Source organism: Flavobacterium movens (genome assembly GCF_039581425.1).
Taxonomy (GTDB): Bacteria; Bacteroidota; Bacteroidia; order Flavobacteriales; family Flavobacteriaceae; genus Flavobacterium; species Flavobacterium luteolum.
In genome coordinates this window covers 346,029-403,699 of the sequence record NZ_JBCPXY010000005.1, presented here as the reverse complement: position 1 = coordinate 403,699, position 57,671 = coordinate 346,029, and the positions used below count along the sequence as shown (strand labels likewise).

55 protein-coding genes (1 of these 55 only partly in view) are annotated in these 57,671 nt (G+C 33.6%); 28 read left to right on the top strand and 27 right to left on the bottom strand.

The features are described from left to right. On the bottom strand, positions 1 to 1,634 hold the 5' portion of the coding sequence (locus AAYQ05_RS12115; protein WP_343543605.1) for an LTA synthase family protein. Its footprint begins 142 nt before the window's first position; 1,634 of the gene's 1,776 nt are visible here — the first part of the coding sequence; the start codon lies at positions 1,632 to 1,634; its stop codon lies beyond the left edge, outside the window. A 258-nt stretch (positions 1,635 to 1,892) separates the two neighbouring features. Continuing rightward, the gene (locus tag AAYQ05_RS12110) at positions 1,893 to 2,708 is read right to left on the bottom strand and encodes a 2,3,4,5-tetrahydropyridine-2,6-dicarboxylate N-succinyltransferase (RefSeq protein ID WP_008462641.1); all 816 of its coding nucleotides are present in this window, start codon (positions 2,706 to 2,708) and stop codon (positions 1,893 to 1,895) included. A 262-nt stretch (positions 2,709 to 2,970) separates the two neighbouring features. Here AAYQ05_RS12110 and AAYQ05_RS12105 point away from each other — a divergent pair, with 262 nt between their 5' ends. From AAYQ05_RS12105 to AAYQ05_RS12095, 3 genes are all read left to right on the top strand, one after another. Next, positions 2,971 to 3,603 (top strand): PAS domain-containing protein, encoded by a 633-nt coding sequence (locus AAYQ05_RS12105; protein WP_111378541.1) that lies wholly within the window; start codon positions 2,971 to 2,973, stop codon positions 3,601 to 3,603. Positions 3,604 to 3,759: 156 nt separating this feature from the next. Beyond that, the gene (gene ruvX / locus AAYQ05_RS12100) at positions 3,760 to 4,173 is read left to right on the top strand and encodes a Holliday junction resolvase RuvX (RefSeq protein WP_177210155.1); all 414 of its coding nucleotides are present in this window, start codon (positions 3,760 to 3,762) and stop codon (positions 4,171 to 4,173) included. 126 nt (positions 4,174 to 4,299) lie between these two features. After that, complete coding sequence (locus AAYQ05_RS12095; RefSeq protein ID WP_177210154.1) at positions 4,300 to 5,793, top strand: malate:quinone oxidoreductase; 1,494 nt, start codon at positions 4,300 to 4,302, stop codon at positions 5,791 to 5,793. Between the two features lie 39 nt (positions 5,794 to 5,832). Here AAYQ05_RS12095 and AAYQ05_RS12090 read toward each other — a convergent pair whose 3' ends face one another. Then, positions 5,833 to 8,055: an FUSC family protein gene (locus AAYQ05_RS12090; RefSeq protein ID WP_343543602.1), complete on the bottom strand. Its 2,223-nt coding sequence runs from the start codon at positions 8,053 to 8,055 to the stop codon at positions 5,833 to 5,835. Between the two features lie 199 nt (positions 8,056 to 8,254). Here AAYQ05_RS12090 and def point away from each other — a divergent pair, with 199 nt between their 5' ends. The 3 genes from def (at position 8,255) to mazG (ending at position 10,260) form a co-directional block, all read left to right on the top strand. Beyond that, a complete protein-coding gene (gene def / locus AAYQ05_RS12085; RefSeq protein WP_008462650.1) occupies positions 8,255 to 8,845 on the top strand; it encodes a peptide deformylase in 591 nt (196 codons plus the stop codon). Positions 8,846 to 8,905: 60 nt separating this feature from the next. Next, a complete protein-coding gene (locus tag AAYQ05_RS12080) occupies positions 8,906 to 9,391 on the top strand; it encodes a DUF5606 family protein (protein ID WP_095930921.1) in 486 nt (161 codons plus the stop codon). A gap of 98 nt (positions 9,392 to 9,489) precedes the next feature. Continuing rightward, entirely contained in the window at positions 9,490 to 10,260 is a 771-nt protein-coding gene (mazG, locus tag AAYQ05_RS12075; protein ID WP_343543600.1) for a nucleoside triphosphate pyrophosphohydrolase, read from the top strand. Here the strand turns inward: mazG and AAYQ05_RS12070 are convergent. Beyond that, complete coding sequence (locus tag AAYQ05_RS12070) at positions 10,257 to 10,940, bottom strand: Crp/Fnr family transcriptional regulator (RefSeq protein WP_343543598.1); 684 nt, start codon at positions 10,938 to 10,940, stop codon at positions 10,257 to 10,259. The genes mazG and AAYQ05_RS12070 overlap by 4 nt on opposite strands. A 202-nt stretch (positions 10,941 to 11,142) precedes the next feature. Between AAYQ05_RS12070 and AAYQ05_RS12065 the strand changes: the two genes are divergently transcribed. The 8 genes from AAYQ05_RS12065 (at position 11,143) to AAYQ05_RS12030 (ending at position 19,766) form a co-directional block, all read left to right on the top strand. Continuing rightward, positions 11,143 to 13,530, top strand: a complete 2,388-nt coding sequence (locus AAYQ05_RS12065; RefSeq protein ID WP_343543596.1) for a heavy metal translocating P-type ATPase — start codon at positions 11,143 to 11,145, stop codon at positions 13,528 to 13,530. Between the two features lie 114 nt (positions 13,531 to 13,644). Further along, the gene (gene ccoS, locus AAYQ05_RS12060) at positions 13,645 to 13,836 is read left to right on the top strand and encodes a cbb3-type cytochrome oxidase assembly protein CcoS (protein WP_095930917.1); all 192 of its coding nucleotides are present in this window, start codon (positions 13,645 to 13,647) and stop codon (positions 13,834 to 13,836) included. 2 nt (positions 13,837 to 13,838) lie between these two features. Further along, the gene (gene ccoN, locus AAYQ05_RS12055; RefSeq protein ID WP_177210149.1) at positions 13,839 to 16,025 is read left to right on the top strand and encodes a cytochrome-c oxidase, cbb3-type subunit I; all 2,187 of its coding nucleotides are present in this window, start codon (positions 13,839 to 13,841) and stop codon (positions 16,023 to 16,025) included. Between the two features lie 7 nt (positions 16,026 to 16,032). Continuing rightward, positions 16,033 to 16,227, top strand: a complete 195-nt coding sequence (locus AAYQ05_RS12050) for a cbb3-type cytochrome oxidase subunit 3 (RefSeq protein ID WP_202001081.1) — start codon at positions 16,033 to 16,035, stop codon at positions 16,225 to 16,227. 2 nt (positions 16,228 to 16,229) lie between these two features. Next, complete coding sequence (locus AAYQ05_RS12045; RefSeq protein ID WP_281632048.1) at positions 16,230 to 17,168, top strand: cbb3-type cytochrome c oxidase N-terminal domain-containing protein; 939 nt, start codon at positions 16,230 to 16,232, stop codon at positions 17,166 to 17,168. A gap of 10 nt (positions 17,169 to 17,178) precedes the next feature. Then, the gene (ccoG, locus tag AAYQ05_RS12040) at positions 17,179 to 18,597 is read left to right on the top strand and encodes a cytochrome c oxidase accessory protein CcoG (RefSeq protein ID WP_343543593.1); all 1,419 of its coding nucleotides are present in this window, start codon (positions 17,179 to 17,181) and stop codon (positions 18,595 to 18,597) included. A gap of 12 nt (positions 18,598 to 18,609) precedes the next feature. Continuing rightward, positions 18,610 to 19,059, top strand: a complete 450-nt coding sequence (locus tag AAYQ05_RS12035) for a FixH family protein (protein WP_343543591.1) — start codon at positions 18,610 to 18,612, stop codon at positions 19,057 to 19,059. Between the two features lie 5 nt (positions 19,060 to 19,064). Beyond that, positions 19,065 to 19,766: a sulfite exporter TauE/SafE family protein gene (locus tag AAYQ05_RS12030; RefSeq protein WP_343543589.1), complete on the top strand. Its 702-nt coding sequence runs from the start codon at positions 19,065 to 19,067 to the stop codon at positions 19,764 to 19,766. Between the two features lie 21 nt (positions 19,767 to 19,787). Here the strand turns inward: AAYQ05_RS12030 and hemN are convergent, their stop codons facing one another. The 5 genes from hemN to AAYQ05_RS12005 form a co-directional block, all read right to left on the bottom strand. Next, the gene (gene hemN / locus AAYQ05_RS12025; RefSeq protein WP_343543587.1) at positions 19,788 to 21,152 is read right to left on the bottom strand and encodes an oxygen-independent coproporphyrinogen III oxidase; all 1,365 of its coding nucleotides are present in this window, start codon (positions 21,150 to 21,152) and stop codon (positions 19,788 to 19,790) included. Between the two features lie 120 nt (positions 21,153 to 21,272). After that, positions 21,273 to 21,749, bottom strand: a complete 477-nt coding sequence (locus tag AAYQ05_RS12020; protein ID WP_343543585.1) for a hypothetical protein — start codon at positions 21,747 to 21,749, stop codon at positions 21,273 to 21,275. Between the two features lie 106 nt (positions 21,750 to 21,855). Then, complete coding sequence (locus AAYQ05_RS12015) at positions 21,856 to 22,203, bottom strand: hypothetical protein (protein ID WP_343543584.1); 348 nt, start codon at positions 22,201 to 22,203, stop codon at positions 21,856 to 21,858. A 97-nt stretch (positions 22,204 to 22,300) separates the two neighbouring features. Next, positions 22,301 to 22,723: a DoxX family protein gene (locus AAYQ05_RS12010; protein WP_177210142.1), complete on the bottom strand. Its 423-nt coding sequence runs from the start codon at positions 22,721 to 22,723 to the stop codon at positions 22,301 to 22,303. A gap of 122 nt (positions 22,724 to 22,845) precedes the next feature. Beyond that, positions 22,846 to 24,474 carry an acyl-CoA carboxylase subunit beta gene (locus AAYQ05_RS12005; protein ID WP_343543583.1) on the bottom strand — a complete coding sequence of 543 codons (1,629 nt, stop codon included), beginning with the start codon at positions 24,472 to 24,474 and terminating at the stop codon, positions 22,846 to 22,848. A 198-nt stretch (positions 24,475 to 24,672) separates the two neighbouring features. Here AAYQ05_RS12005 and AAYQ05_RS12000 point away from each other — a divergent pair, with 198 nt between their 5' ends. Further along, positions 24,673 to 26,328 (top strand): T9SS type A sorting domain-containing protein, encoded by a 1,656-nt coding sequence (locus AAYQ05_RS12000; protein ID WP_343543581.1) that lies wholly within the window; start codon positions 24,673 to 24,675, stop codon positions 26,326 to 26,328. Positions 26,329 to 26,395: 67 nt separating this feature from the next. On the opposite strand, the gene lpxD is transcribed toward AAYQ05_RS12000, so the two are convergent. The 3 genes from lpxD to prfB form a co-directional block, all read right to left on the bottom strand. Next, a complete protein-coding gene (gene lpxD, locus AAYQ05_RS11995; protein ID WP_343543580.1) occupies positions 26,396 to 27,394 on the bottom strand; it encodes a UDP-3-O-(3-hydroxymyristoyl)glucosamine N-acyltransferase in 999 nt (332 codons plus the stop codon). Between the two features lie 333 nt (positions 27,395 to 27,727). Next, complete coding sequence (gene msrB / locus AAYQ05_RS11990) at positions 27,728 to 28,174, bottom strand: peptide-methionine (R)-S-oxide reductase MsrB (RefSeq protein WP_343543579.1); 447 nt, start codon at positions 28,172 to 28,174, stop codon at positions 27,728 to 27,730. Between the two features lie 94 nt (positions 28,175 to 28,268). Then, a protein-coding gene (prfB, locus tag AAYQ05_RS11985; RefSeq protein WP_177210138.1) for a peptide chain release factor 2 occupies positions 28,269 to 29,367 on the bottom strand; the annotation gives its coding sequence in 2 pieces (ribosomal slippage) (positions 28,269 to 29,303 and positions 29,305 to 29,367; 1,098 coding nt in all). A gap of 152 nt (positions 29,368 to 29,519) precedes the next feature. On the opposite strand from prfB, the gene AAYQ05_RS11980 reads away from it, so the two are divergent. Then, positions 29,520 to 30,539 carry a threonine aldolase family protein gene (locus AAYQ05_RS11980; RefSeq protein WP_343543574.1) on the top strand — a complete coding sequence of 340 codons (1,020 nt, stop codon included), beginning with the start codon at positions 29,520 to 29,522 and terminating at the stop codon, positions 30,537 to 30,539. Positions 30,540 to 30,682: 143 nt separating this feature from the next. Here the strand turns inward: AAYQ05_RS11980 and AAYQ05_RS11975 are convergent, their stop codons facing one another. Then, a complete protein-coding gene (locus tag AAYQ05_RS11975) occupies positions 30,683 to 31,003 on the bottom strand; it encodes a YbaB/EbfC family nucleoid-associated protein (protein WP_008462685.1) in 321 nt (106 codons plus the stop codon). 144 nt (positions 31,004 to 31,147) lie between these two features. Here AAYQ05_RS11975 and AAYQ05_RS11970 point away from each other — a divergent pair, with 144 nt between their 5' ends. The 3 genes from AAYQ05_RS11970 (at position 31,148) to AAYQ05_RS11960 (ending at position 35,561) form a co-directional block, all read left to right on the top strand. Then, entirely contained in the window at positions 31,148 to 33,208 is a 2,061-nt protein-coding gene (locus tag AAYQ05_RS11970) for a S9 family peptidase (RefSeq protein WP_343543572.1), read from the top strand. Positions 33,209 to 33,279: 71 nt separating this feature from the next. Then, positions 33,280 to 34,320, top strand: coding sequence for a cysteate synthase (capA, locus tag AAYQ05_RS11965; protein WP_008462690.1), 1,041 nt, complete (start codon positions 33,280 to 33,282; stop codon positions 34,318 to 34,320). A 347-nt stretch (positions 34,321 to 34,667) separates the two neighbouring features. Further along, positions 34,668 to 35,561, top strand: coding sequence for a LamG domain-containing protein (locus AAYQ05_RS11960; RefSeq protein ID WP_343543570.1), 894 nt, complete (start codon positions 34,668 to 34,670; stop codon positions 35,559 to 35,561). Between the two features lie 105 nt (positions 35,562 to 35,666). Here the strand turns inward: AAYQ05_RS11960 and AAYQ05_RS11955 are convergent, their stop codons facing one another. After that, on the bottom strand, positions 35,667 to 36,686 hold the full coding sequence (locus AAYQ05_RS11955; RefSeq protein ID WP_343543569.1) for a DUF481 domain-containing protein: 1,020 nt from the start codon (positions 36,684 to 36,686) through the stop codon (positions 35,667 to 35,669). Positions 36,687 to 37,040: 354 nt separating this feature from the next. On the opposite strand from AAYQ05_RS11955, the gene AAYQ05_RS11950 reads away from it, so the two are divergent. Next, positions 37,041 to 37,928: a LamG domain-containing protein gene (locus AAYQ05_RS11950; protein WP_343543567.1), complete on the top strand. Its 888-nt coding sequence runs from the start codon at positions 37,041 to 37,043 to the stop codon at positions 37,926 to 37,928. Positions 37,929 to 37,973: 45 nt separating this feature from the next. Here the strand turns inward: AAYQ05_RS11950 and AAYQ05_RS11945 are convergent, their stop codons facing one another. Further along, a complete protein-coding gene (locus tag AAYQ05_RS11945; RefSeq protein WP_343543566.1) occupies positions 37,974 to 38,177 on the bottom strand; it encodes a hypothetical protein in 204 nt (67 codons plus the stop codon). Between the two features lie 146 nt (positions 38,178 to 38,323). Between AAYQ05_RS11945 and AAYQ05_RS11940 the strand changes: the two genes are divergently transcribed. Beyond that, complete coding sequence (locus tag AAYQ05_RS11940; protein WP_343543564.1) at positions 38,324 to 38,593, top strand: hypothetical protein; 270 nt, start codon at positions 38,324 to 38,326, stop codon at positions 38,591 to 38,593. A gap of 12 nt (positions 38,594 to 38,605) precedes the next feature. On the opposite strand, the gene AAYQ05_RS11935 is transcribed toward AAYQ05_RS11940, so the two are convergent. From AAYQ05_RS11935 to gcvT, 5 genes are all read right to left on the bottom strand, one after another. After that, positions 38,606 to 38,992 carry a hypothetical protein gene (locus tag AAYQ05_RS11935; protein ID WP_343543563.1) on the bottom strand — a complete coding sequence of 129 codons (387 nt, stop codon included), beginning with the start codon at positions 38,990 to 38,992 and terminating at the stop codon, positions 38,606 to 38,608. Positions 38,993 to 39,014: 22 nt separating this feature from the next. Beyond that, positions 39,015 to 39,437: a hypothetical protein gene (locus AAYQ05_RS11930; RefSeq protein ID WP_343543561.1), complete on the bottom strand. Its 423-nt coding sequence runs from the start codon at positions 39,435 to 39,437 to the stop codon at positions 39,015 to 39,017. A 287-nt stretch (positions 39,438 to 39,724) separates the two neighbouring features. Further along, positions 39,725 to 40,438 carry a YebC/PmpR family DNA-binding transcriptional regulator gene (locus tag AAYQ05_RS11925; RefSeq protein WP_012024626.1) on the bottom strand — a complete coding sequence of 238 codons (714 nt, stop codon included), beginning with the start codon at positions 40,436 to 40,438 and terminating at the stop codon, positions 39,725 to 39,727. A 302-nt stretch (positions 40,439 to 40,740) separates the two neighbouring features. Beyond that, positions 40,741 to 42,777, bottom strand: a complete 2,037-nt coding sequence (locus tag AAYQ05_RS11920) for a S41 family peptidase (RefSeq protein ID WP_343543558.1) — start codon at positions 42,775 to 42,777, stop codon at positions 40,741 to 40,743. A 202-nt stretch (positions 42,778 to 42,979) separates the two neighbouring features. Beyond that, the gene (gcvT, locus tag AAYQ05_RS11915; protein ID WP_343543557.1) at positions 42,980 to 44,062 is read right to left on the bottom strand and encodes a glycine cleavage system aminomethyltransferase GcvT; all 1,083 of its coding nucleotides are present in this window, start codon (positions 44,060 to 44,062) and stop codon (positions 42,980 to 42,982) included. 281 nt (positions 44,063 to 44,343) lie between these two features. Between gcvT and AAYQ05_RS11910 the strand changes: the two genes are divergently transcribed. The 3 genes from AAYQ05_RS11910 (at position 44,344) to AAYQ05_RS11900 (ending at position 46,632) form a co-directional block, all read left to right on the top strand. Continuing rightward, entirely contained in the window at positions 44,344 to 45,192 is an 849-nt protein-coding gene (locus AAYQ05_RS11910; RefSeq protein WP_343543556.1) for an NAD(P)H-hydrate dehydratase, read from the top strand. Positions 45,193 to 45,476: 284 nt separating this feature from the next. Then, positions 45,477 to 46,259, top strand: coding sequence for a HipA family kinase (locus tag AAYQ05_RS11905; protein WP_343543554.1), 783 nt, complete (start codon positions 45,477 to 45,479; stop codon positions 46,257 to 46,259). Beyond that, positions 46,249 to 46,632 carry a DUF3037 domain-containing protein gene (locus tag AAYQ05_RS11900; protein ID WP_343543553.1) on the top strand — a complete coding sequence of 128 codons (384 nt, stop codon included), beginning with the start codon at positions 46,249 to 46,251 and terminating at the stop codon, positions 46,630 to 46,632. The genes AAYQ05_RS11905 and AAYQ05_RS11900 overlap by 11 nt, the downstream gene beginning before the upstream one ends. Positions 46,633 to 46,987: 355 nt before the next feature. Here the strand turns inward: AAYQ05_RS11900 and AAYQ05_RS11895 are convergent, their stop codons facing one another. Then, positions 46,988 to 48,106 carry a pectate lyase family protein gene (locus tag AAYQ05_RS11895; protein ID WP_343543552.1) on the bottom strand — a complete coding sequence of 373 codons (1,119 nt, stop codon included), beginning with the start codon at positions 48,104 to 48,106 and terminating at the stop codon, positions 46,988 to 46,990. Positions 48,107 to 48,350: 244 nt separating this feature from the next. On the opposite strand from AAYQ05_RS11895, the gene AAYQ05_RS11890 reads away from it, so the two are divergent. Beyond that, the gene (locus AAYQ05_RS11890; RefSeq protein ID WP_343543551.1) at positions 48,351 to 48,923 is read left to right on the top strand and encodes a Crp/Fnr family transcriptional regulator; all 573 of its coding nucleotides are present in this window, start codon (positions 48,351 to 48,353) and stop codon (positions 48,921 to 48,923) included. Between the two features lie 362 nt (positions 48,924 to 49,285). Here the strand turns inward: AAYQ05_RS11890 and AAYQ05_RS11885 are convergent, their stop codons facing one another. Together AAYQ05_RS11885 and AAYQ05_RS11880 are read right to left on the bottom strand one after the other, a co-directional pair. Beyond that, positions 49,286 to 49,834, bottom strand: a complete 549-nt coding sequence (locus tag AAYQ05_RS11885; RefSeq protein ID WP_343543549.1) for a HutD family protein — start codon at positions 49,832 to 49,834, stop codon at positions 49,286 to 49,288. Positions 49,835 to 49,946: 112 nt separating this feature from the next. Next, on the bottom strand, positions 49,947 to 50,453 hold the full coding sequence (locus tag AAYQ05_RS11880; protein WP_343543548.1) for a GNAT family N-acetyltransferase: 507 nt from the start codon (positions 50,451 to 50,453) through the stop codon (positions 49,947 to 49,949). Between the two features lie 144 nt (positions 50,454 to 50,597). Between AAYQ05_RS11880 and AAYQ05_RS11875 the strand changes: the two genes are divergently transcribed. After that, positions 50,598 to 50,843 (top strand): hypothetical protein, encoded by a 246-nt coding sequence (locus tag AAYQ05_RS11875; protein ID WP_343543547.1) that lies wholly within the window; start codon positions 50,598 to 50,600, stop codon positions 50,841 to 50,843. Continuing rightward, positions 50,809 to 51,369, top strand: a complete 561-nt coding sequence (locus AAYQ05_RS11870; RefSeq protein WP_343543546.1) for a hypothetical protein — start codon at positions 50,809 to 50,811, stop codon at positions 51,367 to 51,369. Before AAYQ05_RS11875 ends, AAYQ05_RS11870 begins: the two co-directional genes overlap by 35 nt. A gap of 41 nt (positions 51,370 to 51,410) precedes the next feature. Here the strand turns inward: AAYQ05_RS11870 and AAYQ05_RS11865 are convergent, their stop codons facing one another. Next, a complete protein-coding gene (locus AAYQ05_RS11865; protein WP_343543545.1) occupies positions 51,411 to 51,812 on the bottom strand; it encodes a hypothetical protein in 402 nt (133 codons plus the stop codon). 125 nt (positions 51,813 to 51,937) lie between these two features. Between AAYQ05_RS11865 and AAYQ05_RS11860 the strand changes: the two genes are divergently transcribed. Further along, positions 51,938 to 52,330, top strand: coding sequence for a helix-turn-helix domain-containing protein (locus AAYQ05_RS11860; RefSeq protein WP_343543543.1), 393 nt, complete (start codon positions 51,938 to 51,940; stop codon positions 52,328 to 52,330). A 99-nt stretch (positions 52,331 to 52,429) separates the two neighbouring features. Here the strand turns inward: AAYQ05_RS11860 and AAYQ05_RS11855 are convergent, their stop codons facing one another. The 3 genes from AAYQ05_RS11855 to AAYQ05_RS11845 form a co-directional block, all read right to left on the bottom strand. After that, positions 52,430 to 55,156: a leucine-rich repeat domain-containing protein gene (locus AAYQ05_RS11855; protein ID WP_343543541.1), complete on the bottom strand. Its 2,727-nt coding sequence runs from the start codon at positions 55,154 to 55,156 to the stop codon at positions 52,430 to 52,432. Positions 55,157 to 55,302: 146 nt separating this feature from the next. Continuing rightward, positions 55,303 to 56,592 (bottom strand): threonine synthase, encoded by a 1,290-nt coding sequence (gene thrC, locus AAYQ05_RS11850; RefSeq protein WP_343543539.1) that lies wholly within the window; start codon positions 56,590 to 56,592, stop codon positions 55,303 to 55,305. 141 nt (positions 56,593 to 56,733) lie between these two features. Then, positions 56,734 to 57,654, bottom strand: coding sequence for a homoserine kinase (locus tag AAYQ05_RS11845; protein ID WP_343543538.1), 921 nt, complete (start codon positions 57,652 to 57,654; stop codon positions 56,734 to 56,736). Between the last annotated feature and the right edge of the window lie 17 nt (positions 57,655 to 57,671).

The window sequence follows — 57,671 nt, the reverse complement described above, 5'->3', positions numbered from 1 at the left end:
AGTCCAATAACTTGATTGTTCGCAAAGGCTAGATAATAGTCGTCTTGAACACAATGATAAATTCCTTGCAAATAGAAGACGGCAAAATTTTGATTGCTTTTAAAGCTCTTTCCAAAAGAAATTAAATCTGTTTTTATGCCTAGATAGTCTATTATGCTAGGCATAATATCGATTTGTTGAAAGTTCTTTTCGTTTATACCGGAAAAATTTGGATTGCCTGGATCAAAGAATAAAATTGGAATATGAAATTTGCCAATTATAGTTTTGTCTATTTCTGATTCTCCGCTAGAAGAAGTATGATCTGCTGAAATGACAAACAATGTATTGTTGTACCATTTTTGCTTTTTGGCATTTTCAAAAAAACGTTTCAGAGAATAATCGGTATATGAAATACTTTCATGGATAACTGTTGTTCCTTTTGGGAATTTGTCTTTATATCTTTCTGGTATCGTGTATGGATTATGAGAAGAAATGGTAAAGATAGTGCTAAAGAAAGGTTCTGTAAAACTGGATAATTTTCCAGCAAAAAACTGTAAAAATTCTTCATCAAAAATTCCCCATTTTCCGTCAAAAGCTTCTGGGCCGATGTATTCGTCTTTGCCAAAGTATTTATCAAATCCTACAGCCTTTGCATATTGATCAAAATTTTGACTTCCGTTAAAGGCACCATGGAAAAAAGAAGTAGTGTATCCTTCCTTTTTAAGAATTGTAGGCAAACTATTCGTTTTGTCTAAAGAATAGCTAGAAATAATAAAAGAGTTGTTCATTAAGCTAGGTATGCTTGAAATAATTGATGGAACAGCGTCGATAGAGACTTTTCCATTGGCAAATCCATTTTTAAAGTAATAAGATTTTGTTATCAACGAATCTAAAAAAGGAGTTTGTTTTATGCCGATATTTTCATGACCAAAACTTTCTAAAATAATAATTACGACATTTTTTTTGCTTATTGTTTGAGCTTTTTTAAAAGACAAGATTGGTTTATATATTGAATCAAGATCTTTTTTATCAAAATAATTGACTTTCTCTATATCTTCTTTTTGAGATATTGTTTTTAATATACAGAAAGGTGTGTTTAAAATAAGCGGAGCGTTATTCAGAGAACTGTATTTGGCTGCGTCTACAATTCTAAGAGGTTTCTTTTGAAATCCCCCGCGCCCAATTATTAGCAGTAGAAAAACTGAGGTTAAAAAATAAAAAGATTGTTTTAAGAATTTTTCTTTTGTAAAACTTTTTATTTCGTTTTTGTTTTTAAAATTAGGTATCGATTTCCAAAAAAAGATGCTTAAGATAATGAACAGTAAAAGGATGTACCAAAATTCTTTTGCAAAAGAAAAAAACAAACCTAAAGCTTCTTTTTCCATTCCTTTTGCAGTAATCATGTTAAAAGTGCTTCTTCTTCCTGTGAATCGGAAATATATAACATCAATGAGATTTGCAGCAATGAACAAAAGATTGATTATGAAGAAAGAAACTTTTAATACTGTTTGATACGTTTGACGATACTTGAAATTTCCGGGAATTGCATGTGCTATTAAAAAAATTAAAGTTACATATGAAATAGCTGACAGGTCAAACAAAACGCTTCCCAGAATATTTTGAGCAGTTATATGATCAAAGTATTTAGTGTTCAAAACATAAAAAAAGATATTGCAAATTTGATAGATAAAAAAAATTAAAAAATATCTATAGAGAAATAATTTTAAGCTTGATGTATAATTTTTCATTAATAGGCATATAAATAGACTTCTTGTTTAGAAGTTTTTTAAAATGCGAAATTAGAATAATTTTCTTACTTTTTATTGTTTGTAAGATTTTTATTTTGTTATTTATATTGTGTATAAAAAAAGGGCGGTAAAGACCGCCCTAATATATCAAGATTTTTACATCAATTATACCGCAACATCGTACTCACGAAGCGCATTGTTTAAAGAAGTTTTTAAATCTGTAGATGGTTTACGAGTTCCAATAATTAAAGCGCAAGGAACTTGGTATTCTCCAGCTGCAAATTTCTTAGTATAGCTTCCTGGGATAACCACAGAACGAGCTGGCACATATCCTTTCATTTCAACTGGCTCATCACCTGTAACATCAATAATTTTTGTAGAAGCTGTTAAACATACGTTAGCTCCAAGAACTGCTTCTTTACCAACGTGAACACCTTCAACAACAATACAACGAGAACCAATAAAAGCACCGTCTTCAATAATTACTGGAGCAGCTTGCAATGGCTCAAGAACACCACCAATACCAACACCACCACTTAAGTGTACATTTTTACCAATTTGAGCACAGCTTCCTACAGTTGCCCAAGTGTCAACCATTGTTCCTTCGTCAACATAAGCACCAATGTTTACGTAACTTGGCATTAAAATTACACCGCTTGAGATGTAAGCTCCGTAACGCGCAACAGCATTTGGTACCACACGAATTCCTTTTTCAGCATAATTTCTTTTTAGCAACATTTTATCATGGTATTCAAAAATACCAGATTCCCATGTTTCCATTTTCTGAATCGGGAAATACATTACAACTGCTTTCTTAACCCATTCGTTTACTTGCCATTTGTCACCAACTGGTTCAGCAACACGTAATTTTCCAGCGTCTACCAATTCGATAACTTCTCTAATGGCATCAGTTGTTGTAGTTTCTTGCAATAAAGCTCTGTTTTCCCAAGCTTGTTCAATTATAGTCTGTAAAGAATTCATACGTTTAATTTTTTGGCAAAGATAAGGTATTTGTAGAAATGCAAAAAAGCAAAACAGCTTGAAAATGTTATAGATTTAACTTTTTGTTTCTTATTTGTAAGGTTAGTGGTGGTCTTATGTGTTTTTGATTAATCCTACTGCCACTAGAAGTTTTTTTTATATCAAAATATGACAAAAGTCAGGATTTCTGCTTTTTCTTCGCTTTAATTTCGCAGTGTTGATCAACATTCCATTCCATAAATAATCATATAAGCAGTAAAATATGAATCAAGAAAATCACCTTCAAAACAGAGTAATTATAGATAAAGAAGTAAGCTGGGATAAAACTCAGGTTATTATGAGTAAAACAAATGCATACGGAATAATCGAATACGCCAATGAAGTATTTGTAGATGTTTGCGGTTACGAAGACTATGAATTAATGGGACAGCCTCATAATATCATACGTCACCCGGATATGCCTAAAGTTATTTTTAAAGTGCTTTGGGAAAATCTTAAAAACGGAAAAAACTTTCACGCTATTGTAAAAAACCTTGCAAAGTCTGGAAGATACTATTGGGTAATTACCGATTTTGAAATTGCCCGCGATGAAAACGACGTTATTGTAAATTTTTTTGGTAGAAGACAAGCTGTGCCACAAGAAGTAATTGCATTGCATATTGAACCTTTGTATAAAAAGTTATTACAGATCGAAGCAGCAAGCGGAGTAGAATTTAGCGAAAAATACTTAATCGGATTCTTAGAAGAGAAAAAGAGAACTTACGTTGAATATATTAAGGAGCTGATTTACGAACATGAAAAGTCACAATCTAAGTTTGCTAATTATTCTGAAGAAGAGGATGCAGGAGAAGAGGAGGAGCATAGAGGCTTTTTTAGCCGATTGTTTGGAAGATAAATTGAGTTATTTTTTAGGTTTGAATATTTGGATAAAAGTCCGTCTTGAGTTTTCAAGGCGGATTTTTTTATTGAAAGAAATATTGAAAAAGTTTATTTTCAGTGAAATGGAAAATTAGAAAAATATTTTAAACTAAATTTGTTGAAAATTTTAAACATGCCAAGAATCCTTTCGATAGATTACGGACAAAAAAGAACTGGAATTGCAGTTACAGACGAAATGCAGATTATTGCTTCAGGCTTAACAACGATTCCGACTCATACTTTGATTGACTTTTTGAAAGATTATTTTGCTAAAGAAAAAGTCGAAGCAGTTTTGATTGGCGAACCAAAACAAATGAACGGTCTTCCGTCTGAAAGTGCTTCTGTGATTAACGGATTTGTAACTCACTTTTCGAATATCTTTCCAGACATGAAAGTAATTCGTGTTGATGAGCGTTTTACCTCTAAAATGGCATTTCAAACAATGATTGACAGTGGTTTAAATAAAAAGCAGCGTCAGAATAAAGGTTTGATAGACGAAATTTCTGCCACAATTCTGCTTCAAGATTATCTTTCCGCAAAAAAATAGCGCTGTTCGTCGTATTTTTTATTTATAATTTAATGGTTTTTAGAAAATCCTAACTTTTATCATCTAAAAATTAGTTTTTTTTTGCAATTAAAAAAGTACCTTTGCACTTTAAATAAAAATACTGTTATGCCTGACGAAACCATACGTTCAAATAGTGATGTAGTACTCATTGGCGCTGGAATAATGAGTGCCACTCTCGGAGTAATTTTGAAAGAATTACAACCAGATATAAAAATTGAAATTTACGAAAGATTAGATGTTGCCGCAGCAGAAAGCTCTGATGCTTGGAATAATGCAGGAACGGGACACTCGGCTTTTTGTGAACTAAATTATACTCCAGAAAAGGCAGACGGCAGTATCGATCCTAAAAAAGCAATTAGCATTGCAGAATCATTTGAGATTTCTCGCCAGTTTTGGTCTTACTTAGTGCAGCAAAACAAAGTGCCTTCTCCGGATAATTTTATTAAAAGTGTGCCTCATATGAGTTTTGTGTGGGGAGATAAAAATGTAGATTATTTAAAAAAGAGATTCGAAGCGCTTCAAAGCAACCCAATCTTCGCCGACATGACTTTCAGTACCGATTTTGAGCAACTTCAAAAATGGATGCCATTGGTAATGGAAGGCAGAAATGCTGATGAAAAATTAGCAGCAACACATATGGAAATTGGTACCGATGTTAATTTTGGTGCTTTAACAAGAAGTATGTTCAACTACTTAGAAAAATTAGACGGTGTTTCTTTGTTTTTTAATCACGAAGTTAAAAAACTAAGACAGCGTGAAGATAAATCTTGGAGAATTAAGATTAAAGATTTGTCAACAGGAAAGACTCGTAAGGCTTATACTAAATTTGTATTTATTGGTGCAGGAGGAGGATCTCTTCCTTTATTAGAAAAAGCAAACGTGCCAGAAGGAAACGGATACGGTGGTTTCCCTGTAAGCGGACAATGGCTGAAATGTACCAACCCAGAAGTAATTGCAAAGCATCAGGCAAAAGTATACGGAAAAGCAAGTGTTGGAGCTCCTCCAATGTCTGTGCCGCATATCGATACTCGTGTAATTGATGGAGAGAAAGCGCTTCTTTTTGGTCCATTTGCAGGATTTTCAACTCGTTTCCTTAAAAATGGTTCTTATTTAGATTTGCCTATGTCTATTAAGTCTAACAACTTAATTCCGATGTTGGCTGCTGGTTATCATAATATTCCATTAACGAAATATTTGATCGAACAGGTACGCCAGTCTCCAAAAGACAGAATGAAAGCTTTACGCGAATATCTTCCAACAGCACGTTCTAAAGATTGGAAATTGGAAAAAGCAGGACAGCGTGTTCAGGTTATCAAAAAAGACGAAAAAGAAGGTGGAGTTTTAGAATTTGGTACAGAAGTAATCAATACACACGACGGAAGTTTAGCGGTTTTATTAGGTGCTTCTCCTGGAGCTTCTACAGCTGTGGCAATTATGGTGGATTTGATTAGCAGATGTTTTACTCATCAAATTAAAACGCCAGAATGGCAAGCAAAATTAAAAACAATGATTCCGTCTTACGGACAAACTTTAAATGATAAGCCAGAACTTTTAGAGCAGCTTAGAAAACAAACAGCAGAAGTCTTAAAATTAAATTAAGCTTCTCATATTTCAATATAAAAAACAAATCCAGATGAATTAATCTGGATTTGTTGCTTTTAAGTCGGTTGTGTTTTTTAGAATCTTTTCTGCCAGATTGCTCATCCAGATTAATTGTTCAATAACCATCTGCGCTTCCTGCATTTTGGCTTGACGCGTTTCTTTGTCTAAATCATCATCTTCGGCCAAACGTGTAAAATGCCTACGTTTTAATTCTTCAAATTGTAAAGTCACATCTTCTTTTTCGAAAAAAGTATCTTGTATAACAACTTCATTTCTTAAAACAGAAATAGAATGATCTAGATTGGCTAGAATAGTTTTAATAATGTAATTGAAAGAATCAGATGCAGATGTTGTTTGGTGTGACTGAATATACGTTGATAGTGATGCCAAAGCAGATAATAACGAGTGATTTAAAACCACCAGTTTGTTTACCAAAGGCATTGTTTTTTGTTTCGACTTTGGTTCCTGCATCATTCGCTGAAAAGAAGTCATTAGATTCCCTATTTCAACAAAGGCATTTTTTCTTGCTAGACGATATGAAGTTGGCACTTCACCTTTTTTATTATAAAAATCGGCAATTTCTTTTAAGTAATTTCTATTGGCCCGAATTGTATTTTCAATATGAATGGGCGTATTAATGAATTCCCAAGCAGGCCATAAAAACTGATTAGCAATAAAAGCTAAAGTTGCTCCCGCGAGTGTATCTAATATTCTGTATTGAATAACTTCATTGATGTCTGGAGTTAAAATTCCGTAGATAAAAACGACATACATCGTAACAAATGTCGCGCTAATCTTGTAATTGATTTGGGTAAATGAAATCCCAAGTAGCATACATACAATAGAGAAAATACTTAATGCAACGTGGTTCTGAATGACAGATACAATTCCGAAAGCTATAATTCCCCCTAAAACAGTACCGAACATTCTATTGTAGGATCTCTCTTTGGTTAAGCCATAGCCAGGGCGCATGATTACTACAATAGTAAGGAGGATCCAATATACATTTTGAAACGGCAGAACCTGTCCAAGAAAAAAACCAATCAAGATAGTGATCGTTAATCGTATCGAATGCCTAAAAATTGAAGAAGAATAACTTAAATTCTCAGTTAAAGTTCGCAGCGGATAATACTGCGGTGTTAAGAATTTTTCAAGCTCTTTGTCTTGATCTTTCAGTTTATAGGATTGCATTGCTAAAGAAAGTGCACGCTGAATAGTTTTAATTTTTCCAACCTGATTCTTAGCATATTTCAGCATATTGGTCAGCATTAAAACACCTTCTGCAGCTTCTTCTTTTCCTAATGTTTTTTCATAATCAAAAATGGCAAATTCAAGAGCATCCAATTCATTTTTTAAATCATGCTTATCAACATAAACACTGATATGATTGACATTTTTTGAAAGTTTTTTGAGGGTTGAAGCTAATTTATAAGCCACATTTTGATACGTTCTTAAAACATCAGGATGCTTGGCAAATTTTTCATGAAGTTTGCTGTGGTCAAAAGATGTATATAGCGCCAATTCTTGAATTTCGACTAAAGTAATAAAAACCAAAAGCATTTTTCGGTTTTGGCTCGTAGTTCCAGATGCATTTTGGTTTCCAATCAGCATCTTTCTTAAATCTTCGTGTATAAGATTCAATTCGACTTGTACAGCAAGCTGTTTCTCGATAATAGCTGTTCTGTTAGCCTCGGGACTCCACAAATCACCTCTTAATTTAAGATATTTTGCAGTGAGTTTTATTCCTTCGGCAATTTGTAATTCTACATATTTATAAGGTTGTACAAAATGAAAAACAAGTGATACTACTAAATATAAGATTCCTCCAATAAAAATAAAGCCAGAGTATTCAAAAGCTTCCCAGCCTTCATGCAAATGCCCAAATGATAGAGAAATTGATAATAAAGCAGAAAAAGAAATCAAAGTGGCTCGCTGTCCGTAAACCGAAATCATGGAACATAAAAACAAGAGAAAACCTAAAAATATGTAGAAAAGTAAAGGAAATGGATAAACTAAATTGACTAAAAGATTAACCCCTGAAACAATAAAAGAAGCTGCAATCAATCCTTTTATTTTATGGCTAAGAGAACTAGGGATGTCGCTGGGATAAGTATAAAAAGCACCAAGCGCAATTGTAAACCCAATTTCAAAATGACCGAGAAAATTTAAAACTAAAACAGGAACAACAGAAGCAATAGTTACTTTAGAGGCGTTGAGGAAGGAAGTACTGTTAGTAAATTTCGAAATCTTATCAATCATAAAAAGAGGTTTACTAACAAAGGTAAGAATTGTAGTAGTGATTTTGGCATAATTATGGATGAGATTTTTAGGATCAAGTAAAAAATACGAATAATACATTATAAGAATTATTCATTGACTATTTTTTACTATTTTTGCCAGCTGAAATATCAGAACTTTAATTCTGTTTTTACAGCACATAAAACATAAATAAAAACAAATGATTTTACCAATTGTAGGATACGGTGATCCTGTTTTAAGAAAAGTTGGACAAGATATTACACCAGAATATCCAAACCTAAAAGAAACGATCGCAAACATGTACGAGACAATGTACAATGCGTATGGAGTTGGACTTGCTGCACCGCAGGTTGGACTGCCAATTCGTTTGTTTGTGATAGATACAACGCCTTTTAGTGATGATGAGGATCTTCCTTCTGAGGAACAAAAAGATTTGAAAGGTTTCAAGAAGACTTTTATCAATGCTAAAATCGTTAAAGAAGAAGGAGAAGAGTGGGGATTTAATGAAGGCTGTTTGAGTATACCAGATGTGCGTGAAGACGTTTACAGAAAACCAACTGTTACAATCGAATATTGTGAAGAAGATTTCGTTATGAAAACGGAAGTGTTTGACGGATTAATTGCAAGAGTTATCCAGCACGAATATGACCACATTGAAGGAATCTTGTTTACAGATAAAATTTCATCTCTTAAAAAACGTTTAATCCAAAAGAAATTGAAAAATATTACCGAAGGAAAAACGTCTCAGGAATATAGAATGAAGTTTTTTGCAGCTAAAAAAGCAAGATAAGTTTTCTAAATACTTAGAAACAAAAAATAAATAAAATTCTTAATACTAATTTTAATAAAAATGAATTTAACGAAAATTTTAGCCATTTCAGGAAAACCAGGTTTATACGAATTGAAAGTTCAAACTCGTACAGGTTTTGTGGCGGAATCATTAATTGATGGGAAGAAGATTACTGTAAATCTAAAAAGCAATGTAAGTTTATTGTCTGAAATTTCGATTTATACTTATGAAGGCGAAAAACCGTTAACTGAAGTAATGCAGCAGATTGCCGTTAAAGAAAACAAAGGTCAAGCGATCTCTCACAAAGAAGACAACGCGACTTTGTCTGCATATTTTAAACAAATTCTTCCTGACTATGACGAAGAAAGAGTTTACCCATCAGATATCAAAAAAGTATTAAATTGGTACAACACGCTTCAAGCAAAAGGTTTAGTAACAGATTTAGCTCCAGCAGCTGAAGAACCAAAAGAAGAAGCTCCAGTTGCTGAAGAAAAACCAAAAAAAGCGCCAGCAGCTAAAAAAGCAAAAGCTAAAAAAGAAGAATAGTAATTTTTCTTTAAACATAAAATAATCCTGTTGAGATGTTTTCTTGACAGGATTTTTTAATTTTACAGAATCGAGTTTAAATCATAAGAAACTTCAAAATGAATAGAGAAAACCAGTTAAAGGCATTTGAGAGATTATTGAATATCATGGATGAATTGCGTGAACAATGTCCGTGGGATAAAAAGCAAACGTTGCAGACCTTGAGACATTTGACAATTGAAGAAACTTACGAACTGGGAGATGCTATTCTGGATAATGATTTAAATGAAGTAAAAAAAGAATTGGGAGATTTGCTTCTTCATATTGTTTTTTACGCCAAAATAGGCAGTGAAACCAATGATTTTGATATCGCTGATGTCTGCAATGAAATCTGCGAGAAACTAATTCATCGTCATCCTCATATTTATGGTGATGTCAAAGTGGAAAACGAAGAAGAAGTAAAGCAAAACTGGGAAAAACTAAAGCTTAGAGAAGGTAAAAAATCAGTTTTGGAAGGTGTTCCAAGAAGTCTTCCTGCTTTGGTTAAAGCAAGCAGAATTCAAGATAAAGTAAAAGGAGTGGGTTTTGATTGGGAAGAGCCTCATCAGGTTTGGGATAAAGTCCAAGAAGAATTACAAGAATTGCAAGACGAAGTAAAATCTGGAAATCAAGATAAAATCGAAGACGAATTCGGAGATGTTTTGTTTTCTATGATTAATTACGCTCGATTTTTAAATGTAAATCCAGAAGACGCTTTAGAAAGAACCAATAAAAAATTCATTAAACGTTTTCAATACTTAGAAAGTAAAGCAAACGAATTAGGAAAACCATTAATGGATATGACACTTACAGAAATGGATGTTTTTTGGAATGAAGCTAAAAAGCTTTAATTGTCAGCTAATTTCTTTAAAGCGCGAACGTCTTTAAGCATGATTTTTTTACCAACTAACTCTATTAATCCCAATTTATTAAAATCAGATAATAATCGAATACAGCTTTCGGTAGCAGTTCCAATAATACCCGCAAGTTCTTCTCTTGTTAGTTGAACTTTAAGTGTTTTGTCTGAGTCCTCACCAAATTCATCATGCAGGTGCAGTAAAGTTTCTGCAAGCCTCTGTTTAACTGTTTTTTGGACTAAGGCAATTTTTTCATTCTCAGATTCCTTTAAATCTTCGCAGACAGACTGCATCATATTTAAAGAAAACTGATTATTGTTATTAAAGAAATTGATGATTTCTGTTTTAGGGATAAAACAAACTTCCATGTCTGCAATCGCTTTTGCAGTTAGATTTGCTGGCTCATTGCTAATCATAGAACGCTGTCCAAGAAGTTCGCCAGATTTGACCAATTTTACGATTTGATCTTTTCCGTTCGCACTCAATTTTGAAAGTTTTCCAACACCGTCTTTTACACAGAAAACACCATTGGTTACTTCGCCTTCTTCAAAAAGAGCTTCACCTTTTTTAATTTTATAAGTCGTTTTACTGCTGGCTAATTTAATAACTTCTTCTTTATTAAGGGCTTTTAATGAGCTTAGCTGGCGTACAATGCATTGATCACATTTATTCATGACAATATTTGTTTGCTGCAAAAATAAACTTTTTTAAGGGTTTTAACTACCATTGTAAGGTAAAATTATTATAAATTAGGGCTAACTCTAATCGGGGCTTCTTATTTTATAAATTTAGGAATCCGATTTCAAAATAACATGACAATTATCATCTTAATAATTGTGCTTTAATTGGAAATTTGCATCAAATAAAAACAAGTTTATGAGGGAGCAAAGTTGTTTTCATTGTGGTTTAACTATTGAACAAAATGAAGAAATTGATTTTGATGATAAGAAGTTTTGTTGCACAGGCTGTAAAACAGTTTACGAAATTTTCAGTATCAACGATCTAACATCTTATTATGATTTTGAAAAGTCTCCGGGAGCCACTCCCCAAGACATCAAAGGGAAATATGATTTTTTAGAAAATGAAACTATACTAGCAAAAGTTTTAGAGTTTCAAGAAGGAAACACATCAATTGTTTCACTTAATATTCCGCATATCCATTGCAGTTCTTGTATCTGGATTTTAGAAAATCTTCATCGTCTTCAGTCTGGAATTAGTACTTCTCAAGTTAATTTTCACGAAAAGAAAGTTAGAATTACCTTTAATTCTGATGTCGTTTCTTTAAAAGAGATAGTTTACCTCTTAAGTTCTATAGGTTATGAACCTTATATTAGTTTAGAAAATTACGGGTCCGCAAAAGCCAAGATAGACAGAAGTCTAACGTATAAACTTGGTGTAGCATTTTTTTGTTTCGGAAACATCATGCTGCTTTCATTTCCGGAGTATTTCGAAATGAAAGAATTTTGGCTAGATAGCTACAAACCGTTTTTCAGATTGCTTATTTTTCTTTTAGCATTGCCAACTTTTTTATACTCAGCGAGCGGATATTATGTTTCTGCTTATCATAGTATTAGAACCAGAATGCTTAATATTGATATTCCGATTGCTTTAGGAATTATCGTGATGTTTATTCGTAGCACATACGACATGCTGATGGATCACGGTCCAGGATTTTTTGACAGTTTGGCCAGTTTGATATTTTTTATGCTTCTTGGCAAAATGTTTCAAATTAAAACGTATAGTTTTTTAAGTTTTGAGAGAGATTTCAAATCCTATTTTCCAATTGCAGTTACTAAAATCAATAAAGATGCTTCTGAAGAAAATGTCGCCATTTATGATGTTCTAAAAGGAGATCGATTGTTAATTAGAAATCAGGAGCTTATCCCTGTTGATGGAATTTTAATTAGCGAAAGCGCCGAAATAGATTATAGCTTTGTTACAGGTGAAGCAGTGCCAATCACAAAAAAGTCTGGAGATAAAGTATTTGCTGGAGGAAAACAGATTGGAAAAGTTATAGAAATGGAAGTTTTACATTCCGTTTCTCAAAGTTATTTAACTCAATTATGGAGTAATGAAATTTTTCAGAAAAAAGTAGACCAGAAACACAAAACCATAACAGATGCGATAAGCCGATATTTTACCCCTGTACTATTGCTCATTGCATTTGCTGGTTTTGGTTATTGGATTTTTATAGATGCTAATACAGCTTTTAATGTTTTTACGGCCGTCCTTATCGTAGCTTGTCCTTGCGCGTTGGCTCTGACTGCTCCGTTTACTTTTGGAAATATATTGCGTATTTTGGGTAAAAAGAAATTTTACTTAAAAAATGCTGTTGTGATTGAGCAGCTTGCTAAAGTTGATACTATTGTTTTTGATAAAACAGGAACTATTACAACCAACAAAAAGTCGAATATAATGTATGAAGGAAATCCTATTTCAGATTCAGATATTGTGTTGATTAAAAATGTATTGCGCGGTTCAAACCATCCGTTAAGCAGAATGCTTTATGATTTTCTGCCGGAAACTAAGCGTATTAATGTAGAAGACTTTCAAGAAATTACTGGAAAAGGTATTTTGGCGATTGTTGAAAGTAAGGAAATAAAAATAGGATCTGGACAATTCGTTGATGATATAGTTGCGGATGGTTCAGAAATTGAAAAAACTGCATTACACATTAAGATAGGTGGCACTTATTTTGGAAAATACACTTTCCAAAACCAATATAGAGAAGGTCTGGAGAAACTTTTTGTAAGTCTAAGTAAGGACTATCAAATCAAAGTGCTTTCTGGTGACAATGATGGCGAAAGATCAAATTTGGAAGCCATTCTGCCAAAAGGTACTGAGTTGATATTCAATCAAAAACCCGAGCAAAAACTAGAATACATAAAGAAACTTCAGGAGAATGGACAAAATGTAATGATGGTTGGAGATGGGTTAAATGATGCTGGAGCATTAGCACAAAGTAATGTTGGGATTTCGATATCAGAGAACGTAAATGTCTTTTCGCCTGCATGTGATGCCATTTTAGATGCAACAGAATTTTCGCGTCTCAATTACTTTTTAAAGCTTTCTCACAAAGCTATTTTAATTATAAAAATGAGTTTTGGATTATCATTGCTCTACAACGTTGTTGGACTTGCGTTTGCGGTTACAGGAAATTTACTTCCATTGGTTGCGGCAATCATTATGCCGTTGAGTACAATTACGATTGTAAGTTTTGTGACTTTTATGTCTAACTATTTCAGTAGCAGAAATTTAGAATGATTATAAATTATTAGAGAAGATATTTTATTAAATTTAACATAACTAATCTTCTATGATAATTATCATATTTTATGCGCCTTTAACAAGCTAATTTTGTTAATATAAATCCAGGGTATGAGTGTTATTTATCTATTAATTTCAGTAAGTATTTTTGTGGCAATCTGTTTCTTTATTGCCTTTATCGCAGCTGTCAAATCTGGGCAGTATGATGATGATTATACACCTTCAGTCAGAATTCTTTTTGATGACGAAACCAAAATTAATTCCCAAAATAATAATTCACCAATCGAAGAAAAACAAGTATAATTATGGAAATGGAACAGTTTTATTACGACAACAAAATTGTAAAAAAATTCATTTACGCCACAATACTCTTTGGTGTTGTGGGTATGTTAGTGGGACTTACCTTAGCGGTAATGTACCTTTTTCCCAACATGACAGATGGGATTCCGTGGCTGAGTTACGGACGATTAAGACCGTTACACACTAATGCAGTTATTTTTGCCTTTGTGGGTAATGCCTTCTTCGCTGGTATGTACTACTCGCTACAAAGATTGCTAAAAGCCAGGATGTTTAGTGATTTTTTAAGTAACCTTCATTTCTGGGGATGGCAGTTGATTATTGTCGCTGCAGCAATTACACTTCCGTTAGGTTATACTTCTTCTAAAGAATATGCAGAGCTAGAGTGGCCAATTGACATTGCAATCGCTTTAATTTGGGTTGTAATGGGGATTAATATGATTGGTACAATGTTACGTCGTAGAGAGCGCCATTTGTATGTTGCAATCTGGTTTTATTTAGCAACATTTGTAACAGTAGCCGTACTTCATATCTTTAATAATATCGAAATTCCGGTTTCAGCTTTAAAAAGTTACTCAGTGTATGCAGGTGTTCAGGATGCACTTGTACAATGGTGGTACGGGCACAATGCGGTGGCATTCTTCCTTACAACTCCATTCTTGGGATTAATGTATTATTTCGTTCCAAAAATTGCAAACAGACCTGTTTACTCTTATAGATTATCTATTATTCACTTTTGGTCTTTAATCTTTATCTATATCTGGGCGGGACCACACCACTTATTATATTCTGCATTGCCAAACTGGGCTCAGAATTTAGGGGTTGCATTCTCAGTAATGTTAATTGCTCCATCTTGGGGAGGTATGATCAATGGTCTTCTTACATTAAGAGGAGCTTGGGATAAAGTTCGTGAAGAACCAGTTTTAAAATTCTTTGTAGTAGCGATTACGGGTTACGGTATGGCAACTTTTGAAGGTCCGATGTTATCTTTAAAAAATGTAAATGCTATTGCGCACTATACTGACTGGATCGTAGCGCACGTTCACGTAGGAGCTTTAGCTTGGAACGGTTTCATGTCATTTGGTATTATCTATTGGCTGATTCCAAGAATGACAAAGTCGGAGCTATTCTCTAAGAAATTAGCAAACTTCCATTTCTGGATTGGGACTTTAGGTATTATTGTATATACAATTCCGTTATATGTAGCTGGTTTCCAACAAGCATCAATGTGGAAACAGTTTAATCCAGATGGTACTTTAACTTATGGTAACTTCCTTGAAACGGTAACAGCTATTATGCCAATGTATTGGATGAGAGCTATCGGAGGTAGTTTGTATCTGATTGGTATGTTGACATTAGTTTACAACATTATCATGACAGTAAAAGCGGGTAATACAATTGAAGATGAATTGGCTCAGGCTCCAGCTTTACAAACAATAAAAAGCAGTAGATTAAGTGGAGAGAAATTCCACTCATGGTTAGAAAGAAAACCAATTCAATTAACCATTTTAGCAACAATTGCGATTTTAATTGGAGGTATAATTCAGATTGTGCCAACGATTATGGTAAAATCAAATATTCCGACAATTTCAAGTGTAAAACCATATACACCGTTAGAGCTTGAAGGACGTGACTTATACATTAGAGAAGGTTGCGTTGGATGCCACTCACAGTCAGTTCGTCCGTTTAGAAGTGAAGTGGAACGTTATGGAGTACAATCAAAAGCGGGTGAATTTGTTTACGACCATCCATTCTTATGGGGATCAAAACGTACAGGACCAGACTTATTAAGAGTAGGTGGTAAGTACAATGATAACTGGCACTTTAACCACATGTGGAATCCTCAAAGTACATCTGCAGGATCAATAATGCCAGGTTATAAATGGTTGTTTGATAACAAACCGATGGACATTTCATTGACTCAGAAAAAAATGCAGGCAATGATTTCTTTGGGAGTGCCATATACTCCAGAAGAAGTTGCAAATGCACAAAGGACATTAAGAGAGCAGGCTGTTAAGATTGAAAAAAGCTTAGAAAGCGATCCTGATTTTGTTAAGAGTTATGAAGACAGCCGTAAAAAAGCTGCTGCAAAAGGCGAGAAGTTTATTCCGATGAACGAAAGAGAAATCGTTGCTTTGATCGCATATATTCAAAGACTTGGTACTGATATTAAAGTAAAAGAAACTTCAAAATAACAGCATTATGTTTGAACAAATAAAACACAATATGGAAACAATATCGGGTATAGAAATTTACCCGATTATTTCCCTCTTGATTTTCTTCTTATTCTTTGTAGGATTAGGCATTTGGGTATTCTCTTATAGAAAAGAAAAAATTCAAGAAATGAGTAATATACCTTTAGATGAAGGACTTAGTGTAATCACAAAAGATAGATAAAAATGAAAAAGTTTTTCCCAGTATATGTTAGAGTACCGTTGATTTTCTTCATCGTATTTGCTTTGATGGAATATTTTATAGACTCAGGCGATAAACCAGCTTTTATAAAATTCCCAATGGTTTCGCTCTTTTTATTTGTCTTTTTGTTTATTCTGATTGCAATCGAAATTACGCTTAGTGCTGTAAATCGAGTAATGTTCCAATTATTGTCACCAGAAGAGAAAGCGCAAAAAGAACTTGAAGAAAGTTTAAGCTTCAAAGAAAGTACTTGGTTCAAGAATCTAATGCATAAATTGACTAAAACAGAGCCAATTGAAAAAGAAGGTGACTTATTGATGGATCATGACTATGATGGAATCAAAGAGTTAGATAATAATTTGCCACCATGGTGGGTATATTTATTCTATATCTGTATCATTTTTGGAGTAATTTATGTTGTTCGTTACGATGTTTTAGGAGCTGATGATCAAGAAATGGAGCTGAAAAAAGAATTGGCTCAAGCAAAGATTGACGTTGCAGAATACATGAAAACAGCGCCAGATTTAATGGACGAAAAAACAGTTGTTTTACTAACAGATGCACCAAGTTTAGAGGAAGGTAAAACAATCTTTACAACCAATTGCGCAGCCTGTCACCGTGCAGATGCTGGAGGACAGATTGGACCAAACCTTACAGATGATAAATGGATCTTAGGAGGAGGGATTAAAAATCTATTCCACACTATCACAAATGGGGGTAGAGACGGTAAAGGGATGATTGCTTGGAAAGGAACCCTTAAGCCAAAAGAAATACAAAAAGTGGCAAGTTACATTCTGTCTTTACAAGGAAGTAATCCTAAAGATCCGAAAGAAGCAGAGGGAGAAGTTTGGGTAGATGATAGTGCTCCTAAAACAGATGCAGCCTCTGCAGCCCCAAAAGATACCACAGAAGTTAAAAAATAATTAGAATATCATGTCAAATTTACCAGACGAAGCTTTTAGAGATACCATCGGAACAATAGATGAAGGTGGGAAACGAAAATTTATATTTCCTAAAAAACCGTCTGGTAAATTTTATGAATATAGAAAAATTGTCAGCTATGTTTTATTGGCAATTTTATTCATAAATCCTTTCATTAAGGTTAATGGGAATCAGTTTATGATGTTCAACATCTTGGAACGTCGTTTTAACATATTTGGATTTCCTTTCTGGCCACAGGATTTTTATCTCTTCGTAATTTCAATGCTTGTCGGCGTTGTATTTATAATATTGTTTACTGTTGTTTTCGGAAGAATATTTTGCGGATGGATCTGTCCCCAGACGATTTTTCTTGAAATGGTTTTCCGTCGTATCGAATACTGGATTGATGGTGACCGAGGTTCTCAGTCTCGTTTAGCAAGAATGGAATGGAATGGTGAGAAAATTAGAAAACGAGTTTTAAAATGGACTATTTTCTTTCTTATCTCTTTTCTTATTGCCAATGTCTTTTTGGCTTATTTAGTAGGAAGCGATACTTTGTTCTTAATGATAGAGCAAGGGCCTATTGCTCAAGCTAGCAATTTTATTGCACTGCTTATATTTACTGGAATTTTCTATTTTGTTTTTGTATGGTTTCGTGAACAGGTTTGTATTATAGCTTGTCCGTACGGAAGATTGCAGGGAGTTCTTTTAGATAATAAATCGATAAATGTTGCCTACGATTTTGTGCGTGGAGAGAAAGAAGAAGGACGTGCAAAATTCAAAAAAAATGAAGATAGAGCGTTAACTGGAAAAGGCGACTGTATTGATTGTCTTCAATGCGTTCATGTTTGCCCGATGGGGATTGACATTAGAAACGGAACGCAACTTGAATGTACAAACTGTACAGCTTGTATTGATGAATGTGATCATATTATGGAATCTGTAGGATTGCCAAAAGGTCTTATTCGCTATGCATCTGAAGATGAAATTGCAAAAAAAGAACCTTTCAAATTTACAGCAAGAATGAAAGGTTATACGGCAGTTTTGTTTATTTTATTGAGTATTTTTGTTGGTATGCTGTTTTTAAGAACAGATGTTCAAGCAGTTGTTCTACGTTTACCTGGTCAGTTGTTCCAACATGATGGTGAAAAAATCAGTAATGTTTACACCTATAAGATTGTAAACAAAACTATGAAAGATTACAACGACATTCATTTTGAACTAATCGATCAAAAAGGTGAAATAAAAAATGTTGGTAAAAGACATTTTAAAGTTCCAAAAGAAGGAATTTCTCAAGGAACATTGTTTATCGAAATTGATGAAGTTTTATTAGAAAGTGATAAAACTAAAGTAAAAATAGGAGTTTATAATGGTTCTGAACTCATAGAAACTACATCAACAAATTTCTTAGGACCACGCAGTTTTAATTAAAACATTTACATCATGAAATTTAATTGGGGAACAGGGATTGTCATTGCATTCGGCTTGTTTATGACATTTATTTTATATTTTGTTTTTGAAGTGCAATCAAACTCTAAATATGATAATGATTTGGTTGTAGAGGAATATTACAAACATGATACACACTTTCAGGAAGAAATGGCAAGAATTCAAAATGCACATGACTTACAGCATAAGCCATCAATCAAGTATACAGAAAATGGTGTAGCAGTAATTTTTCCTGCAGGATTTGAAAGTGATAAAGTGAAAGGAAATATTCAATTATACAGACCTTCAAATAAAAAATTTGATTTTAATACTCAAATAGCTTTAACTAATTCAGAAATAATTATTCCGCAGAAAAAATTATTAAAAGGACGTTGGGATGTTAATATGGAGTGGCAGTACGAGGGCAAAAAATATCTCACTAAAGAAGTTATTTACGTAAATTAAAAAAAATGTTATTCTCTGCTTTCTTTTTAGGATTAATCAGTAGTCTGCATTGCGTTGGAATGTGCGGGCCAATTTCCATGATGCTTCCTGTAGATAGACAAAATGAAGCTAAAAAGGCAACGCAGATTATGACGTATCACTTAGGGCGATTAACAGCTTACTCAACAATTGGATTGATTTTTGGATTACTGGGAAGAGGTTTTTTTCTGGCAGGATTACAGCAGAAAATGTCGATAATTATTGGGGTAATCATGATTATTGTGGTTTTGATTCCTGAAAAAAAAATTGCTCAATACAATTTTTCTAAACCAGTTTATAAAATCATTTCAAAAATTAAAGCCAATCTAGGAAGTCAGTTTAAAAATAAGAGCTATAAATCGCTGTTTACTATTGGCCTTTTAAATGGATTTTTACCATGCGGAATGGTCTATGTTGCATTATTTGGAGCAATTGCAATGCAAAGTGCTGGTTATGGTGTGCTTTACATGCTTTTATTTGGAATAGGAACCATACCTCTAATGACAGTTGTAGTTTATGTCAACACATTATTAAAACTGCCTTTCAGAAACAAAATCCAAAAGGCAATCCCTTATGTTGCGGTTATAATTGGAGTTTTATTTATCCTTCGCGGATTAGGTTTAGGAATTCCTTATATTTCTCCTTCAAACATGAGTTTGTTTGTACAGCAGACTCCAAACTGCCACTAGAAATAGGTTTAAGATTTTAAATTATACAGTCATCGAAAACAGATTTGTTTCCGGTGACTTTCTTTTTAGATGCAAATCAAAAGCCATGCAGATATTGCGGACAAAAGGTCTTCCTTCTTCTGTAATCTTGATTTTATTATTTTCAATAACAATTAAATTATCGTTTTCTATTTCTTTTAAAGCTGTTAAAGCTTCTGGAAGTTCCGTAAAGTTTAAAGATTCGTCAGTCCAGGAAGTTTCTAATTCGCACGTTAAATTCAGAATATGTTTTCTGATGGTTAAATCTTCGTCAGTTAAAATATGGCCTTTTACAACAGGAAGTTTACCTGAATCTAAAATTTCATAATATTCTTCAAGGTTCTTCGTGTTTTGAGCGAAACTATACCAGCTGTCGCTTATTGAAGAAACGCCTAAGCCAATCATAACTTGAGTTTTAGACGCACTGTAACCCATGAAATTTCTATGCAGATTTCCGTTGTGAGCAGCTTTGTATAAACTATCATCTGCTAAGGCAAAATGATCCATTCCAATTTCGTGATATCCGTTTTGAATAAGGAGTTGTTTACCAATTTCATACAACTTTCTCTTTTCTGCATCTTTTGGAAGATTTTCGTCATTAAAACCGCGTTGTCCGTTTCCTTTTATCCAAGGCACGTGCGCATAGCTGTAAAATGCCAGTCTATCTGGTTTTAATGAATTGGTTTTTTCAACCGTATCGACAACATCTTCAATAGTTTGAAATGGAAGGCCAAAAATAATATCGTGTCCAATAGAAGTATATCCAATTTCTTTTGCCCAAAAAGTAACTTTGGCAACATTATGAAATGGCTGAATTCGATTAATTGCTTTTTGAACTGTGGCAGAATAATCTTGCACTCCGAAACTTACTCTGCGAAAGCCTAAATCATATAATTTTTTAAGTTGTTCGTGAGTAGTGTTATTTGGATGTCCTTCAAAACTAAATTCGTGGTTTTCTGCTCTTACAGCATGATCAAAAATTCCGTTAATAAGACATTCTAAATTTTCTTTTGAAAAAAATGTAGGGGTCCCTCCACCTAAGTGGATTTCTTTAATTACGGGTTTTTCAGGAAGTAAATCACAATACATTTTCCATTCTTTCAAAACAGCCTGAATGTATTTTTCTTCTACTGAATGATTTTTGGTAATGCGCTTATTGCATCCACAGAAAGTACACATACTCTCACAGAAAGGAAGATGAATGTATAAACTTATTCCGTTCTTTGAATTGCTTTCAGAAAATGATTGCTTTAAAGTAGTAATCCATTTTTCTGCAGTAAAGTCTGCTTCATTCCAGTATGGAACTGTCGGATAACTAGTATATCTTGGACCTGGGACATTGTACTTTTGAGTCAAAGAAATTTTCATAATGACGGATTTAGTTTACATCAAAATTAAAACTTTAGGCTAAGACATAAAATGACAAATATCATGAAACTTGTAAATAAAAAGAGGCCCAAAATTGAGCCTCTTTTCTGAATTAAATAACTAACGTGATATAGAATCTTGGATGATTTTAAGCCATTTTTTCGCAAACTGATGATCTTGATAGACACTAATCTGTTTGATGCGGTCATCATCAAAATCATAGAATGGAATTATTAATTTTTTAGATGTTTCTTTTTCTTGAAATTCAAAATCTATTTTGATAATAGTATCTGAGCCGGCGTCCGTTGTTGGAATTAACTTGCATGAAGAAATAGTATTCAAATCGACATAAATTGATTCTTGCTGATTTGGATTGAAATTCATCAAAATAAATTTATTGTTTTTCTGATCAATCGTTAAAGTCTTATTGTTGATTGATTCTGTCAAGTCAAAATCCTCTGGATGAGTGGGATTGAATCTTTTTTTAATATTTAAAATTCTTGATTTGCTTGCAGCTGATGAACGTGCAGAAAAATAAATTGGGATAGCAACAATAATTAAAATTACAATACCCATTATTGTGGTAGTAGTTTCCATAAAGTTTTAATGTAATAAATAAATGATATGCAAAACAGTTTTCGGCTTGAAAACGGCTATGTAAGTACAGAAGAATTAATTCTTCTAAAGAAAATCAAGTATTTATTTACCAGAAAAAATGGAAAGCATAGAGTATGACCGAAACTTTTTTACTTTGAGTTGTAAAGAGTTTAGTATATGCTATAACAGATGTAACGGTTTGATGCTGCGGGATCAGCGGTAAAAGAGTATCAAAACATTTAATTATTCCCGTTGGATTTGTTTTGATGTTTGCTGCAAATTGGTAGCTTCCTTGTGGCTGTATAAAAGCAGACGAATCAGGAATGTCTTTGCAGAAGTTAGTATCGGATTTTTCCGTTTCGATTACGCGTACAGAAGTTTGGTCTGCTTGATAAGCAAACAATCCTGCGAGCAAAAGCGTAATAAAAATAACGGTTTTACGAATCCAATTCATGTCGGCGAATTTAAGTCATAAAACGCAATTAAAGAAATTTTATGGAATTAATTAACACTCAAAAAAAAGTCCTCAGCTAAACTGAGGACTTATGAGGCTATTGTTGCATTTTAAAATAATAATCTGCCGAGTGTTTTCCGCTTCCATAAAACAAGAAGAATATGCAGACTAATAAAACGATGATAGCTAAAGCCAAACTTTCAGAATGCATTCTTCCCATAGAATTTACAAGAACAGCACCAAATAAAATGGGTAATTGGGCTGCGATTGCCCATCTGGTTAAAAGTCCGAAAATAATCATTATACCACCAATCATGTGGGCAGGAGCAATGTAATGCAGCATAAACATACCTCCTCCAAACTTGTCAATTGGGGAAATCAAATCATGCAGGTACTGAATATTGGTGACGAAAGAGACACCTTTCATAAATAAAAATCCACCCAAAACAATACGTACTAAATCAACTGGTAAATAAGTGTGCGAATTCGCCCATTTATTCAAACTTTTTACATTTTCCATGATGTTGTGTGATTAAAAATTATGTACTAAGTTACTAATTTTTAATGATATGTATATTTTAAACAGCTAGAAAATGAGTTTTTTGCTTTTTATTTAACGTCTTGTTGAGAATTCTTAAATCACTAAACTTGGATCACTCCCAAATTAAATGGTTTTTGAATAGGAGCGTGGTTTGCAGCTTCGATTCCAATCGAAATCCAGTTACGGGTTTCTAATGGATCGATAATAGCATCTGTCCATAGTCTTGAGGCAGCATAATAGGGCGAAGTCTGCTCGTCGTAACGTGCTTTTATTTTATCGAATAATTCGGCTTCTTTTGCTTCATCAACGGTTTCTCCTTTTGCTTTAAGCGAAGAAGCTTCGATTTGCGCCAATACTTTTGCAGCTTGAGTTCCGCCCATAACGGCAAGTTCCGCACTTGGCCAAGCAAATATTAATCGAGGATCGTATGCTTTTCCGCACATCGCATAATTTCCTGCGCCATACGAGTTTCCTACAATAACGGTAAATTTAGGAACAACAGAATTACTTACGGCATTTACCATTTTGGCACCATCTTTAATAATTCCGCCATGTTCTGATTTTGAACCCACCATGAAACCTGTTACGTCTTGTAAAAATACCAATGGAATTTTTTTCTGATTGCAATTTGCAATAAAACGTGTGGCTTTGTCAGCACTATCAGAATAAATAACGCCTCCAAACTGCATTTCGCCTTTTTTGGTTTTTACCACTTTTCTTTGATTGGCTACAATTCCGACAGCCCAGCCATCAATTCTGGCGTAACCTGTAATGAGCGATTGCCCGTAACCTTCTTTATAGGCTTCAAATTCTGAATTATCAACCAAACGTTTGATGATTTCCATCATATCATATTGTTCAGTTCTAGCTTTTGGAAGAATTCCGTAAATTTCATTTGGTTCTAAAGCTGGTTTTTCGGCTTTGATTCTGCTGTAGCCAGCTTTGTCAAAATCGCCAATTTTATCTACAATATTTTTGATTTTGTCCAAAGCATCTTTATCATCTTTAGCTTTATAATCGGTAACACCCGAAATTTCGCAATGTGTTGTAGCGCCACCTAAAGTTTCATTGTCTATAGTTTCGCCAATTGCAGCTTTTACTAAATAACTTCCCGCAAGGAAAATACTTCCGGTTTTGTCAACGATTAAAGCTTCGTCGCTCATAATTGGCAAATAAGCGCCTCCAGCAACACAGCTTCCCATAACGGCAGCAATTTGAGTAATTCCCATGCTGCTCATTTGAGCATTATTTCTAAAAATTCTTCCGAAATGTTCTTTATCTGGAAAAATTTCATCCTGCATTGGCAAATAAACTCCAGCGCTGTCTACAAGATAAATAATAGGAAGTCGGTTTTCCATGGCAATTTCCTGCGCACGAAGGTTTTTCTTTCCTGTTATAGGAAACCAAGCTCCTGCTTTTACAGTAGCATCATTAGCAACTACTATGCATTGTTTTCCTTTGATGTAACCAATTTTTACCACAACACCTCCCGAAGGACATCCGCCGTGTTCTGGATACATTCCTTCGCCAGCAAAACCTCCAATTTCAATACTTTTAGAATTTTCATCCAATAAATAAGCAATTCTTTCGCGAGCGGTCATTTTTCCTTCAGAATGTAATTTCTCGATTCTTTTTTCGCCTCCGCCCAATTTTACTTTTGCGAATTTTTGTTTTAGTTCAGAAAGAAGTAATTTATTGTGATCTTCGTTTTTATTGAAGTTTAAATCCATGATATAGTAGTGATTTGATAAAATAGTGTTGGCTAATTTACAAAATCAATTGAAATAAAACGAATAAAGCAGTGGATTCAAATTAGATTGAAGTAAACAAAAATGGGATACAAATGAAAATGTATAGAGTTAGAATTAATAGTTTTATATGTGTTAAAAAAAAGCTAATATTGTATTGATTTAGTAAAACTATTAAGTATGACTAAAATAAAATTTGTTTTAATTCTGTTTTTGATAAATTTTATCTGCAACGGACAAATTAATAATTCTCCAAAACGCATAGATGTGTGTACTGATTTGACTTATCAGTATGGCTCAAGTATCATTTCTGATGGAGATGGTGGAGCTATTATTTTCTGGAAAGATGAAAGAGAAAGAGATAAGCCAGAATCAGGAGGATATTCAATATTTGCGCAGAGGATAACTAAAGATGGTACGGTAAAATGGAAAAAAGATGGGATTAGAGTTTGTTCCAGAACTTTGGCAAGTGATGCACCGATAGTTATTTCTGATAATAACGGAGGTGCTATTTTTGCTTGGGAATATACAGGTGAAGGTAGTAATGGTTCTGATGTACATGCTCAAAGAATTAATGGGGATGGTATTTTACAATGGGCATTAGATGGTGCAACGGTTTGCAATATGGTTGGTGCGCAGCAAAAAATTCAGCTTGCTTCTAATGGAGATGGAGGTGCAATTATAACTTGGTGTGATTCCAGAAATACAAATGAGAAAGCTATCTATGCGCAGAATTTAAATTTTGATGGTTCTGTTAAGTGGGTAGGAAATGGAGTTTTATTATTAAAAACATATGATATCGATACAGATTTTAAAATTATTCCCGATGAAAATAAAGGAGCTATAATAGCTTGGACAGATAATAATAATCCAAATCTTAAAAGAGGAATGTACGCACAAAGAATTGATAGTGATGGAAAAAAACTATGGAATGAAGAAGGTGTGTATATTAAAACAAAAGGAGGAGGTGTATATAATCCTTCTTTAGTTACCGACGGCGGCAACGGTGCTATTATTTCGTGGGAACACGGGAGCGATACGGGAATTGCAATTAATATAAGTATGCAAAGATTGGATAATAATGGAGTGATAAAATGGGGAGAAAATTCAGTTCTTGTTTTTGATTTGGATGTTTCACAAGGAAAGGAGTCTAGATTAGTTTCTGATGATAACGGAGGTGCAATTATTACATGGAAAGATGGAAGAGTTAACACTATCAATTATCCTAATATTTATGCGCAAAGAGTAAATGCAGAAGGAATTTCGCAATGGGTAAAAAATGGAATTCCTATTACTAATTATCAATATACTTCATCAGACAGACCAAGGATAGCAAAAGATGGGACGGGAGGAGCAATTATATCTTGGGATCAGAGAGATTTTGGAACCGCTGTAATGATTCAGGGTATTAATGCAGCTGGTGAAATGCTATGGAATGCATCTGATAAACCTATTGGTGAAATGGGGTTTGGCTCTAATATTATATCCGACGAAGTAGGTACGGCAATAATCGCATGGAATTACAGCGTATCAACGCATAATATTGATGTTTATGCTAAAAAGATAAGTTTAAAAAAGAATCTTTCAATTGGTGAGCATGTAAATGAAATAAAATCGCATGTATCAATATTTCCCAATCCTGTTCATGATTTTCTGACTTTTAATTCAGCAGAGAATTTTAAGTCTCTTTCAATCATAAATCAGAATGGACAAATAATTTCAACTTTTGCTGGAGATGTAAAAAAAGTTGATTTTAGTTCTTTTTCTGCTGGAGTGTACTTTATAGATATTTTAACTGCTAAAGGTAAGATAATTAAAAAGGTAATAAAATATTAAGATCTTTAAAATAATAAAAAACCAGAAGTCGATCTTCTGGTTTTTAAATATAAATTATGATTAAGATTTACTTCTTAGAATCGCAAACCATTCGTTTTAAAATTGCCCATTGTTTTAGTGCGTCACGAGCTTCTACAGCTGGATATCCAAGCATTGTTTTTCCAGCAGGAACATCTCCAGTTACGCCGGATCCTGCGCCAATTATAGCTCCATCTCCAATGGTAGTATGATCTTTTATAGAAGCGCTTCCGCCAATAATAACACCATTTCCTAAAGTTACAGAACCTGCAAGGCCACTATTTCCGGCCATAATGCAGAACTTGCCTAGTTTGCTGTTATGCCCAATCTGAACTAAATTGTCTATTTTACATCCGTCACCAAGAATTGTTGAACTAAATTTTCCGCGGTCGACACAGGTGTTAGCGCCAATTTCAACTCCATTTCCAATAATAACATTTCCAATTTGTGGAATTTTCACCAAACCTTTTTCAGTGCAAGCACGAAATCCGAAACCATCTGCGCCAATTGTTGCGTTGGGGTGAATGATGCATTCGTTTCCAATATGACAACGTTCACGAATAACGGTTCCAGGCCAAATAGTTGAGTTTCTTCCGATTGTGCATTCGTCTAAAATGGTCACATTCGGGTAAATTACTGTATTAGCGCCAATTTCAACTTTTGGACCAATGTAACATCCGGCACCAATTTTAACGCCTTCGCCAATTTTAGCGGTTTCGTCTATCGTGGCTGTTTTATGAATATTGTTATTAAAGATTGGGGCAGGGGGAGCAAAAAGGGTAAGGATTTGTGACATTGCCAAATCGGCATTTTTAACTTTTATAAAAGCACGGTTTTCTCCAGGCTCTATTGAAATATCTTCGTTTACGACTGCAATTGAAGCATTAGATGTCGACCAGTATTTTTCGTATTTTTTATTTCCGATAAATGAGATTTCCGAAGTTGTTGCTTTTTCTAATTGTTCTGTAGCAGTTATGCTTTGTGAAGTGCTGCCGTAAATTACGCCATTAATAACTTCGTTAATTTCTTGGATAGAATAGGATCTCATTGATAAATTTTAATCGACTAAAGGGTTATTTTTTGCCAAATAAAATGAATTACATTTTAATTACCTAATTATTTTTTTACGTTTCTTAATAAATATTTAAAATAAGATGGTAATTTTTGTAAAATTAACATTTAGGTTATTAATTTAATGAGGTTTTTTTAATCTATTGAATAGCAGTATGTTGATAGTTCTGTCTAAAAGCAATGAAAATTTTGATGGAGAAAATAAATAATTTAATTGTTAGGTTATAGCTTACATTTGTTTTGTTAAATCATTTATTGATTGGGGATTATATAAAAAAAGCGATTCGTTTTAATGAACCGCTTTTATAAATTATTCTTTAATTTTTGATAGTGAAACTGCGTTGATGCAGTAACGTAAACCGCTTGGTGGTGGGCCGTCAGGGAAAACGTGACCTAAATGTGCATCGCAGACATTGCAAACTACCTCAACACGAATCATCCCGTACGATTTGTCGGCATGGTAGCCAATTGCATTTTCTTTAATTGGCTGTGTAAAAGAAGGCCAGCCAGTTCCTGATTCAAATTTTTCGCTTGCATCAAAAAGAACCGTTCCGCAACATTTACATTCGTAAATTCCAGGATCAAATAAACTGCACAATTCAGAACTAAAAGATCTCTCTGTTCCTTTTAAACGTGTTACTTGAAATTCTTCTGGAGTTAGAATCTGTTTCCATTCGTCCTCCGTTTTCTCCACTCTTTTGTCTGGAGCTGGATTTCCTTTATTTGTAAAATGAATTACATCTGCCCATTTTATCATAACTTTTTTGTTTTAAAGTTTAAAGTTTCAGGTTTAAAGTTTCAAGTTTACTGTGACTGCAAACTGCAACTGAACACTAGAAAAGAACTGAACACTATTCCTCCTCTTTCTGTCCCATCATCATCAGATAGGCTTTCAAGAATGGGTCGATATTTCCGTTCATTACACCGTCAACATCGCTGGTTTCATAACCTGTACGAACATCTTTTACTAATTTATAAGGTTGCATTACATAATTACGAATTTGCGATCCCCATTCAATTTTCATTTTTCCAGCTTCGATATCCGCACGCTGCGCTTGCTGTTTCTTTAATTCGATTTCATACAATTGAGAACGAAGCATTTGCATAGCACGCTGTCTGTTATCTTGCTGAGATCTAGTTTCAGAACACTGAATTTGAATTCCAGTTGGTTTGTGAACCAGTTGTACTTTAGTTTCAACCTTGTTTACGTTCTGTCCACCAGCACCACTTGAGCGAGAAGTTGTAATTTCGATATCAGCGGGATTAATGTCGATTTCGATACTGTCATCTACAAGCGGATAAACGTAAACGGATACGAAAGAAGTATGACGTTTCGCATTACTGTCAAAAGGCGAAATACGAACTAAACGGTGTACACCATTTTCTCCTTTTAGATATCCGAATGAATAATCACCTTCGAACTCTAAAGTTACGGTTTTAATTCCGGCAACCTCGCCTTCCTGAAAGTTAAGCTCTTTAATTTTGTAGCCATAACTTTCTCCCCACATCATGTACATACGCATTAGCATTCCTGCCCAGTCGCAACTTTCAGTTCCTCCAGCACCTGCTGTAATCTGGACCACAGCGCTTAAACTGTCACCTTCGTCAGAAAGCATATTTTTGAATTCGATATTTTCAATATGCGCTTGTGCAGCTTCATATTGTTCATCTAATTCATCTACAGAAAGTTCTCCTTCTTTGTAAAAATCATAAGCTAGCTGTAGTTCTTCTGTTAATGCTACTGCTTTATCATAATCTTCAATCCATTTTTTCTTGTTTCGAAGGTTTTTTACAATGTTTTCTGCTTCTTTCGGATTGTTCCAAAAGTCTGGAGCGAACGTTTTTTCTTCTTCGTTTGCAATTTCGATTAGCTTGGCATCAACGTCAAAGATACCTCCTCAACGCACCAAGGCGCTCCACAATACCTTTTACTTGTTCGGCTGTTGTCATAAATTAATTAATAGGTTTTTATATGTTTTTTAGAATTATTACGTTAATTTGGTCTAGAGAAACCAGCGAGTTAAATTTTACCAAAACTTGCTGAGAATAACTATAAGTAATACGTAATTTTGCATACAAAAATAAGATATAGTTTTTAGAATATGGAAATAAATTTAATCAGCGATACCATAACAAAGCCTACTTATGAAATGCTGCAGTATATGTTTAACGCCCATGTTGGCGATGATGTATACAAACAGGACCCAACGGTGATTGAATTGGAAAACAGAACAGCAGAGTTTTTTGGTATGGAAGCTGGTCTTTTCTTTCCGTCTGGAACTATGGCAAACCAAACTGCAATTAAACTGCATACACAACCTGGAGAACAGCTGATAGCTGATAAATATGCTCACGTTTATCATTATGAAGGAGGAGGAGTTTCTTTTAATAGCGGTGTTTCGTGCTGTTTAGTAGATGGAAACAGAGGTATGATAACGGCTGCACAAGTTAAAGCTGCAATAAACGATCCGGAGTTTTATCATAGTCCGCTAACAAGTTTGGTTTGTGTTGAAAACACAACCAATAAAGGAGGCGGAGCGTGTTACGAATTGGAAGATTTAAGAGAAATAAAAAAAGTTTGCGATGCTCATGATTTAAAGTTCCATTTAGATGGCGCTCGAATTTGGAATGCGTTAGTAGCTAAAAGACAGAATCCCAGAGAATTTGGAGCAATTTTCGATACAATTTCCGTTTGTTTGTCTAAAGGGTTAGGTGCTCCAATTGGTTCAGTTTTACTTGGGAGTAAAGCTGATATTCATAGAGCGTTGAGAATCAGAAAGATATTGGGTGGAGGAATGCGTCAGGTAGGTTATTTGGCTGCGGCTGGATTATATGCTTTGGCTCATAATATCGAAAGATTAGCAGAAGATCACCGCCGTGCAAAGGAAATAGCAAAAATCTTAAGTACAAAACCTTGGATTTCATCTATCGAACCTGTAGAAACTAATATTTTAATTTTTTCGCTTGCCGAAGGTTACAGCGATCAATTATTAATTGAGAAATTAAAACAGAAAAATATCCTGATAAGTTCCTTAGGGCATAATAAGCTCAGAATTGTAACGCATTTAGATTATAAAGAAGTAATGCATACTTATGTGTTGGAAACACTTTCGAAGTTTTAGGAGAAAGATTCTAAGCTTCTAAGGAACTGAGGTTCTAAGGAAGAAAGAAATAAAGCTTTAAAAAAAAGAGGATGTTAATACATCCTCTTTTTTTTATCAAAAAAATAAAACTTAGAACCTTAGCCTCTTAGAACCTTAGAAACTTATTTAAACAAATTATCCATTCCAGGAATAGACGGCATATCCATTCTTGCCACAGCGTCTAATTCTCTTTCGTTTACACTAGTTGCTTTTTCTATTGCTTTATTTAACGTTACAATTAAGTAATCTTCTAATTGTTCTTTATCTTCTAAAAGAGAATCATCAATAGAAAGTGATTTTATTTTTCTACTAGCTGTAATAGTAACTTTTAATAATCCGTCAGCGCTTTGTTCATCAATCAAAACAGTATCTAAACGCTTTTTGGTATCTTCAATTTTTTGCTGGGTTTCTTTAAGTTTACCCATCATTCCCATTAAATCCATTTTTGTTGATTTTTTAAATTATTTCAGACAAAATTACTATATTGCTGTGTTAATTCAATAGAATATTTTATGAAAAAATTAATTTTGTTCTGTTGGGTTTGTGCTATTTTTGCGTCTTCATATTTAAAAATTAATGCTTAATAAATGCAAAATGATATATCGGCCCCAAAGGCTAAAATAATTCCAAAGACATTAAAAAAACATAAAGAAGCTAGAATTGACAACTATTTCTGGCTTAATGACAGAGAGAATTCAGAAGTAATTGATTATCTAAATAAGGAGAATGCTTATTACGAAAGCATGACTTCTCATACCCAAAAATTAAAAGATAGTCTGTTTGAAGAAATGAAAGCAAGGATTAAAGAAGACGATTCTTCTGTCCCTTATTTCTACAACGGCTATTTTTATATCACACGTTTTGAAGCTGGTCAGGATTATCCAATTTTTGCCAGAAAAAAAGGAAGCCTTTCTGCCGAAGAAGAAATTCTTTTTAACTGCAACGAAATGGCAAAAGGACATGCTTATTTTAAATTGGGAGGTTTAAGCATTAGTCCAGATAATAAATTTGCCAGTTTTGGAGTAGATATTGTCGGAAGAAGAATATATACAATTCAATTTAAAAATTTAGAAACAGGTGAAATTTTAGCTGATAAAATAGAAAATGTTACAGGAGCTTCTGTTTGGGCAAATGATAACAAGACTGTTTTTTATGTTAGACAAGACCAAGTAACATTAAGAGCTGATAAAGTTTTTAGACATAAATTAAATACAACTTCAGATAATGATGTTTTGGTTTATGATGAAGTTGATGATACTTTTAATGTGTCTATCAGTAAAGAAAAATCAAGAAAATACATTGTTATTGGTTCTGGAAGTACTTTGACAACTGAATATAGAATCTTGAATTCTAGTAATCCAGAAGGAGAATTTACTGTTTTTCAGCCACGCGTTCGCGGATTGGAGTATAGTATTTCTCATTATGAAGATTCGTTTTATATTCTGACCAATAAAGATAAGGCGACGAATTTTAAGTTAATGAAAACGCCAGAAGACAAAACAGGAAAGAAAAACTGGGTGGATCTTATTCCGCACAGAGAAGATGTTTTGTTGGAAGATATTGAGATATTTAAAAATTATTTAGTTGTAGAAGAACGTTCTAATGGATTGAATCATATTAGAATTATGCCTTGGAATGAGGAGTCCGATTATTATCTTCCTTTTGGCAGCGAAACATACAATGCCTATACAACAACAAATGTTGATTTTGATACTGATATTTTGCGTTACAGTTACCAATCATTGGCAACGCCGTCTTCTGTAATTGATTTTAATATGAAAACTAAAACCAAAGAAATCTTGAAAGAGCAAGAGGTTTTAGGCGGAAAATTTGATAAAGACAATTATATAGAAGAACGAGTTTGGGCAACAGCAAGAGATGGAGTAAAAGTGCCTATTTCTATGGTTTACAGAAAAGGATTAGAGAAAAATGGTAAAAACCCGTTGTTACTTTATGCATACGGTTCGTACGGAATTACGATGGACACCTATTTTTCTTCAACAAGATTATCGCTCTTAGACCGCGGTTTTGTGTATGCAATAGCTCATATTAGAGGAGGTGAGGACTTAGGAAGACAATGGTATGAAGACGGAAAACTGTTAAAAAAGAAAAATACCTTTACAGATTTCATTGATTGCTCTAAATTTGTAATAGACCAAAAGTATACTTCTCCTGAACATTTGTATGCAGAAGGAGGGTCTGCCGGCGGACTTTTAATGGGAGTAATCGTAAATGAAGCTCCTGAATTGTATAATGGCGTTATCGCTCAGGTGCCTTTTGTAGATGTAATTACTACAATGTTGGATGATAGTATTCCGCTTACAACTGGAGAGTATGACGAATGGGGTAACCCAAACAATAAAAAGTATTATGATTATATGTTATCGTACTCACCTTACGATAATGTAAAAGCACAAGAATATCCTAATATGTATGTTTCTACCGGATTACACGATTCGCAGGTACAGTACTGGGAGCCAGCTAAATGGGTTGCGAAATTGAGAGATTTAAAAACAAATAATAAACTTTTGTTTTTAGATACTAACATGGATGCAGGTCATGGCGGGGCTTCAGGACGTTTTGAGGCTTTAAAAGACTTAGCAAAAGAATTTAGTTTTTTATTAGATTTAGAAAAAATTAAAAGCTAATTAGAAATTTTTTGTTAAATTTGCAACCTATCAAGGTTAATTTGAAAAGGCCTTTGATTAACTATTTTTTTATGAAAGAAGAAATAACTGCTTATAATAATGTTTTAGAGTTAATAGGAAACACCCCCCTTATTAAGCTAAATAAAATTACCGAAGAGTTAGAAGGAAATTTCTACGCAAAGGTAGAAGCTTTCAACCCAGGTCATTCCTCAAAAGATAGAATAGCGTTATATATTATTGAAGAAGCCGAGAGAAAAGGAATTCTATCTCCAGGAGATACCATTATCGAAACTACCTCTGGTAATACAGGATTTAGTTTAGCAATGGTAAGCATTATTAAAGGTTACAATTGTATTTTGGCCGTAAGTTCAAAATCATCTAAAGATAAAATTGACATGTTGAGAAGTTTAGGCGCCAAAGTGTATGTCTGTCCTGCTCACGTTTCTGCAGATGATGAAAGATCTTATTATAATGTAGCCAAACGTTTGCACGAAGAGACTAAAGGGTCAGTCTATATTAATCAATATTTTAATCAGCTAAATATTGATGCCCACTACAACACTACAGGTCCTGAGATTTGGGAACAAACAAAAGGACAAATTACGCACTTAGTTGCTTGCAGCGGAACAGGAGGAACTATCTCTGGAACTGCAAAATTCTTAAAAGAAAAAAATCCAAATATTAGAATTCTAGGAGTTGATGCTTTTGGTTCTGTATTGAAGAAATACCACGAGACAAAAGAGTTTGACAGCAAAGAAATTTACCCATACCGTATAGAAGGTTTAGGTAAAAACTTAATCCCGTCAGCTACAGATTTTGATATTATTGATAAATTCATGAAAGTAACCGACGAAGAAAGTGCTCACTCTGCAAGAGAGATTACTAGAAAAGAAGGTTTATTTGTTGGGTATACTTCTGGAGCAGTAATGCAAGCTATTAAGCAATATGCTGAAGAAGGCGAATTTACAAAAGACAGTAATATTATTGCTATTTTCCCAGATCACGGTTCTCGTTACATGAGTAAAGTATTCAGCGATGACTGGATGAATGAACAAGGTTTCTTTGATAGTGTTAACGAAGAAGAAGCACAAAAAATTGAATTTGTAAAGTAATAAAGTACTTTTAAAAATATTTAAACTCCATTCGTAATTTTCGAATGGAGTTTTTTTTTGGAGCAAATTTCCATGAAATACTAAACGATGCAAAAAGTATAATTTATAGCATTGTTGAGTATACCGTATTTATACGTAGGAAATTATGATTTTCAATGATTTTAATTTAATAATTTAATAGTTTTTATGAGTTTGCGTAAAAGTTTTTTGTTGATAAAATTGTTGAAAAGTGTTACTTTAACGAGTATTTAGGTCAGTTGTCGGAAATATTTCCGCTCAAAATCATAATAATCTAGTTTAGAGGTGTTAAAATAACATAAGTTGTTTAATCCCTAAAATCTACTATTATGAAAAAATTACTACTGGCAGTATTGTTTGTAAGTTTTTTGAATGTGAATGCGCAAACACCGATTCAGGAATTTAACTTTAATGGAACTTTAAACAATACAGCAAACACCATCTCATTTATCGGAACCAACAATTTCGTGGTTGACAGAGCAGGAGTTGTAAGAGGAGCTCAACGATTAAATAATAAAGCTTTAGAAGCTGTAATCGATGATCTGCCTCAAGGAAAGAGCTCAAGAACAATTAGCATTTGGGTTAAATTCAATGATATTTCGAATCCAAACTATGTTTGGGGTTACGGAAATCCTCTTAATGCACAATATTGCGGTTTATTGCAACAAGGAACAACCTCTTCTAACTCTGATTTGAGTTTGGCTGCTTGGGGCGCTTCTAATGATGTAATTGTCTCTACACCGCTTGAAAAGAATGTCTGGTACAATTATACTATTACTTATGAAGGTACGACTTCTAAAATATATCGTGATGGTAAATTATTAAAGTACCTGGAAGGTATGGTAAGGTCTACTAATGGAAATATTTTTAGATTGGGCGAAATCAATACGACGGTGGGAATTAATGCAGATATTGACGATTTAAAGATCTATAATGTAGCTTTGACTCCAGATCAGGTAAATCAGTTATATGAGAACGAGAAAGCATCTAATTTAATTGCGGTGGCTGCAGAGGCGAAGGCGACAAAAACGGCAGTAAAAGCAAAACCAAATCAAACAATAATTACTTCGGGTGATGTTAACGGAACAGCAAAAAGCATCGAAGTTTATTCGCAAGGGCAAAAAATAGTAGGAAGTAATGCAACGAATTTAAGCGATCTTCCAGAAGGGACTTATTTATTAAAAATTACAAGTACTCCATCGAAAAAAATTACTTCAAAATAAATGGTTTTTTAGTTTACTTTTTAAATGTTAGTTAGTTTTTTATTGCGCATGCAATTGGGTTTTTGGAATAGTAATGAAAGCTTTCTGTATTCAGAAGGCTTTTTTTTAGTCTAATTTCCATCCAAAAGTAGTCTGAAATACATAATCATCTTTTGATGCGCCAGGTTTTGGTTTGTTATCATAGTTATAAACAAACGAAAGTTTAATGAAGAAATCTAACGGTAAATCATATTTGGTATCTACAGAAAAATCGGCACGAATTCTTTTGCTTTCTGTTAAACTCGGAAAAAAATTCACTTTAGACTGAAAGCTAAAATCACCAATATCATACAAGTTAAGGTCGCTTCCTAGAAATAATTCCAAACTTTTATTAGGCGCTGTAGTTCCAGTAAAACGCTCGTGGTTAAAAGACAATCCGGAAGCAATTCCCCAGTATTTTTTATTGCTATGCATAAGGTATTTTCCGTAACCTGCTTTTGAGACAACTCGAAGATCAATATCTTGTTCTGTATTTTTTAAAGTTACAACAGATAGCGGAATAAAATAGTCTTTGGGCAGTAAATGGATATAGCTGACATCGGTATCAATTCTTCGTATAGGATCACTATCATCTTGTATGGATTGAATTTGTTTGTAGGTTGCAGTGCCGTACCATTTTTTAGCAGTGTAGCCTAAATTTACATTTATTGTCAATTGCTGTAAACTTTGTGCTTTGGTTAATTTGATTCCTGCATCAAAGCTAGCATCAAGCCTTCCCCAAAAGCTTTCGTCAACAGGCTTAATGCGTACAATATCAGCGAGATCAACGATGCTTTTGGTTTGTGTTTCAATATTAGTTATTTCACATTTCCCGGGAGTTTCAATTTTGACGATTTTTCCGTTTAGTAAATTGCCATTAGAAAGATTGATAATATAAATACGATCTGAACTAATATTTTTAACATGTTTCCATTCTAATTTAAAATCCTCTTTGCTGTAATCGGTTTCTATTTGTAATATGCCTTTGTTCATTGTTTTTATTTCGCCAACAATGATATCATTGTTTTTTAAGACAAGAGTATCAGAAACCTGTGCACTGATTTTTAAGAAAAATAAAAGAAAAAATAGAAATATAGTTTTCTTCATATTTAAGTTTATTTCTTTGATTTACAGCTTATAATATTAAAGTTAGAAATAAAAATGCAATGTAAGATAGAATTATAAAAAATTAGTGTTTTGAATGTTTTCAATTACTGCAGATAAATTAAATTGGGTTTAAAACAGTTTGAAAGAATGGTATTTGAACTATAAAAGTATTTTTGTGAGAATATGTATTTCTATGTAGGAATGGTTTGGATATGCTGAATTTTAATTATAGTTTTAACAAATTTTTTAAAAATAATAAACGAAATTTTAAAATTGTAAAATTTTAATCGTTTAAATTTTGCAATCAAATACTATTTGCCTTAACCGAAAACTATTCTGATAAAAGCTATAATTATGAAAAAAATATTACTCACTTTAATGTTTGTAAATTTTTTAACTGCTAATGCGCAAAATCCGGTGCAAGAATTTAATTTCAACGGAAATTTAAACAGTGCCGATAACACTATTTCTTTTTTGGGTACTCCAGTTTTTGTAAACGACAGAGCGGGAAATCCTAAAAGTGCTTTACGACTTGCAAACAAAGCTTATCAGGCAGTAGTAGGAGAGCTTCCTCAGGATAATAAACCAAAAACAATATCTATTTGGGTAAAATTTAATGCAGTCAATATTCCGAATTATATCTTAGGATACGGTGCGGCGGTAAATGGACAATATTTTGGTTTGGTGCATCAGCCAGTAGCTGGTGGCAATGCAGATTTAAGTTTAGTGGGTTGGGGAGACACAAATAATGTAATAGTTTCAGTGCCATTAGTAAAAGAGACATGGTATATGTATAGTGTCACTTATGATGGAAATGTATCAAAAATTTATCGTAATGGCGAATTACTAAAATCTGTAGAAGGAATTCAGCGTTCAGCAAAGGGCTATATTTTAAATCTAGGGAAATTAAATACTTCAACGAGTATCAACGCAGATATTGATGATTTAAGATTATATAGCGTTGCTATGACAGACGAACAGGTCAAGGAAGCATATAATAGCTCAAAACCAAGCAGTTCTTCGGTATCTCAAGCAGTTCCTGTGGCAATTAATACTGTAAATGCACCTAAAAAAGCAGCTGCTACACCTGTCAACGCTTCAACAGAAACCAATAAAAGCACTAAAACTATTGAGGTTTTTTCGCAAGGAAAACAAATAATGAGTGCTAATGCTTCCAATATAACCGATTTACCTGAAGGGACTTATTTGATTAAAGTTATTAATTCGGCTGGAAAAAAATAATTGTTTATAAAAAAGCCCTCCATATATTGGAAGGCTTGACTGTAATTATCTCTTTTTCTGCTGGCCTGGAGCATAAGCTTTGGCACTTTTATCTCCATTCATTTTTTTAGCTTGTCCTGGCGGTATTTTTTTACCTGATGGAGCAGGTGTGTAAGTGTGAGTATGGGTACTGCAGCTAATTACACTCAATACCAAGAATAAAAGAACTAATACTACGACAGCAATTCGGGTGATTTTTGATGTTTGCATTTTTAAGTTTAAATTTATTTGGGGTGTTGCAAATATAATCGAAATGTTATCTTTAGTTCTATCTTAGCATAGTTTAAAATGAGTTCAAATAATAATCTTAACCGAGTTTATTTTAGTTTTGATCTCCTGAATATTTACACAGTAATATGACAATAAAAGAAAAGTTTTTATTAATTGGATTTACAGGTTTTGTTCATTTAGACAAGAAAATGAGAGACGGAAAGGAAAGAATAACCTTTTGTTCTAAATACTGCAACGAATGGATTTTTCTATTATTGGTTAATGAAGACGATATTTGGAAAATCGAAAAAAATGAAGACAATGACATTATTAGCACTACAATTGATACAGAAGATTTGCTTCTGTTTTTTAAAAACTATTATTACGCGAATAATGATTTCTCGAATGATTTATAAGTAGAATTAATTTTATAAAGAATTATTTTCTATCTGTAGAACTCCATATATATAAAAGCCATAATAACCTCTATTTTCGTGAATATCAAAAATTAAAAGGTAAGTGTTCTGGCAATCTTTAAAATTACAAATTTGATATCTAAATGAAATCGCTGTATTGGGATCTTCTAAATATTCTAACTTAACAATATTGTTTTGGGCTAATTCCTGATTGGTTATCACGCCAGTTTTGATTAATGAACTTAAGAAATTAGAGGTTTTAAAAGAAATAATAGCTTCATGTTTTATTCGTCCGTTTCCGCAGTAGAAATTAAAATGTACTTCAGAATCAGGAGTTTCAATTGGAAGCGATCTTCCGCCACCTAATTGTATTTTTTTTATAATTGAAATTTTGGTCATAATTAGCTCAGAGAATTTGGCTTTAAGTTTTCAGCTGTTTAGGGATATAAATATAGCCAAGAACTATAAGTATTACAGAAATAAAACTGGCGTAATCTACAAAGCCATAATAATTCCGGACTTGTTCTCCATTTCGTTTTATCATACGGACAGCTTTTGAATCGCCATTGTGAAGTTTTCTAAACACAACTTGATCTCCAATTAAAAAACCATATTGATTGGTATCGCTGTTGCCACTATCTTCATATTTTATTCCGTCTTTACCTATAATGGAATAAGAATATGTTCTGGCAGAATTAGCGCCTCTCTTGTAAGAGCTACTGTCATAAATTTTGCCTTCGCCAAGATTATTTTCGTTTGTATAGATTACATTAATGACAATTCTCTGAAGGAAAATGAGAAAAATTATTAATATAAAACCATGAAAAACAATTTTCTCTTTCATTTTGTGTTGGCCTTGAGAATTTTATAATGCAAACAAATAAAAAAGTCTTCTGAAAATCAAAAGACTTCTATTTTTTTAGCTAATAACACTAATCACAATAAATAAGATTACAAGCGCTATTACAGCAAATTTCATAAATTTTGATGATTGCATAAATCGAGATTTAAATTAGTTTATTTCTATAAATAACAAATATAATTTTTTATTAGAATTAAGGGGAAATTCTCTAAAACAAAAAAGCTCCAGAAAAATCCAGAGCTTTTTTAAAATATATTTTTATAGAAAGACTATTCTTCCTTCATGGTATGATAAACGTTCATAACATCATCATCTTCTTCGATTTTCTCGATTAATTTCTCAACATCAGCGATTTGAGCTTCAGTTAATTCTTTTGTAATTTGCGGAATGCGCTCAAAACCAGAAGATAAAATTTCAAGACCTCTGTTTTCTAATTCTTTCTGTAAAGCACCAAAGCTTCCAAAAGGAGCGTAGATTAAGATTCCGTCTTCGTCTTCAAAAACTTCCTCAGCACCAAAATCAATTAATTCTAATTCTAATTCTTCTGCATCGATACCATCTTTCGCAATTCTAAAGTTACAAGTGTGGTCAAACATAAACTCAACAGAACCTTGAGTTCCCATTGTTCCGTTGCATTTGTTGAAATAACTGCGAATGTTTGCTACAGTTCTATTATTGTTATCAGAAGCAGTTTCAATTAAGATTGCAATTCCGTGAGGAGCATATCCTTCAAACAAAATTTCTTTATAGTTGGCAGTATCTTTATTACTTGCATTTTTAATAGCGCGCTCCACATTGTCTTTAGGCATGTTTGCGGCTTTTGCATTCTGTATAACAGCTCTTAATCTAGAATTGGCGTCTGGGTTTGGTCCGCCTTCTTTAACAGCCATTACGATATCTTTACCAATTCTGGTAAATGTTTTGGCCATTGCAGACCAACGTTTCATTTTTCTTCCTTTTCTAAATTCGAACGCTCTTCCCATTTCTAATTTTTAGTTTTGTGATGCAAAAATACGGTTTTCCTATTTTTTACAAAAACAAAATTGTTCTTTTTTGTTTCAAGTTTCAGGTTTCAAGTTGAATGGCTTACGCTGATTTTAACCGCAAAGTTCGCAAAGTTTTTTTATTTAAGATTATGCTTATAAACACAAAGTTCGCAAAGCTAAAGGGATAAAGTTTTGCGCACTCTTTTATTTTGTAAATTAACTTAAAAATTTCTTAGCGTTCTCTGCGTAAACCTTAGCGCACTTTGCGGTTAAACCTGAAACCTGAAACCTGAAACAAACTATTTGCTTCCGCCATTAAACTCATTAATAATATTTACGGCTTCGTTGAGGTACGGATTGGTTTTTAGATTATCCATTTGATATTGGTTAATCGTTTTATCATTTGGATAAGCACCTAAAAGAAACTGATTAACACTCGAGTTATACACATCAAGCGGATTGTTTTCATCGTTAAAAGTATTGATCTCTGTCCAAAGTGCGTCTAATGTTTTTTTCTGTTTGTAAACAGCATCAAGAGTCAACGGAATTTCAGCTTTTGGAGTATTTACAAGTTGATCTATTTTGAGATTAATCTTTTTAATATTGTTAAAAAAGTAATTGTCGGACAGTCTTACTGAACTGTTCTTGGCAATTTTATCGATTAAATTTCGCTTTACATACGTTCTGTATTTTAGGAAAGGTTCGATACTATCGTTTTTTATGGCTGTCGGGAAATCGCTTTCTTTCTGGTAAATATCCTCATAAAATTCAGGAAGTACCACATCTGGTTTTACGCCAATGTATTGATGGCTTTTGCCTGTAATCCTGTAAAATTTATTAATTGTAATTTTTAAGAAATCGGTATTTTTTTCTTCGTCAAGCGGAAGAATAGTCTGCATGGTTGCTTTTCCTAATGTAGTGCTTCCTAATAAAAGTGCACGATTATAGTCTTGCATGATAGAAGAAAAAAATTCGCTTGCCGAAGCCGTATTACTATTAATTAATACCACAATTGGACCTCTGTAAATTACCCCTTTAAAAGGATCATTAATTACAGATTTCTCTTTTTTGTTATCAATTACAATCGACAGCGGACCATAATCTACAAACATTCCTGCCAATTTTATAGCTTCTTCCATAGAACCACCACCGTTGTCAATAAGATCAATCACGAGACCTTTTATACTATCTCTCTGCAGTTTTATAACCTCACGCGCAACGTCATCGGCGCATCCTTTTCTGCTATTGCCGTCAAGATCTGCATAAAAACTCGGAATTTTTATATAACCTATTTTACTGTCTTTACCAATGATGAAACTGAAAACCGAATTTTCTTCATCTTTCATCATTTGTTTTTCAATATAAACATCAAAGCTTTTACCTGAGTTGCGTTTTAAGGTAAGTGTAATATGTTTGTTGCTTTCAGATAAAATCATGGTCGATATAGACTCTAACGAAGCGCACGAAACCTGAAGCGTTTCTTTCTGATTTGAAATTGAAATAATTTGATCACCTTTTTTTACTTGTCCTGTCTGATACGCTGGTCCGTTTGGGTCAACCTCATCAATAATAATTTCGTTTTTCTCGTTGAGGTTTACCGTCATTCCTAACGACAAATGCTCTTTGGATAAAGAAGCAACAAAACTTGTTTTAGAGTCATCACTAAAATAAGCGGTATGCGGATCAAAATACGTACAAAAGAAATTGTATAATTTTTCTTCTTGTTTGCCGGTATTGTCAATTAAAGTTGTAAAACGGCAAATTTCATTCGTCAGAATTTGATTTTTAGAAGCTTGTTCAATCGATTTAAAATTAGCTTTTACAGAATCTAAATTCTCGCTCATCTCAGCAATATCGTCCAAGATTTGATAGCGTAGCTTTTTCATCCAAACCTTTTCCATGTCTTCTTTCTTCAAATAAAAGGCAAAAGACTTCTTGTAAAAACGGATTGTATCTTTCTTAGCGTAATCAATAGGGATTGTCTGAATTTTTTCTAAGACTTTTTTTGTGCGTATAAGGCCATTTATGTACACTGCCTTTATATCAGTAAGAAAACTGCAATCATTCTTTAGAATCAGATCGTCTAAATTGTAACGGTATTTCTTAGCTAAGTCATCGTATTCACTCTTAAAAAAAATATTGCGTGAAGGGTCAAGTTCGTTAATTAAGTTGTCAAAAACGAACACAGATAAACTGTCATCAACTGGTTTTGGTCTTAGGTGTTCTGCTTGAATAAGCGCATTTATTTTGTTTAATATTTCACAAGTTTCTGCGCTGTTCTGACCAATGGATATAGTTGATGTCAGCAAAAAAAGGAGTAGTGAAATCTTTTTCATAAATGGAAATTCATGGGTTCATGATTAAAGTTACATCAATTTTTTTACAAATTGTAGTATTTTTAGCAAAATATCGACAACGAAAAGTTTTTCATCGTTAAACGAACGCGAACCAAATAATTTAACTTGAATTTGCTTATTTTAAAGCAAAAAAAATGCGTTACAACCGTAACGCATTCTTTAAAATTATAAAGTCAAAAACTTATTTCTTGTAAAAAGGTAATTTTACCACTTTTGCAGGAACATCATTTTTTCTGATTCTAATAAAAATATCGCTGTCAACTGCACTGTTTGCAACGGTTACATATCCTAAACCAATTCCTTTATTCATAGAAGGAGACATAGTTCCAGAAGTTACAATTCCGATTACCGCTCCAGAACCATCAACAATTTCGTAATCGTGTCTTGGCACGGCACGCTCCTGCATTTCAAAAGCAATTAATTTTCTAGTAACACCTGCTTCTTTTTGTTTTTTAAGCGCCTCAGAATTAGTAAAATCTTTAGTAAATTTTGTAATCCATCCTAAACCAGCTTCAAGCGGAGAAGTTGTATCGTTAATGTCATTTCCGTAAAGGCAGAATCCCATTTCTAAACGTAAAGTATCACGAGCAGCAAGACCAATTGGCTTAATGCCAAAAGAAGTTCCAGCTTCAAAGACTTTGTTCCAAATAGCTTCAGCATCTGCATTTTTGCAGTAAATCTCAAATCCGCCAGAACCAGTATAACCTGTAGCTGAAATAATAACATCGCTAAAACCAGCAAAATCTGCTACTTCAAAATGGTAATATGTAATTGCAGACAAATCTACAGAAGTTAGAGACTGCATAGCTTCAACTGCTTTTGGCCCTTGAATTGCCAATAAAGAATATTCGTCAGAAAGATTCTTCATTTCAACTCCTAAATCATTGTGAGAAGTAATCCAGTTCCAGTCTTTTTCAATGTTAGAAGCATTTACAACGAGTAAATACTCTTCCTCTTTCATTTTATAAATAATCAAATCGTCAACAATTCCGCCTTCGTTATTTGGAAGACAAGAATATTGTGCTCTTCCGATCGTCAAAGTAGAAGCATCGTTTGAAGTCACTTTCTGAATCAAAGCCAGGGCATTTGGACCCGTTAACAAAAATTCACCCATGTGCGAAACGTCAAAAACGCCCACACCATTACGAACCGTTTCGTGTTCTGCATTAACCCCTTCATAAGTAATAGGCATATTGTAACCAGCAAAAGGAAGCATTTTTGCTCCTAAACCTTCATGTATGTGCGTAAGCGCAGTATTTTTCATTGTGTTGTTTTATAAAATTGTTTTGCAAATCTATTTAAAAAATATCAAATTAAAAGAGCTTAAATTATAAATTTCGCAATAATTAGGAGCTATTTCCTGCTATCCGCTATATCTTTTGCTTTTTAAAGAAAAAAGCAAAACGATGCCGCTGCAAATGAAGTTCACTGAACTCCAATAAAAAAATAAAATATAGTGAAGTAATCAGGGCTAAGGCTGTCGTTTTCAAAAGAACAATCAGGATTTCGATTTTTTGCGTAATTTTATTATATAAAAGTATTCAAATGAAATCACTGTATTTAATTAATAAAGAAGAGATTCAGAAATTATACAAACCCGTAAATCCTCAAAGTCATAAAGGAACACAAGGTCATGCGGTGATTATTGCCGGAAGTTATGGCAAAATAGGAGCAGCTGTTTTGGCCTCAAAATCCTGCCTCAAAACAGGCTGCGGACTCGTAACAGCTTTTGTTCCCAAATGCGGTTATCAAATACTTCAAATCTCCATTCCAGAAGTAATGGTGACAACCGATGAAAACGTGAATTTTATAACCAATATACATTTACCTTTAATTCCGCAAGCAGTAGGAATCGGACCTGGAATAGGGAAGGAGCTCGGAACACAAAAAGCCTTGTTTGAATTTTTAAGAGTCAATAAAGCGCCTTTGGTTCTAGATGCCGATGCGTTGAATATTATCTCAGAAAACTTATCTTGGTTAGAATTAGTTCCAGAAGACACCATCTTAACGCCACATCCAAAAGAATTAGAACGTTTGATAGGAAAGTGGAATTCAGAAGCCGAGAAATTCCAAAAAACAATTGCTTTTTCAGAAAAATACAAAGTCATTGTAGTTATGAAAGGCGCGCCAACTTACATCATCAATAGAACTTCAGTTTACGAAAACACAAGTGGTAACGCAGCACTTGCAACCGCAGGAAGTGGCGACGTTCTAACGGGAATTCTCACTAGTCTTCTAGCACAAGGCTACGAACCCAAATATGCTTCCAAAATGGGCGTCTACCTCCACGGATTAACAGCCGATTTGGCTTTGCCTAAAACAGGTTATGAGTCTTTTACCGCTTCTACAATTATTAAATATCTAGGAAAAGCTTTTCTTGAATTAGAGAATTAGAGAATGTGTCAATTAGATAATTAGTTGTACGTTTTGTCATCCTGAGGAACGAAGGATTACACAAGAGACTCCGCACAGAATATCTCCAATTTTTATCGAATCCTGAGTGTGATCCTTCGTTCCTCAGGATGACAAAAAATGAGAGTAAATCTGCCAAGATCTGCTCAAATCTTTTTGAATCTGCGTGAAAGGAAAAATCTAAAATCAAAAATCATTAAGTTTGTAACATCCAAGATTAGAGACTTAGCAACTTAGTTTCTTAGAATCTTAGAATCTTAAAAAAAATGAAAAACAACTTCGACTTAAGAACAGTAAACGTCATGCGATATATAACGCCACTGCGCGAAGGCGGTTCTTTACCCGCATTAGCAGAAGCCGATGACGATTTTAAATACGTATTAAAATTTAGAGGTGCCGGACACGGCGTAAAAGCCTTAATTGCCGAATTAGTTGGCGGACAAATAGCAAAAGCCTTAAAACTGCAATTGCCAGAATTAGTATTCGCCAATCTCGACGAAGCTTTCGGAAGAACGGAAGCCGATGAAGAAATTCAGGATTTATTGCAAGGAAGCCAAGGATTAAACTTAGCGTTACACTTTTTATCTGGAGCCATTACTTTTGATCCTGCTGTAACAACCGTAGATGCTAAATTGGCTTCTCAGATTGTTTGGCTAGATGCTTATATCACAAACGTAGACAGAACTTTCAGAAACACAAATATGCTGATTTGGCATAAAGAATTATGGCTGATCGATCATGGTGCATGTTTGTATTTTCATCATTCTTGGCATAACTGGGAACAGCATGCTAAAAGTCCATTCGCATTGATAAAAGATCACGTTTTATTGCCTCAGGCGTCACTTTTAAAAGAAGTTGATGCTGAATTTAAAGCGTTGCTAACGCCAGAAGTTTTAGAAGAAATTGTCAATACAATTCCGCTAGATTGGCTGCAATGGGAAGACGCAGACGAAACTCCAGAAGGATTGCGAAATGTGTATCTGCAGTTTTTAAAAACACGATTAGAGAATTCAGAAATATTTGTAAATCAGGCGCAAAATGCAAGATAACCACTTATACGAATATGCTGTGATTCGCGTTGTGCCAAGGGTAGAGCGCGAAGAATTCCTGAATATCGGAATTATTTTGTTTTGCAAAAAAGCCAAATTTATAAAGGTTCTTTTTCATTTAAATAAAGAAAAAATACAAGCCCTTTCTGTCGATTTTGATGTCGAACAGTTAGAATGTAACCTGACTTCGTTAGTAAAAATCGCCAACGGAGCCAAAGACGGCGGTCCAATTGCCGAATTTGAGATTCCAGAACGTTTTAGATGGTTAACGGCAATTAGGAGTTCTGCAATTCAAACCTCAAGACCTCATCCTGGATTGACTCAGGATTTGGAGAAAACGATTCAGCGTTTGTTTGAAGAGTTAGTTCTTTAAGAAGGTTCAAAGGAGCAGAGGTTCAAAGGGACAAAGGTTTTTCTGTAGAGACGCACTGCAGTGCGTCTATTTGTTTGCCACAGATTAAATGGATTAAAATGATTTTTTTTCACGCAGATTTCGCAGATTCAGGCAGATTTAATTTGATAAATATCTATTTGGATCTGCTTAAATCTTTTTAAATCTGCGTGAAAAATCTTTGTGCTTCGGCTTGCATAGCTATCGACTTTGCGAGATTAAAAAAAACTTAGTGTCTTCGCGTCCTCGTGGCAAGAAAATAAAAACCACGAACTACATCTAAATGCAATTCGTGGTTTAAAAACTAAAAATAACTTATTTTTAATGGTGATTCTTTTTAGAAAGAACCACAAACATTACCGCCTAAAGTAGGTCCTGCATTTGCAGAAATATCAGCTTTAACGGCAGTATTAGCCAATTTTACGATAGAATATGGCGGAGTAAAAGCAGTTCCGCTTCCAGCTTGAGTTCCTGTTACACTTGTAAATATATTGCTCGTAGAAGTAACGGCTGTAAAGCCAGTCATTAATTCGATTGGGTTTTTTACGCCTTCAAAAACATTGCTTTCTACGCGAATGTTTGCTTCAAATCCTGCAGCAATACATTTATTGCTTACGGTGCTGTTAAAGAAACTGTTTAGAATATGCACTTGTCCAAAACGCACTCTTGGCATTCTTTCTCTACAGCCTGGAGCCCACCAGCATCTTGCAAAAGTGATTCTTAATTTTCCGCGATCAGCAGTTGCGCCATCGCTTGAACCAATTAAATTTGAATATCTATGATCATCTGATCCTCCAGAACCGCCCGCTTTTGGAGGTTTTAGGTAATGGAATTTAGTGTACGTAACCGAAATATAATCTGATTTGTTTTTGATGTCGAAGTTTCCGTCAACACCATCTCTAAATTCGCAGTGGTCTATCCAAACATTTGTACATTCGTCTAGAACAGCATTATCCCATCCGTCAGTATCGTAAGCACCAGGGCCTTCAAAAATCAAGTTTCTGATGATGATGTTTTTGCATCGTTTGATATTGAAAATTCCAGAACCGTCTTTAGTTTGGTCAGTAGAAACTAATTTAGCACCGCTTGCGCCATAAATAGTTTTTCCAGTTTGATCCTGAAAAGACAATCTAGCTGTAATTGTGATGGTGCCTGAAACCTTAATCACTTTTACAGCCGTGTTTTCTACGGCCGATTTCAGTTGAGCATAAGTGGTAACTGTAGTTTCGGCAGCAGAACCACCGCCAGTTGTTCCGCCGTTTTGAGAAGCCCATCCTGGCACCTCAGCGCAGTTTCCGATTTTACCAGTCGGATTGGTTGCAGAAGCATCAATCGCTGTTTCGTTTGTTGATTGAATACTTGCTTCTGTGTTTGAAGCGATTTCTTCAGAGTTACATGCCGTAAATCCGAAAATCAATGTTACAGCGAACATTGAAAGTGTTGATTTTAAGTTCATAATTAAAGTTTGGTTATTTAATAAGTTAACAACGCAAAACTCAATATTATTTGTAGGAAAAAAGTTGAACAAGTTCAAACTTTCGTAAAAAAATCTATGAAATATGTTTTTTTAACACTTCTAAATTTACAAAAATGTATTTTATGTCTATTTTTACGTAATCGATTACATTAATTTAAGCCCCTAATTAATAATGAGTTGAAAAAACAAATTTAACCTCACCAAAAACCACAAAAACCACAAGATGTACAACCTACTAAGAACCAACATTGAGCGAAAGATTCCGCTCACAGATGAAGAATGGAATATTATTGTTTCCAAAGCAGAACTCATTAAACTTAAGAAAAATCAATTCCTACAAGTTCAGAATTCGAATAGCAGTTATGAAGGATTTATTTTGAAGGGATCTTTCAAAACCTATATTCTGAACGAAAACGGAACAGAAACCGTCATTTTTTTCTCATTCGAAAATGAATGGATATGCGATCTGGAAAGTTTTTACCATCAGAAACCAACGACATACAATATTAAAGCCATAGAAGACAGCGAAATAGTAGTTATCAATAAAATGCAGAAAGCGTATTTGTTTGCTGTAATTCCAAAACTAATTAAGTTTCATGTCTTGATGATTGAGCGTGCCAATGTCGCTATTCAGCAGCGTCTTTTAGATGTGCTCCATAAAACCTCAAAACAGCGTTATTTGGATTTTAAAGAACGTTACCCGCAAAAGGTAACTTCGATAAACAATAAGAATCTTTCTTCCTATTTAGGCGTTTCGCACGAGTTTCTTTCGAAGATTAAGAGAACGGTTTCTTAGTTTTTGAGGTTCAAAGGTGCAGAGATGCAAAGTGACAAAGGTTTTTCTGTAGAGACGCACTGCGGTGCGTCTCACGTTGCTTAAAAAAATCTCGCAATCCCGATAGTCATCGAGAGCAGAGGCGCAAAGTTTTATTCTCATTTTTTGTCATTTCGACGAAGGAGAAATCTTCGCAAGTAACTCCGCAATGATAATCCAATCTTTGTCGAGCTTCTCGCGAAGATTTCTCCTTCGTCGAAATGACAAACTGCATGGAAACTTTATCAAAAAGCTTCGCGTCTTTGCTCCCGATAGCTATAGGGATTGCGAGATTAAAAATAAAAACTTCGAGTCTTCGCGCCTTCGCGGCAAAAAAAACTTGATTAAAAATCCAATATTCCAAAAAGGCATTCAGTAGAAAAATGAAGTATTATATTTTTCTTTTCATCATTTTCAATAACCAATACATCATAAGGTTCTAAATGGTACGGCTTCTCATCAATTGTAATAACTGTTTCATTGAAAGAAAATAAAATCACTATTTCAGCATTACAATTCTGATTGCCATTTGCTATTTCCAGTTTATGGCGGGATATTTTTTCAGAAACCATCCAATTAAAATCAGTGCCTTTGGTGAAAGAAGTTACTTCATCATCCGAATTAAATTCCATGATTTCATACTTCTCATGCGCCTTTTTTTCTTTGTTTACCTCAACATCTAAGTCGTTATCGAGCATAACCAGATATCGGTGATAGCCTTTAAATTTGGTAAATTCTGAAGGCGTTTGCTCTATTGTAGCACTGCTTATTCTAAATGCAAAATCTCTATCAGCGTAATTTGCTGTTTTTGGATAAATCATATATTCATATGTCAATCCGCCGCTCCAAATAGAGGGTTTAGTGTTTTTTTTAGAGAAAAGCTGTATGTTCATTTATTGAATGTTTTATAAGGTCAAAAAAAACTTCGCGACTTTGCTCCCGATAGCTATCGGGATTGCGAGATTAAAAAAACTTCGTGTCTTCGCGCCTTCGTGGCAAAAAAACTTAAATACTTTTCTCCAAATAAATAAACTCCAAAGGAACTTCAGAAACTGTAGTATGAATTTCACTTTCAGGGAAAGCTTCACGTTTTCCTGTATCTACGTAACCATGACGTTTATACCACGCCACAAGCTCTTCACGAACTGAAATTACCGTCATGATAATACTCGATAATCCCAAAGATTTTGCATGATTTTCGGCTTCGGCCAAAAGTTTTTTCCCGATTCCGCTGTTTTGAAGTTCTGGCGAAACGGTAAGCATTCCAAGATACAATTGATGTCCTTTTTCAACCAATAAAACCGAACCGATGATTTTGTCATTTTCTGTAAATTTCAGAATTGTATTTTTTGGATCAAGAAAGATTTCGGTCATTACCTGTTCGTCGGTTCTTTTTCCTTCTAGTAAATGCGCTTCGGTTGTCCAGCCTTTTTTAGAAGTTTCGCCTCTGTAAGCTGAATTTATTAAGGTTGTTAATGCTGGAATGTCTTCTAGTATTGCTTTTGTAATCATATTTTGTTGTGAAAATGTGAATTGTAAAATGTGAGATGTAAAATTACAATTTGATGCTAAATGAAAAACAAGATTTTAAATTTATGTAAGTAAATATTTAAATAAAATTCTAGAAATTTGTATAGAACGCAAAATCAATAAAGTATGAGCAGAATACACTTATTTGAGTTTGAAGATCAGCAATGGCTTCCGGAATTTATTAGAAATTACATGACCGATTTTTTGCAGTTTCTTTCTAATAAAACTGCTATATACAGAGGAATTGTTCCCATAATTGAAAAAGCTTTAAAAGAAAGCCAAACCAATCAAATTATAGATTTGGCTTCGGGCGGTGGAGGCGGATTGATTTGGCTCAATGCCGAATTACAAAAAAAACAATCCCGATCTTAAAATCCTGCTGACGGATTATTATCCTAACATTCCGGCATTCGAACATACACAAAAACAAGCCGATAATTTCGATTTTGTAAAAACTTCTGTCGATGCCAGAAACGTTCCCGAAAACCTAAAAGGACTTCGAACACAGTTTTTGTCTTTTCATCATTTTAAACCCAAAGATGCTCAACAGATTTTGCAGAATGTAATTGACACAAACAGTTCGATTGCCATTTTTGAAGGGCAGGAGAGAAGCGCTCCAAGTATTATAGCGATGCTACTTTCGCCAATTTCTGTTTTGCTGACAACGCCTTTTATTCGTCCGTTTAAAATTGGCAGAATTGTTTTTACGTATCTAATTCCAATTGTACCCATTTTGGTTTTGTGGGATGGCGTGGTTTCGTCTTTAAGAACCTATTCTGTTGACGAAATGAACGAATTAATTTCTAAATTAGATAATAAAGAAAGTTTCAATTGGGAAGTTGGAAAAGTGAAATCTGGACCGGCTAAGATTTTGTATTTGTTGGGAACGAAGAAATAGAAGTTTTTCATACGCTCATTAATTAGCGATATTTAATCTTTTTACTTTTGTGCAATTACCTCGTAAGTTATTTCTTTGCATTTTACGATAAAATAGGGATGAGGGTTTTCATGAGCGAAATCAAGGATAAATTCTCCGTTTTCTTCTTTTAGAAGAGCTTCTAGAATCATTCCATCCCATTTTTCATAAATGAAACGGCTCACTTCGTTACAGTGAATAGTTATCAGTTCTTGATTGTAATTTCTGTTTTTGTTAAAGCAACTGATTGATATTTTTAAGGTGTTATGCCCAAATGTATTATTGAAAAAGTCATATCCATTGTGATAATGAATATCAGTAACTAAGGCGTCACCAAAGCTTTCGTAGTTGTCTATTAAGTCCTGAAGCATAAAAGTTTTGTTTTGTTTAAATTTTGATAAACTTGAGAATAGTTTTGTTTTCAAATATATTTATTTTTTACTGTCAGATTATGAATTTTTGCTTTATAATGGAAATAGTATCTTACAAAAACAACTTAGTTTTTTACAAAAATCTATTTTTCCTTAAGAATTTTAAATATCTTTGAATTATGAGTACAGTAATAAAACCAAAACATATCGGCAGAAATATAAGCCGTATTAGAGAGCTTAAAGATATGAAGCAGGATGCACTGGCAATTGCTTTAGGTATAAGTCAGCAGATGGTTTCAACTATCGAAAACAGCGAAACGGTTGACGAACAAAGATTAATTGAAGTAGCAAAAGCTCTTGACGTTTCTGTTGAAGCAATTAAAAACTTTTCAGATGAAGGCGTTATTAATTACTTTAATAGTTTTCATGATAATATTGTTACAACGGGCAGTATTTTTGCAACAGATTGTACTTTTAATCCTTTAGATAAAGTTGTTGAACTTTACGAACGTTTGGTGCAAGCTGAAAAAGATAAAGTTGAGTATTTGGAAAAGTTATTGAACGGGAAATAAACGTTTTTGTAGATATATTAAATTGAAAGAGACCTTTGATGAGGTCTCTTTTTTGTTTTTTAGTGTTTAATAGCGGGATGCTCGCACTATTTCCAATTGTTAGTTTTTCTTTCTATGTAAATCTATAAATGAATTTTCTTTTGAAGAGTCAGTATGTCTGTCAAATACAATTTTTAAAATCCATCCGCTCCAAGCCAGTGGTGCAAAAAAAAGAATAACGTTGTTTAATGTACTGCTTTTAAAGCTTGTCCAATCTTTTTTTGTCATTATAAAAACTGGTTCATCTTTATAAATTATAAATCCTAAAACTGTAATTATTATTGAAAAAGCAAGTAGGTACAATGATTTATTCTTCCATTTTTTTACAGCTTTTATTTCTGCTTCAGATAAACCTGATTTACTACTAGAAGTTGTTGTTCCATTATTATTGTTAACTATTGCTTGTTCAGTATTGTTTGATATTGTACCATAATTATTTACACTACCGTGATAATTATTAATATTATTTATTATCGGCTTTTGAATTTCATTTTCTGCCATATTTGTTTTGATGTTTTCTTGTGGGGTATCAATTAAAAATTTCTTGAATCTGATTGTTTCTTCGATTTTTTCCTCAATAATTCCATTTGAGGTGGTTTTTTTATGTACTTTAATTTGGGTTAATTCTTGATCGTTTTCTAATTTTTCCCATGGGACAAAATATTCGCCATCTATACTTATTAGTACTTTAAAATAAGTTGACTTCCAATTAATATTCCAAGTAAAAGTTTCAGAGTAATTAGATTTAATTGTTATTACATCGACATGAGGTATGTTTAATATAAAATCAACAATCTCTCTTTGTAAATTAAAATTAGAATTTTTGGATTGATATAATTCAATTGTTTGATTATTTCGATCAAATTTTATCATTAGTATTTGACTTCCTTTTTCTATGATTATTCCATTATTCCAAAATAAGTATTCTTTATTATCCTCACTCTTTACATTATTACCGTATCTTGTAAAAACTTTTAGCATTACTAAACTCATTAAGTAATGATCTGCTCTAACTTTTATATTACAAAATTCGAAAGTATTTTTTTCGAAAATTGTTACGTAGGGATTTTGCTCTTTTAAATATTGAGGAATGAAGTATGTGTTTTTTTCTTCGTCTATCTCAAAGCATAAATCAAAGTATTTCAATAGGTTAATTATCTCTTCAACACTTAGCTGCAGTGAGTTTCCTATTATTGCATTTTGAATTTCAATTTTACTTAGACGATCCTTTTTGTCTTGTCCAAGTACCTTTTCGTATAATAATTCAAGCAAAACTTGAGGTTTTACAAAAACTTTATTGGCTATAATATCAGGAAAGTATAGAAGCATTCCCATATTATGAAAAATTTTTACTGCTGATATAGTATTTTCAATACGGGGTCTATTATTTATTTCTTCAATCGTAACAAAATCTTTATCTAAGTTTTCAATTCTTTTCCAAAATACTTCAAAAAAAGCAGGGTAATTAAAATTTGAAATAATTTTTTTTGATAGTTCGATAAAACTATCTTTAAAGTTTTCTGTTTTTTTTAATTCAATTAAACAAAAATCTAAAAATGAAATATTTAATGATTTATAATTTTCAACATATGAGATTTGATTTTGTGGTGTTGCACTATATTTAGGATTATTTAAATCTGTTTTGTTTTCTATAACTAAAACTTCTTGTGGTATGTCAATTTTAGTTAATTGTTCAATTGTGCGTAACCAATAATCTAAATCGAAATTTTGATTTTTTAATTCTTCTTGTATTCTTGTTTGGTTTTTACCCCATAAAACAATATTTAGTGCATTTGGACTGAAAAATAATTTGTGTGTTGCATGGAAATATTCTTGGCCTCCAAAATCCCAAATATGGAAGTTAATATCATTATTTGTAATTTTTTTGTAAACAATCCCATGTGTTAATTCATTTTTTTGAGGTATTTCATTTGTTTCCAGATATTCTAAAAGATTTGATTTACCTATGTTTGGATTCCCTAATAATAAAATTTTCACATTTTTAAAAGGAACATTTTTTGTTGAGTTTTCAGAGTAAAGCTTTACTGCTTGCCAATCAGCATTAAGAACTTCTGCAGGAAAGTCCACTGCAATTTTTTTATTTCCATTTAACAAAACATTTTCAAGACTATTAATTTTTAATAATGTTGTGATATCTGAAATTAAATTATATTCTAAATTTATTTCTTTTAAGTTTTTTAAACTTTTTAAATATGATATGTCGTTTATATGATTTGAACCGAGATTTAAAATTTTTAAATTATTTAGTTCTCGAAGACTTGATATATCATCTATGATATTTCCCCATAAAATTAATTCTATTAATTGCGAAAAATTGCTTATGACTGAAATGTCATATATTTGATTGTACGAAAGATCTAAAAATGATAATTTATTTAAATTCTTTAATGCTGAAATATTTGATATTTTATTGTGCCAAATAATTAATGAAGCAAGTTCTGTTAAATTGTTAAGGGCAGAAATATCCGTGATTTCGTTATGATCCAGATCTAAATTTTTTAATGATTTTAAATTTTTTATTGGTGATAAGTCAGAGATTTTATTTTTTGCTAAACTTAAAGATTTTAAAGAAGTGAGGTCTTCTAGGAAATAAATATTATTTATACTGTTACCTATTAAATTCAAACCAATAATTTCTCCAACATTATTGATTTCGTATGTGTTTCTATTATCTATGTAACCAATCGTAAAATCCTTTAAAGTGTATTCAGAAAGAACAATTTTCAAAATATTTTCAATTTTAATTATCTGATCTGGTTTTTTCATGGGATGCTTTTCTTTTTCAAATATAAATTAATTCGTATTAAATAGAATAAGTATTGTAATGAATGTAAAAAAAAAGATTTTAAATAAAAAAACCGATTAAATATTTTAATCGGTTTATGTATAGAATTTTGCTAAGAGATAAAACATTAACCCAAGAACTCCTTCAATTCCTCATAACTCTTAATCTTCACACTTACTTTCTCCTCATTAATAACACTCTCAATTTGAGCAGGAATAGGAAGTGTAATTCCTAAAGCAGGCTCCACAACATCTAAGAATTTAATAGGATGCGCCGTTTCTAAGAAAATACCAATGGCGTTAGGGTGTTTTTCTAGTTCTTTTTTCAAACCTAAATAACCAACAGCACCGTGAGGTTCTGCGATATAACCGTCTGTGTTGTAGATTTTCTTTAGCGCTTCAAGCGTTTCTTCATCCGTATAACTATAAGAAGAAAAGTCTTTTTCGAAAGCTTTTAAATCATTGTTGTACAATTCCTGAATTCTAATAAAGTTGCTTGGGTTACCAACGTCCATGGCGTTAGAGATTGTTGCTTTAGAAGGTTTCGGGTCGTATTTTCCGTTTTCTAAGAATCTTGGCACGGTGTCGTTTACGTTTGTAGAAGCTACGAAATGTTCAATTGGCAAACCTAATTTTTTTGCCATAATTCCGGCGCAGATATTCCCGAAGTTTCCGCTTGGGCAAGAGAAAACTAATGGTTTGTTTTGGCTTTTCAACGCTTTGTAAGCAAAGAAGAAATAAAACATTTGCGGTAACCAGCGTGCAATATTAATAGAATTTGCAGAAGTCAAGTTTTTGTGTGCTAAAGTTTCATCTAAAAACGCTTTTTTTACCATATCCTGACAATCGTCAAAAACGCCGTCAACTTCAAGAGCTTTAATGTTTTGCCCTAAAGTAGTCAATTGTTTTTCCTGAATATCGCTCACTTTTCCTGACGGATATAAAATGACAACATCAACGCCGTCAACGCCAAGAAATCCGCTTGCAACGGCTCCGCCTGTATCTCCAGATGTAGCAACTAAAACAGTATTTTTAGCGTCTTTTTTGTCTTTGTTGAAATAGCCCAAACAACGTGACATAAAACGCGCTCCAACGTCTTTAAAAGCCATTGTTGGCCCGTGAAATAATTCTAGCGAATAGATTCCGTTTTCGACTTTCACCACAGGGAAATCAAAAACTAATGTTTCGGCAATGATTTCTTTTAGTTTTTCTGTTGGAATTTCGTCTCCAACAAATTGTTTTATCGCTTCAAAAGCAATTTCTTCGTGGCTTAAACTTTCGATTTTATCAAAAAAAGAAGGATCAAGCGGTGTGATGCTTTCTGGGAAATATAATCCTTTGTCAGTTGCTAATCCTTGTATAACAGCTTCTTGGAAAGAAACTTTTGGGGCATTATGGTTTAAACTGTAGTATTTCATTATTTTATGCTTTAGGCATTAAGCTTTAAGCTTTAGGCTTTTTCCTATTGTTGTGTATAGCTTATTGCTGTTTTTGGTTTTATATTTTTCGCAAAGGTTTTAAGCTTATTGCTTAAAGCCTATTGCTTACAGCGTCCCGTGCTAAAGCACGCGGACACCATCAGGGTTGATTTTCGAGACGTGAATTTCATACGGTAAATTCATTTTTTCGTAAACGTCGCTCATGGCTTTTGCGATTTTTTCGGCGGTTTCTTTTCCTCTGCTTAAAGCGAAGATTGACGGGCCAGAACCTGAAATTCCAGAACCTAAAGCGCCGTTTTCGTAAGCCGTTTGTTTAATTTGGTCAAAACCAGGAATTAAAACACTTCTTAAAGGTTCCACGATTTCGTCATGAAGCGAACGTCCGATTAAATCGTAATCTTTGGTGTAAAGACCTGCAACAAGTCCGCCTACATTTCCCCATTGCATGATGGCGCTTTTTAGGGAAACGTTTTGTTTTAAAACCGAACGGGCGTCAGAAGTTTTCAATTCAATTTGCGGGTGAACCACCGTTGCGTACAATTCCTCTGGGCTGTCAATTCTTATAATATCAAGTGGCGCGTAGCTTCTTACCAAAGTAAATCCGCCTAAAAGGGCAGGAGCAACGTTGTCGGCGTGAGCGTTTCCGCTGGCTAATTTTTCGCCCTGCATCGCAAACTGAACTAAATCTTTACGAGAATAAGGTCTTCCCAATAATTCATTAATTCCGAAAACCGCTCCCGCAGAACTTGCAGCACTGCTTCCGATTCCGCTTCCGGCTTTTATGTTTTTATAAATTTCGATTTCGAATCCAAAATCTAGTTCGTCCAAAGTTTCCAACATTGCCAAAGCCGCAACTCCAGAAACGTTTTTCTCGGTTTCCAAAGGCAAATCGGCACCGATAATTTTAGTGATTCGAACTCCTTTTTGATCGACTTTTCGAACAATCATTTCATCGCCCGCATTGTCTAAGCAAAGTCCAAGTACGTCAAATCCGCATGAGAGGTTGGCGATTGTTGCTGGGCAAAATAGTTTAATTTCCATTTTTAAGGTTCTGAGGT

Excerpts from the sequence above, each read along its gene's own strand:
- ccoS (WP_095930917.1), top strand. The coding sequence starts at position 13,645 with ATGAGTGTTATTTATCTATTAATTTCAGTAAGTATTTTTGTGGCAATC.
- AAYQ05_RS11860 (WP_343543543.1), top strand. The coding sequence starts at position 51,938 with ATGAGTACAGTAATAAAACCAAAACATATCGGCAGAAATATAAGCCGT.
- AAYQ05_RS11910 (WP_343543556.1), top strand. The coding sequence starts at position 44,344 with ATGAAATCACTGTATTTAATTAATAAAGAAGAGATTCAGAAATTATAC.
- AAYQ05_RS12015 (WP_343543584.1), bottom strand. The coding sequence starts at position 22,203 with ATGAATTGGATTCGTAAAACCGTTATTTTTATTACGCTTTTGCTCGCA.
- AAYQ05_RS11880 (WP_343543548.1), bottom strand. The coding sequence starts at position 50,453 with ATGATTACAAAAGCAATACTAGAAGACATTCCAGCATTAACAACCTTA.
- AAYQ05_RS11925 (WP_012024626.1), bottom strand. The coding sequence starts at position 40,438 with ATGGGAAGAGCGTTCGAATTTAGAAAAGGAAGAAAAATGAAACGTTGG.
- AAYQ05_RS12070 (WP_343543598.1), bottom strand. The coding sequence starts at position 10,940 with ATGAATAAATGTGATCAATGCATTGTACGCCAGCTAAGCTCATTAAAA.
- AAYQ05_RS11890 (WP_343543551.1), top strand. The coding sequence starts at position 48,351 with ATGTACAACCTACTAAGAACCAACATTGAGCGAAAGATTCCGCTCACA.
- AAYQ05_RS11940 (WP_343543564.1), top strand. The coding sequence starts at position 38,324 with ATGACAATAAAAGAAAAGTTTTTATTAATTGGATTTACAGGTTTTGTT.
- AAYQ05_RS11975 (WP_008462685.1), bottom strand. The coding sequence starts at position 31,003 with ATGGATTTAATGGGAATGATGGGTAAACTTAAAGAAACCCAGCAAAAA.
- AAYQ05_RS12080 (WP_095930921.1), top strand. The coding sequence starts at position 8,906 with ATGAATTTAACGAAAATTTTAGCCATTTCAGGAAAACCAGGTTTATAC.
- AAYQ05_RS12020 (WP_343543585.1), bottom strand. The coding sequence starts at position 21,749 with ATGGAAACTACTACCACAATAATGGGTATTGTAATTTTAATTATTGTT.
- gcvT (WP_343543557.1), bottom strand. The coding sequence starts at position 44,062 with ATGAAAAATACTGCGCTTACGCACATACATGAAGGTTTAGGAGCAAAA.
- capA (WP_008462690.1), top strand. The coding sequence starts at position 33,280 with ATGAAAGAAGAAATAACTGCTTATAATAATGTTTTAGAGTTAATAGGA.
- ruvX (WP_177210155.1), top strand. The coding sequence starts at position 3,760 with ATGCCAAGAATCCTTTCGATAGATTACGGACAAAAAAGAACTGGAATT.
- AAYQ05_RS11920 (WP_343543558.1), bottom strand. The coding sequence starts at position 42,777 with ATGAAAAAGATTTCACTACTCCTTTTTTTGCTGACATCAACTATATCC.
- AAYQ05_RS11885 (WP_343543549.1), bottom strand. The coding sequence starts at position 49,834 with ATGAACATACAGCTTTTCTCTAAAAAAAACACTAAACCCTCTATTTGG.
- AAYQ05_RS11955 (WP_343543569.1), bottom strand. The coding sequence starts at position 36,686 with ATGAAGAAAACTATATTTCTATTTTTTCTTTTATTTTTCTTAAAAATC.
- msrB (WP_343543579.1), bottom strand. The coding sequence starts at position 28,174 with ATGATAAAATGGGCAGATGTAATTCATTTTACAAATAAAGGAAATCCA.
- AAYQ05_RS11970 (WP_343543572.1), top strand. The coding sequence starts at position 31,148 with ATGCAAAATGATATATCGGCCCCAAAGGCTAAAATAATTCCAAAGACA.
- AAYQ05_RS11875 (WP_343543547.1), top strand. The coding sequence starts at position 50,598 with ATGAGCAGAATACACTTATTTGAGTTTGAAGATCAGCAATGGCTTCCG.
- ccoG (WP_343543593.1), top strand. The coding sequence starts at position 17,179 with ATGTCAAATTTACCAGACGAAGCTTTTAGAGATACCATCGGAACAATA.
- mazG (WP_343543600.1), top strand. The coding sequence starts at position 9,490 with ATGAATAGAGAAAACCAGTTAAAGGCATTTGAGAGATTATTGAATATC.
- AAYQ05_RS11870 (WP_343543546.1), top strand. The coding sequence starts at position 50,809 with ATGCCGAATTACAAAAAAAACAATCCCGATCTTAAAATCCTGCTGACG.
- ccoN (WP_177210149.1), top strand. The coding sequence starts at position 13,839 with ATGGAAATGGAACAGTTTTATTACGACAACAAAATTGTAAAAAAATTC.
- AAYQ05_RS12000 (WP_343543581.1), top strand. The coding sequence starts at position 24,673 with ATGACTAAAATAAAATTTGTTTTAATTCTGTTTTTGATAAATTTTATC.
- def (WP_008462650.1), top strand. The coding sequence starts at position 8,255 with ATGATTTTACCAATTGTAGGATACGGTGATCCTGTTTTAAGAAAAGTT.
- AAYQ05_RS11905 (WP_343543554.1), top strand. The coding sequence starts at position 45,477 with ATGAAAAACAACTTCGACTTAAGAACAGTAAACGTCATGCGATATATA.
- AAYQ05_RS12005 (WP_343543583.1), bottom strand. The coding sequence starts at position 24,474 with ATGGATTTAAACTTCAATAAAAACGAAGATCACAATAAATTACTTCTT.
- AAYQ05_RS12010 (WP_177210142.1), bottom strand. The coding sequence starts at position 22,723 with ATGGAAAATGTAAAAAGTTTGAATAAATGGGCGAATTCGCACACTTAT.
- AAYQ05_RS12045 (WP_281632048.1), top strand. The coding sequence starts at position 16,230 with ATGAAAAAGTTTTTCCCAGTATATGTTAGAGTACCGTTGATTTTCTTC.
- lpxD (WP_343543580.1), bottom strand. The coding sequence starts at position 27,394 with ATGAGATCCTATTCTATCCAAGAAATTAACGAAGTTATTAATGGCGTA.
- AAYQ05_RS11895 (WP_343543552.1), bottom strand. The coding sequence starts at position 48,106 with ATGAACTTAAAATCAACACTTTCAATGTTCGCTGTAACATTGATTTTC.
- AAYQ05_RS11950 (WP_343543567.1), top strand. The coding sequence starts at position 37,041 with ATGAAAAAAATATTACTCACTTTAATGTTTGTAAATTTTTTAACTGCT.
- AAYQ05_RS12090 (WP_343543602.1), bottom strand. The coding sequence starts at position 8,055 with ATGATTGATAAGATTTCGAAATTTACTAACAGTACTTCCTTCCTCAAC.
- AAYQ05_RS12065 (WP_343543596.1), top strand. The coding sequence starts at position 11,143 with ATGAGGGAGCAAAGTTGTTTTCATTGTGGTTTAACTATTGAACAAAAT.
- AAYQ05_RS11930 (WP_343543561.1), bottom strand. The coding sequence starts at position 39,437 with ATGAAAGAGAAAATTGTTTTTCATGGTTTTATATTAATAATTTTTCTC.
- AAYQ05_RS12105 (WP_111378541.1), top strand. The coding sequence starts at position 2,971 with ATGAATCAAGAAAATCACCTTCAAAACAGAGTAATTATAGATAAAGAA.
- thrC (WP_343543539.1), bottom strand. The coding sequence starts at position 56,592 with ATGAAATACTACAGTTTAAACCATAATGCCCCAAAAGTTTCTTTCCAA.
- AAYQ05_RS11935 (WP_343543563.1), bottom strand. The coding sequence starts at position 38,992 with ATGACCAAAATTTCAATTATAAAAAAAATACAATTAGGTGGCGGAAGA.
- AAYQ05_RS11945 (WP_343543566.1), bottom strand. The coding sequence starts at position 38,177 with ATGCAAACATCAAAAATCACCCGAATTGCTGTCGTAGTATTAGTTCTT.
- AAYQ05_RS12095 (WP_177210154.1), top strand. The coding sequence starts at position 4,300 with ATGCCTGACGAAACCATACGTTCAAATAGTGATGTAGTACTCATTGGC.
- hemN (WP_343543587.1), bottom strand. The coding sequence starts at position 21,152 with ATGAAAATTTCTTTGACTCAAAAGTACAATGTCCCAGGTCCAAGATAT.
- AAYQ05_RS11960 (WP_343543570.1), top strand. The coding sequence starts at position 34,668 with ATGAAAAAATTACTACTGGCAGTATTGTTTGTAAGTTTTTTGAATGTG.
- AAYQ05_RS12050 (WP_202001081.1), top strand. The coding sequence starts at position 16,033 with ATGTTTGAACAAATAAAACACAATATGGAAACAATATCGGGTATAGAA.
- AAYQ05_RS11845 (WP_343543538.1), bottom strand. The coding sequence starts at position 57,654 with ATGGAAATTAAACTATTTTGCCCAGCAACAATCGCCAACCTCTCATGC.
- AAYQ05_RS12110 (WP_008462641.1), bottom strand. The coding sequence starts at position 2,708 with ATGAATTCTTTACAGACTATAATTGAACAAGCTTGGGAAAACAGAGCT.
- AAYQ05_RS12030 (WP_343543589.1), top strand. The coding sequence starts at position 19,065 with ATGTTATTCTCTGCTTTCTTTTTAGGATTAATCAGTAGTCTGCATTGC.
- AAYQ05_RS12035 (WP_343543591.1), top strand. The coding sequence starts at position 18,610 with ATGAAATTTAATTGGGGAACAGGGATTGTCATTGCATTCGGCTTGTTT.
- AAYQ05_RS11900 (WP_343543553.1), top strand. The coding sequence starts at position 46,249 with ATGCAAGATAACCACTTATACGAATATGCTGTGATTCGCGTTGTGCCA.
- AAYQ05_RS11980 (WP_343543574.1), top strand. The coding sequence starts at position 29,520 with ATGGAAATAAATTTAATCAGCGATACCATAACAAAGCCTACTTATGAA.
- AAYQ05_RS11855 (WP_343543541.1), bottom strand. The coding sequence starts at position 55,156 with ATGAAAAAACCAGATCAGATAATTAAAATTGAAAATATTTTGAAAATT.